Annotated in this window: 35 protein-coding genes; 13 read left to right on the top strand and 22 right to left on the bottom strand. The window is 68.7% G+C overall.

The genetic code is table 11. The annotated features are described in order from the left end of the window. Positions 1 to 165: 165 nt before the first annotated feature. From NQ204_RS14495 to NQ204_RS14480, 4 genes are all read right to left on the bottom strand, one after another. Positions 166 to 600, bottom strand: coding sequence for an NfeD family protein (locus NQ204_RS14495; protein WP_256644237.1), 435 nt, complete (start codon positions 598 to 600; stop codon positions 166 to 168). A 1-nt stretch (position 601) separates the two neighbouring features. After that, on the bottom strand, positions 602 to 1,561 hold the full coding sequence (locus NQ204_RS14490) for an SPFH domain-containing protein (protein WP_116863915.1): 960 nt from the start codon (positions 1,559 to 1,561) through the stop codon (positions 602 to 604). An 87-nt stretch (positions 1,562 to 1,648) separates the two neighbouring features. Further along, a complete protein-coding gene (locus NQ204_RS14485) occupies positions 1,649 to 2,392 on the bottom strand; it encodes a FadR/GntR family transcriptional regulator (protein WP_108769676.1) in 744 nt (247 codons plus the stop codon). 102 nt (positions 2,393 to 2,494) lie between these two features. Then, the gene (locus NQ204_RS14480; protein ID WP_256644236.1) at positions 2,495 to 5,386 is read right to left on the bottom strand and encodes a TonB-dependent receptor; all 2,892 of its coding nucleotides are present in this window, start codon (positions 5,384 to 5,386) and stop codon (positions 2,495 to 2,497) included. Between the two features lie 240 nt (positions 5,387 to 5,626). On the opposite strand from NQ204_RS14480, the gene NQ204_RS14475 reads away from it, so the two are divergent. The 5 genes from NQ204_RS14475 to NQ204_RS14455 are packed head-to-tail and all read left to right on the top strand — an operon-like array spanning position 5,627 to position 12,597. Beyond that, on the top strand, positions 5,627 to 7,066 hold the full coding sequence (locus NQ204_RS14475) for a polysaccharide lyase 6 family protein (RefSeq protein WP_256644235.1): 1,440 nt from the start codon (positions 5,627 to 5,629) through the stop codon (positions 7,064 to 7,066). Then, entirely contained in the window at positions 7,063 to 9,291 is a 2,229-nt protein-coding gene (locus tag NQ204_RS14470; protein ID WP_256644234.1) for an oligoalginate lyase, read from the top strand. The genes NQ204_RS14475 and NQ204_RS14470 overlap by 4 nt, the downstream gene beginning before the upstream one ends. Beyond that, positions 9,288 to 10,592, top strand: coding sequence for an MFS transporter (locus NQ204_RS14465; protein ID WP_200753364.1), 1,305 nt, complete (start codon positions 9,288 to 9,290; stop codon positions 10,590 to 10,592). Before NQ204_RS14470 ends, NQ204_RS14465 begins: the two co-directional genes overlap by 4 nt. Before the next feature lie 46 nt (positions 10,593 to 10,638). After that, a complete protein-coding gene (locus NQ204_RS14460; RefSeq protein ID WP_256644233.1) occupies positions 10,639 to 11,391 on the top strand; it encodes an SDR family NAD(P)-dependent oxidoreductase in 753 nt (250 codons plus the stop codon). A gap of 18 nt (positions 11,392 to 11,409) precedes the next feature. Then, complete coding sequence (locus NQ204_RS14455) at positions 11,410 to 12,597, top strand: GDSL-type esterase/lipase family protein (RefSeq protein ID WP_256644232.1); 1,188 nt, start codon at positions 11,410 to 11,412, stop codon at positions 12,595 to 12,597. Between the two features lie 131 nt (positions 12,598 to 12,728). On the opposite strand, the gene NQ204_RS14450 is transcribed toward NQ204_RS14455, so the two are convergent. From NQ204_RS14450 to nudE, 4 genes are read right to left on the bottom strand one after another with little or no spacing between them, the layout of a single operon-like run. Continuing rightward, a complete protein-coding gene (locus NQ204_RS14450) occupies positions 12,729 to 13,055 on the bottom strand; it encodes a YnfA family protein (RefSeq protein WP_079222853.1) in 327 nt (108 codons plus the stop codon). Further along, positions 13,052 to 13,885, bottom strand: coding sequence for a nucleoside triphosphate pyrophosphohydrolase (mazG, locus tag NQ204_RS14445; protein ID WP_256644231.1), 834 nt, complete (start codon positions 13,883 to 13,885; stop codon positions 13,052 to 13,054). Before mazG ends, NQ204_RS14450 begins: the two co-directional genes overlap by 4 nt. A gap of 14 nt (positions 13,886 to 13,899) precedes the next feature. Further along, positions 13,900 to 14,703 carry a 3'(2'),5'-bisphosphate nucleotidase CysQ gene (cysQ, locus tag NQ204_RS14440; protein WP_256644230.1) on the bottom strand — a complete coding sequence of 268 codons (804 nt, stop codon included), beginning with the start codon at positions 14,701 to 14,703 and terminating at the stop codon, positions 13,900 to 13,902. After that, positions 14,700 to 15,263: an ADP compounds hydrolase NudE gene (gene nudE, locus NQ204_RS14435; RefSeq protein ID WP_108769684.1), complete on the bottom strand. Its 564-nt coding sequence runs from the start codon at positions 15,261 to 15,263 to the stop codon at positions 14,700 to 14,702. Before nudE ends, cysQ begins: the two co-directional genes overlap by 4 nt. Before the next feature lie 77 nt (positions 15,264 to 15,340). On the opposite strand from nudE, the gene bioA reads away from it, so the two are divergent. Continuing rightward, entirely contained in the window at positions 15,341 to 16,732 is a 1,392-nt protein-coding gene (gene bioA, locus NQ204_RS14430) for an adenosylmethionine--8-amino-7-oxononanoate transaminase (RefSeq protein WP_256644229.1), read from the top strand. Then, positions 16,723 to 17,460, top strand: coding sequence for a 16S rRNA (uracil(1498)-N(3))-methyltransferase (locus NQ204_RS14425; RefSeq protein ID WP_256644228.1), 738 nt, complete (start codon positions 16,723 to 16,725; stop codon positions 17,458 to 17,460). The genes bioA and NQ204_RS14425 overlap by 10 nt, the downstream gene beginning before the upstream one ends. Positions 17,461 to 17,565: 105 nt before the next feature. On the opposite strand, the gene NQ204_RS14420 is transcribed toward NQ204_RS14425, so the two are convergent. The 7 genes from NQ204_RS14420 to pilG all read right to left on the bottom strand — a co-directional run bounded on the left by NQ204_RS14420 (position 17,566) and on the right by pilG (position 29,399). Further along, the gene (locus NQ204_RS14420) at positions 17,566 to 18,030 is read right to left on the bottom strand and encodes a chemotaxis protein CheW (protein ID WP_116863904.1); all 465 of its coding nucleotides are present in this window, start codon (positions 18,028 to 18,030) and stop codon (positions 17,566 to 17,568) included. After that, complete coding sequence (locus NQ204_RS14415) at positions 18,027 to 19,367, bottom strand: chemotaxis protein CheB (protein WP_256644227.1); 1,341 nt, start codon at positions 19,365 to 19,367, stop codon at positions 18,027 to 18,029. Before NQ204_RS14415 ends, NQ204_RS14420 begins: the two co-directional genes overlap by 4 nt. Beyond that, positions 19,354 to 25,908 (bottom strand): Hpt domain-containing protein, encoded by a 6,555-nt coding sequence (locus NQ204_RS14410; protein ID WP_256644226.1) that lies wholly within the window; start codon positions 25,906 to 25,908, stop codon positions 19,354 to 19,356. The genes NQ204_RS14415 and NQ204_RS14410 overlap by 14 nt, the downstream gene beginning before the upstream one ends. A gap of 100 nt (positions 25,909 to 26,008) precedes the next feature. Further along, positions 26,009 to 28,045: a methyl-accepting chemotaxis protein gene (locus tag NQ204_RS14405; RefSeq protein WP_256644225.1), complete on the bottom strand. Its 2,037-nt coding sequence runs from the start codon at positions 28,043 to 28,045 to the stop codon at positions 26,009 to 26,011. A gap of 41 nt (positions 28,046 to 28,086) precedes the next feature. Continuing rightward, complete coding sequence (locus tag NQ204_RS14400) at positions 28,087 to 28,617, bottom strand: chemotaxis protein CheW (RefSeq protein WP_116863901.1); 531 nt, start codon at positions 28,615 to 28,617, stop codon at positions 28,087 to 28,089. After that, positions 28,617 to 28,979 (bottom strand): response regulator, encoded by a 363-nt coding sequence (locus tag NQ204_RS14395; protein ID WP_108769692.1) that lies wholly within the window; start codon positions 28,977 to 28,979, stop codon positions 28,617 to 28,619. Before NQ204_RS14395 ends, NQ204_RS14400 begins: the two co-directional genes overlap by 1 nt. An 18-nt stretch (positions 28,980 to 28,997) precedes the next feature. Next, positions 28,998 to 29,399, bottom strand: coding sequence for a twitching motility response regulator PilG (gene pilG, locus NQ204_RS14390; protein WP_005418455.1), 402 nt, complete (start codon positions 29,397 to 29,399; stop codon positions 28,998 to 29,000). A 240-nt stretch (positions 29,400 to 29,639) separates the two neighbouring features. Here pilG and gshB point away from each other — a divergent pair, with 240 nt between their 5' ends. Further along, a complete protein-coding gene (gene gshB / locus NQ204_RS14385; RefSeq protein WP_256644224.1) occupies positions 29,640 to 30,587 on the top strand; it encodes a glutathione synthase in 948 nt (315 codons plus the stop codon). Then, entirely contained in the window at positions 30,587 to 31,471 is an 885-nt protein-coding gene (locus tag NQ204_RS14380) for an energy transducer TonB family protein (protein WP_108769694.1), read from the top strand. Before gshB ends, NQ204_RS14380 begins: the two co-directional genes overlap by 1 nt. A gap of 573 nt (positions 31,472 to 32,044) precedes the next feature. On the opposite strand, the gene tsaB is transcribed toward NQ204_RS14380, so the two are convergent. The 4 genes from tsaB to mrcB form a co-directional block, all read right to left on the bottom strand. After that, the gene (gene tsaB, locus NQ204_RS14375; RefSeq protein WP_256644223.1) at positions 32,045 to 32,758 is read right to left on the bottom strand and encodes a tRNA (adenosine(37)-N6)-threonylcarbamoyltransferase complex dimerization subunit type 1 TsaB; all 714 of its coding nucleotides are present in this window, start codon (positions 32,756 to 32,758) and stop codon (positions 32,045 to 32,047) included. Between the two features lie 9 nt (positions 32,759 to 32,767). Continuing rightward, positions 32,768 to 34,831: a DNA repair helicase YoaA gene (gene yoaA, locus NQ204_RS14370; RefSeq protein ID WP_116863897.1), complete on the bottom strand. Its 2,064-nt coding sequence runs from the start codon at positions 34,829 to 34,831 to the stop codon at positions 32,768 to 32,770. A gap of 538 nt (positions 34,832 to 35,369) precedes the next feature. Then, positions 35,370 to 35,903 carry a hypothetical protein gene (locus tag NQ204_RS14365; RefSeq protein WP_116865319.1) on the bottom strand — a complete coding sequence of 178 codons (534 nt, stop codon included), beginning with the start codon at positions 35,901 to 35,903 and terminating at the stop codon, positions 35,370 to 35,372. Next, positions 35,903 to 38,344 carry a penicillin-binding protein 1B gene (gene mrcB / locus NQ204_RS14360; protein WP_256644222.1) on the bottom strand — a complete coding sequence of 814 codons (2,442 nt, stop codon included), beginning with the start codon at positions 38,342 to 38,344 and terminating at the stop codon, positions 35,903 to 35,905. The genes NQ204_RS14365 and mrcB overlap by 1 nt, the downstream gene beginning before the upstream one ends. 96 nt (positions 38,345 to 38,440) lie before the next feature. On the opposite strand from mrcB, the gene NQ204_RS14355 reads away from it, so the two are divergent. Further along, the gene (locus tag NQ204_RS14355) at positions 38,441 to 40,540 is read left to right on the top strand and encodes a glycosyltransferase (RefSeq protein WP_256644221.1); all 2,100 of its coding nucleotides are present in this window, start codon (positions 38,441 to 38,443) and stop codon (positions 40,538 to 40,540) included. Here NQ204_RS14355 and NQ204_RS14350 read toward each other — a convergent pair. After that, a complete protein-coding gene (locus NQ204_RS14350) occupies positions 40,537 to 42,102 on the bottom strand; it encodes a tetratricopeptide repeat protein (RefSeq protein ID WP_256644220.1) in 1,566 nt (521 codons plus the stop codon). The genes NQ204_RS14355 and NQ204_RS14350 overlap by 4 nt on opposite strands. Before the next feature lie 30 nt (positions 42,103 to 42,132). After that, positions 42,133 to 44,292, bottom strand: a complete 2,160-nt coding sequence (locus tag NQ204_RS14345; RefSeq protein ID WP_256644219.1) for a RelA/SpoT family protein — start codon at positions 44,290 to 44,292, stop codon at positions 42,133 to 42,135. A gap of 416 nt (positions 44,293 to 44,708) precedes the next feature. On the opposite strand from NQ204_RS14345, the gene NQ204_RS19690 reads away from it, so the two are divergent. Further along, entirely contained in the window at positions 44,709 to 44,909 is a 201-nt protein-coding gene (locus tag NQ204_RS19690) for a glycosyltransferase (RefSeq protein WP_256644218.1), read from the top strand. Between the two features lie 104 nt (positions 44,910 to 45,013). Beyond that, entirely contained in the window at positions 45,014 to 45,538 is a 525-nt protein-coding gene (locus tag NQ204_RS14335; protein WP_116865228.1) for a hypothetical protein, read from the top strand. A gap of 47 nt (positions 45,539 to 45,585) precedes the next feature. Here the strand turns inward: NQ204_RS14335 and hrpA are convergent, their stop codons facing one another. Then, positions 45,586 to 49,668: an ATP-dependent RNA helicase HrpA gene (hrpA, locus tag NQ204_RS14330; protein WP_256644217.1), complete on the bottom strand. Its 4,083-nt coding sequence runs from the start codon at positions 49,666 to 49,668 to the stop codon at positions 45,586 to 45,588. Between the two features lie 86 nt (positions 49,669 to 49,754). Here hrpA and NQ204_RS14325 point away from each other — a divergent pair, with 86 nt between their 5' ends. After that, a complete protein-coding gene (locus tag NQ204_RS14325; protein WP_079222875.1) occupies positions 49,755 to 50,303 on the top strand; it encodes a Dps family protein in 549 nt (182 codons plus the stop codon). Positions 50,304 to 50,481 lie beyond the last annotated feature (178 nt).

Here is a 50,481-nt window from a genome sequence, read left to right as displayed (position 1 = left end):
GGGGGGGGGGGGGTGGGGGGGGGGGGGGGGGGGGGGGCGGGGGCGGGCGGCGCCGCCGCCGGTTTTTTTGTTTGGGGGCCCCCCCCCCCCCCCCCCCCCCCCCCGACCCAAACACATGAATCATCCGCGACAACCCACGAGGGGCTGCGCTGTTGGCTGGAAATCCTACGCCGCAGCCTCGACCAGCAGCACGCTGCCCTGCACCGCCACCACCCTCACCCGCGCACCCGCCGGCAGGTCGGGCCCGCTCACCTGCCACGACGCATCATCGATGCTGACCCTGCCCTGCCCGTCGATGATCGCCTGCGGCAACGCCACCACCCGGCCGACCAGCTGCTCGGCGCGGCGGTTCAGCAGCGGCTTGTCGCTTGCCCGCGCATGCGGCTTGCCCCAGCGCCGGTAGCACTGGATCGACAGCACGCTCAGCACCACGAACGCGACCACCTGCCACAGCAGCGGGATATCGGCGAACACCGCCACCAGCACGAACACCGCGGCGGCACCGATGCCGATCCACAGCATGAACGCGCCCGGTGCCAGCGCCTCGGCGGCGAACAGCAGCAACGCCAGCGCTCCCCACGCGACGACTTCCCAGCGCATGTCAGCCTCCGAACGGCGGCGGGCCCTTACGGGCCGGCTTGGATTCCTGGTTGGCCAGGGCCTGCTTGGCCAGTTCGGCGACACCGGCGATCGAGCCGATCACGCCACTGGCTTCCATCGGCATCAGCACCAGTTTCTGGTTCGGCGAGCTCGCCAGTTCCTTGAAGGCCTCGACGTACTTCTGCGCGACGAAATAGTTGATCGCCTGCACATCGCCTTCGGCGATCGCCGCAGAGACCACCTGGGTGGCCTTCGCTTCGGCCTCGGCCAGGCGTTCGCGGGCCTCGGCGTCGCGGAAGGCGGCTTCGCGGCGGCCTTCGGCTTCCAGCACGGTGGCCTGCTTCTCACCTTCGGCGCGCAGGATCTCCGACTGCCGCGAACCTTCCGCTTCCAGGATCTGCGCGCGCTTCTCGCGCTCGGCCTTCATCTGCCGCGCCATTGCATCGAGCAGGTCGCGCGGCGGCTGGATGTCGCGGATCTCGATGCGGTTGACCTTCACGCCCCACGGGTTGGTGGCATGGTCGACCACGCTCAGCAGCTTGGCGTTGATCACCTCGCGCTGGCTGAGCGATTCATCCAGGTCCATCGAGCCGATCACGGTACGGATGTTGGTCTGCACCAGGGCGATCATCGCCACTTCCAGCACCGCCACCTCGTAGGCGGCCTTGGCCGCGTCCAGCACCTGGAAGAACACCACGCCATCGACGCGCACCGCGGCGTTGTCCTTGGTGATCACTTCCTGGCCCGGCACGTCCAGCACCTGCTCCATCATGTTCACCTTGCGCCCCACCCCGTACACGATGGGGATGAGGAAATGCAGGCCGGGCGACATGGTGTGGGTGTAGCGGCCGAAGCGCTCCACGGTCCATTCGTAGCCCTGCGGCACCATGCGCACGGCCTTGAACAGGATGATGACGGCCACCACGGCCAGCACCAGGGTGAAAAACACGGTCGGGAACATCACGCTTTCCTTTCCTCAGACGTCCAGCGGCCAGCATAGCGCGCGCACGCTGCTGCAGTGCGGCAGCGCAGCCGGCAGTGGTACGGCTCAGATCCGGGTCGTGGCCAGGAAGCGCTCGCGGTCCTGCTGGGTGCGCCGGCGGATTTCTTCCAGCGCCTGGCTTTCGGTCGCTTCCAGCATCGCCTCGAACAGGCGCTGGAAGTGGTAGCGCATGGCATTGCGCGCGGCCACCGGGTCGCGGCTGCGCAGCGCCTCGAAGATCGCCATGTGCTCGTCGGCGCGGCTGGCACCGTCGTCGTGGCAGACCCGCGCGTAGACCTCGGCCACCCGCGGCAGGTCGCTGCGCATGCGCCAGATCTGCTGGATGAAGTACTCCACCACCGGATTGCCGGACAGGCGGGCGATGGTCAGGTGGAAGCGGCGGTCGAAGTCGCCGGCCTCCTCATCGGTCAGGTCGCGGCGGCACAGGGCCTGGGCCAGCACCTGCAGTTCGGCGATGCCGGCCTCGTCGATGTTGCTGGCGGCCAGCGCCGCGGCCTCGGCCTCGAACACCGCGCGGGCGGCGGTCAGGTCGAACGCGCTGACATCGGGCAGGCCACCGGAGGCCTGCGTCGGGCGTGGCTTGACATACACACCCGAGCCAATGCGGATGGCGATCCAGCCCTGGGCTTCCAGGGCGATCTCGGCTTCACGCACGGTCACCCGGCTGACGCCGAATCGTTCGGCCAGCTCACGCTCGCCCGGCAGGCGCGAGCCCGGCGGGAATTCGCCGTCCTCGATCAGCTTGCGGAGCTTGGCGGCGATGGTCTGGTAGAGGCGGTTGGCGGACATGCGGCTGACCCTTGGCGGTTCCCTCCGGGCCCGTCCCGGGCCACCGTGCGCGGTGCGGGTCCGGATGGAGCGACGGCGCGACCACTGGCCGCGCCGCCCTGTTCAGAACTTGTATCGTACACCGAAATACGCACGCCGCCCGTAGGTCACCACTTCACGGAAATTGCCGTAAAGCGGCTGGTACGCCACGCGCGGTTCGTTGGTCAGGTTCATCAGCTCCAGCGACAGCGACAACTGCTTGTTGACCTTGTAACGCATGCGCAGGTCGACGCTGGTGTTGTCGTCGTAGTAGCGGTTCTGCTGCGCGGTGTTGCCGGTGAAGTCCTGGTAGTAGTGCGAGCGGAACTTGCCGATGGCCTGGATGTTGAAGCGGCCCACGTCCCAGTAGATCGAACCGGACAGCACGTGCCGCGAGAAACCGCTGAGACCGGCCGGCGGCACGATGGCCGGGATGACGGTGCCATCGGCGGCAAGCTGCTCGCCCAGTCGCGAATCCTGGGTCTCGTAGTCGGCGTCGGCGTAGTTGTAGCTGAGCTTGAAGCCCAGCCCATCGAACGGCTTGGGCAGGTAGGACAGGCGATGGGTGACGCTCAGCTCCAGGCCGGTCAGGGTGCTGTCATCGTCGGTGGTCACCTGCTGGCGCACCGGCACGGTCACGGTCTGCCCGTTGATGGTGTAGGTCTCCGGCACCAGCGCGGTGGCGGTGCCGCCGTTGAACTGCTTCCAGTACACCGCACCAGCCAGCAGGGTGTCCGGGTTCGGGTACCACTCCAGCGACAGGTCGCCGTTCCAGGACATCAGCGGCTGCGCGGCCGGGTTGCCGCTGGCACTGATGTCGTCCAGCGCGTCAGCCAGGTTGCCGTAGGTGGCATCGCTGCTGACATTGATGGTGCGGCCGGCACCCAGCGCCGCGATGTCCGGGCGCGACATGGCGCGATAGGCACCGACGCGCAGCAGCGCGTCCGGACGCAGTTCGAAGGCCGCGTTCAGGCTGGGCAGCAGCTTGTCATTGCCGGCCTTGAACACCTGGGTGGTGTAGTTGCCGGTCGGCTGCAGGCGGATCGTGCCATCGCCGTTGTCCTCGATCCGCAGGTCGGTGCGCACGCCCTCCGAACGCACATCGGTCTTGACCCAGCGCAGGCCGACGTTGCCGGTCACCGGCAGCCCGAACAGGCTGCTGCTGAACTCGCCCAGCAGGTACAGCGCGCGCGTCGTCTCGGTGATGTCGACGTTGTTGGGATCCTGGAAATCCGGATCCAGGCCGCTGTCGAGGCTGCCACGGAAGGACTGGTACAGGCAGTTGGGATCGAAGTAGGCCCACGAAGAGATCGTGTTGCCGCTGGCGGCATCCATGAAATCGCTCTGCGGGAACGGCGCGCGGCAGGCCTGGTTGGCGGCGATGATCTTTGCCTTGTCGGCGGCGACGCGCTGGTCGTAGTCGGTCACCAGGGTGTTGTCGCGCAGGCGGTAGTCGGCCTGGCTGGCGCGCACGCCGCCCTTGATGCGCGTGAAGAAGCCCGACTCCGGCATGAAGCTGGCGTCGAAGCGGCCGGCCTTGATCCTGTGGTCGTTCTCGGTCGCGCTGGAGGTGACGCGGGCCGCCCCGGAGTACGCATCCCAGTTCTGCACGTCGAAGTTCGGCGCCAGGGCCACGCTCGGCACTTCGCCATGCCAGTCCCAGTCATAGTCGACATAACCGGTGGCGCCGCTGCTGATGCCCGGCACGACGGCATTGTTGATGTCGCGCTGGTTGGCCCGCAGGCGGGTCATTCGCTCGCTGTCCAGGCGGTTGGTATGCGAGTAGGACAGATCGGTGGACAGTTCCCAGGCCGGGCTCGGCCGCACGATCAGGTTCAGGCCGCCACCGGTGTACTCCTCGCCGCGCCAGTAGCGGTTGGAGGTGGAGTCGATCGAGGTGCTGCCATGCAGGTGGCGGACGATGCCATTCTCGTCCACCTCGCGCTGGGTGATGCCGCGACGCGCGTTGGACAGGCTCAGGTCGCTGCGGTTTTCATACCAGTTGCGCTGGGTATGCTCGAAGTCGACGTTCACTTCGACCACATCGTTGGGCCGCCACTGCACCGCGGCGAACTCGCTCTGGCGGTCGTTGCGTTCCTGCTTCAGGCGGTAGATGCGGCTGCTCGGCACCAGGTAGTACGGCGCACCGTTGGCGATGGCCTGCGCGCCGACTTCGGAACAGTTGGCATTGGCCGCGTTCTGGTTGCCATCGCAGGCGTACCAGGTGGAACCGCTGGTGATGCTCTCTTCCGGGTCAGTGCCGTCCAAGCGCTGGAAGCCCAGCGAGATACCCAGCTTCTGGCCGTCGCCGAACTCGAACTGGTCGATGTAGCTGGCGGTGCCGCGGTAGCCGATGCCATCGTCATCGCGGTACTTCTTGTCATACTCGGCCCAGCTGCCGCGCAGGTCGAACTGCACCGAGCGCTTGCCGTATTCCAGCGGTTTCACCGTCTCCAGGCCGATGGTGCCGGCCACGCCGCCTTCGATGATGTCGGCGCGCTGGGTCTTGTAGATGGCCACCGTATTGATCAGCTCGGCCGGGAACATGTTGAAGTTCACCGAGCGGTCGCCGCTGCCGTTGGTGATCTCGCGGCCATTGAAATTGGTGCTGCTGAGGAAGGCGCCGAGGCCGCGGATGGAAATCTCCGAGGCACCGGTCTTGTCGCGGGTCGAGGCGGCGCCGGTCAGCGTTTCGATCGCATCGGCCAGCGACGGTGCCGGCAGGTCGCCGATGTCGTCGGCCGAGAGCACGTCGGCGATGACCGTATCGTCGCGCTTCTTGTTGATCGAACTCTGCATCGATTCGCGGATGCCGGTGACCTGCACCTGGTCCAGCGTGGTGGCGTCCTGCCCGGCACTGCCGGTGGTGGACTGCGCCTGCGCCAGCGGAGCGGCGGCAAGCGCGGCAAGCAAGGCCACGACGAGGGGCGTGGGTGACAGCGTGATGGTGCGTACAGCTCCGGCAGATTGCCGCATGGTTTCCTCCTCCCAAAGGATCGCCTGGTTGGCAGGCGTGGACGCAGCTTCGACATGCGGACCTACAAATGTCAACCAACTGGACTGGATTTTTCTTAATACCTTTGTTTCATACCACTTGGCCGTCATTAAATGTGCTGATGCAGCATGACTTTGCGCGAAAGCTGGCTTACAACAGGCCCCGCAAGTGGTATGCACACCCACCCGAAACGACGGCCCGGCCGTCCCTGGAAGGACTTCATGCGCACCGAATCGACTTCGTACCGCCCTTCCAACAGGCTTCCCGGATCATTCCTTGCAACTGGTCTGGCAATCTGCCTGACCACTTCACCGGCACAGGCCGCCAGCTGGCTGGTGCACGATGCCGCCGAGTTCACCACCGCCGCGGCCGCCCTGCAGCCAGGCGACGAAATCGTGCTGGCCGACGGCACCTGGGCCGACACCCGCCTGCTGCTGAAGGGTCAGGGCACCGAGGCCGCGCCGATCACCCTGCGCGCGCAGACCCCGGGCAAGGTGATCCTCAGCGGGCGCTCGGACCTGCGCCTGGCCGGCAGCTACCTGCAGGTCTCCAACCTGGTGTTCCGCAACGGCTATGCGCCGGGCGACGCGGTGGTGGCCTTCCGCGAATCGAGCAAGGCGGTGGCCAGCCACAGCCGGGTGACCGGCCTGGTCATCGACGACTACACCAACCCCGATGCCAGCGACCAGGACTATTGGGTGTCGCTGTACGGCAGCCACAACCGCCTCGACCACAGCCAGCTGCGCGGCAAGACCAATGCCGGGCCGACCGTGGTGGTGGTGCGCGATGCCACCCAGGGCCTGGACAACCAGCACCGCATCGACCACAACTGGTTCGGGCCGCGCCCGCTGCTCGGCGTCAACGGCGGCGAAACGATCCGCGTCGGCACCAGCGATACCTCGCTGAGCGATTCCAACAGCACCGTGGAAAACAACTGGTTCGAAGGCTGCGACGGCGAGACCGAGATCGTCTCCAACAAGTCCGGTGGCAACACCTACCGCGGCAACGTCTTCTATCGCTCGGCCGGCGCGCTGACCCTGCGCCACGGCAACGGCAACCGGGTGCTCGACAACGTCTTCCTCGGCGACGACAAGGCCGGCACCGGCGGCGTGCGCATCATCAACACCGACCAGACCGTCAGCAACAACTACTTCGAGCGCCTGGCCGGTTCCAGCAACCGCTCGGCGCTGGCGATCATGGACGCGCAGGCCGATCCGCCGCTGTCCGGCTATGCGCCGGTGGTCAACGCCACCATCAGCCGCAACACGTTCGTGGATGTGGCGAAGATCAGCTTCGGCGTGGGCCACGACGCTGCCAAGGGCATCGACGTGGCCGCCAGCAACAGCCGCTTCAGCGCCAACCTGATCGTCAACCGCACCAGCAAGAACCCGCCCACCGCCGCCAGTTCGCTGGCCGGCATCGCCTTCAGCGGCAACGTGCAGTCGCCGCAGGCAAGCACCGTGTTCCCCAGCGGCGTCGAAAGCCGCAGCGTGACCCTGCAGCAGGCCGCCAGCGGCCTGTGGACGCCCACCCCTGCCCTGCCCGCCACCGGTGCCGATCCGGCGCTGGCGATGACCGCGCGCGAGGCCACGGGGGTGGACTGGTATCCCAAGGTGGGCGAGGTTGCCCTGTCCCGCACCAGCACCGGAGTTGATCGATGAGGTTGCAGCCGCTATTCGTTTCCTTGGCCCTGGCCGTCCCCTTTGCCCTGCTGCCGGCCGCGCCGCTGCTGGCGGCCCCGGCCGCCACCGCGCGCCAGGCCGACACCGCACCCGTGCTGGTGACCGCCGCACAGTGGCAGCGGATGGCCAGCGAAGGCAGCCGCTACCCGTGGTTCGCCAAGGAGCAGGCGCGCACCGAGGCGTCGCTGAAGAAGATGATGAAGGCCGGCATCGACGTGCCGGTACCCAAGGACAAGGGCGGCGGTCGCACCCATGAACAGCACAAGCGCAACTACCAGGCGCTGCTGGCGGCCGGCACGCTGTACCGGCTGACCGGCGACAAGGCCTATGTTGATTACTCGCGCGACATGCTGCTGCAGTACGCCAAGCTCTACCCGACGCTGGGCCCGCACCCGGAAGGCCGCGGACAGATTCCCGGCCGCGTGTTCTGGCAGGTGCTGAACGATTCGGTGTGGCTGGTCAACGCCATCCAGGGCTACGACGCGATCCGCGACGCGTTGTCCGCGCAGGACCGGCAGATCATCGATTCGAAGCTGTTCCGGCCGATGGCCGAATTCCTGATCAGCGAGCCGAAGAACTACGACCAGATCCACAACCATGCGACCTGGGCGGTGGCCGCGACCGGCATGACCGGCTACGTGCTGCGTGACCAGGAGCTGGTGGAGAAATCCCTGCGCGGCAGCCAGAACGACGACAAATTCGGCTTCCTGCGGCAGATCGACCTGCTGTTCTCCCCCGATGGATATTACGAGGAAGGGCCGTATTACCAGCGCTATGCGCTGGCGCCGTTCCTGCTGTTCGCCAACGCCATCGAACGCAACGAGCCGCAGCGGAAGATCTTCGCGCGCCGCGACGGCGTGCTGCTGAAGGCCGTGGATGTGCTGGTGCAGACCAGCTACGACGGCCTGTTCTTCCCGATCAACGATGCGATCCTCGACAAGGGCATCGACACCGAGGAGCTGGTGGCCGGCATCGGCATCGCCTATGCACGCACCGGTGATGACCACCTGCTGTCGGTCGCCCAGCAGCAGAAACGCCTGCTGCTCTCGCCCGAAGGCCTGCAGGTGGCGCAGGCGCTGGCGGCCAACAAGGCCAAACCCTTCGATTACAAGCCCATGCTGCTGCGCGACGGCCCCGACGGCGACCGCGGCGGCCTGGCGATCCTGCGCATGAACGGCGAGGACGGCCAGGCGCTGGTGCAGAAAGACACCATGCAGGGCATGGGCCACGGCCACTTCGACAAGCTCAACTGGCTGTTCTACGACAACGGCAAGGCCGTGGTGACCGACTACGGCGCGGCGCGCTTCCTCAACGTGGAAGCCAAGCGCGGCGGCATCTACCTCGCCGAGAACCGCAGCTGGGCCAAGCAGACCGTGGCCCACAACACCCTGGTAGTGGACGAGCAGAGCCACTTCAAGGGCGACTGGAAGCGCGGCGAGGAGCATGCGCCGCAGGTGCGTTTCTTCCAGGCCGACACCGATACCCAGATCGCCTCGGCGACCATGCGCGACGCCTACCCCGGCGTGGTGTTCACCCGCACCCAGGCGCTGCTGCGCCACCCCGAACTGGGCCTGCCGGTGGTGCTGGACCTGCTGCAGGTGCACGGTGACAACGCCGCGCGCTACGACCTGCCGCTGCATTTCAACGGCCACATCGTCACCACCGGTTTCGAGGCCGAGCACTTCACCAGCCAGCGCCCGGTGCTGGGCAAGGACAACGGCTACCAGCACCTGTGGCTGGACGCGCGCAGCAAGCCCGGCAGCGAGCCGCGCACGCTGGCCTGGCTGCTGGATGGCCGCTTCTACACCTATCGCTTCGGCAGCAGCGCACCTGCGCAGGCAATGCTGGTGGAAAGCGGTGCCAACGATCCCGAATTCAACCTGCGCCGCGAGCCGGCCCTGCTGCAGCGCGTGGAAGGCCAGAAGGACGTGACCTTCTTCAGCGTGCTGGAGCCGCATGGCGAGTACAACGGCACCGCCGAGTACGTGCACGGCGCCGACAGCCGCATCAAGAACATCGTGCGCACCCGCGGCAACGATGCCGAGGTGATCGAGCTGCGCCTGGCCAGCGGTGCACGCATCGCCCTGGGTGTGGCCGATGACAGCGCCGCCAAGGGCGAGCACAGCGTGACCGTCGATGGCTACGCCTACCGCTGGAGCGGCAGCCACGCGCGCATGGACCGCAGCAAGGGTGACGCGAAGTGAACGGCCCTGCAGTGGTGAGCCAACTGCGCAAGGTACCGGTGCGCTCGGCCGTGCGCTGGCTGATCGTCGGCCTGATCGCCGTGGCCACGGTCATCAACTACATCGACCGCAATGCACTGGCGGTGATGTGGCCGGAAATCGCCAAGGAAGTGGGCGCGACCAAGGATGACTACGCGCTGCTGGTGACCGTGTTCATGCTGTTCTACGCCGCCGGGCAGTTCCTGTTCGGCCGCCTGTTCGACATGATCGGCACGCGCTTGGGCTTTGCCCTGTCGATCAGCGTGTGGTCGATCTCCATCGCCCTGCATTCGGTCACCCATTCGATGCTGTCCTTCAGCCTGGTGCGGGCGATGCTCGGCATCAGTGAGGCCGGTGCCTGGCCGGGCGCGGTGAAGGCCAATGCCGAGTGGTTCCCGGCGCGCGAACGCGCACTCGCGCAGGGCGTGTTCAACGCCGGCGCGTCGATCGGCGCAATCGTGTCCGCACCGGCCATCGCCGGCCTGTACCTGTGGCTGGGCTGGCGCGGCACCTTCGTGCTGGTCGGTGCCATCGGCTTCCTGTGGCTGCTGCCGTGGTTGTTCGTCTACCGCGCCGGCCCGGACAAGCACCCGTGGGTGAGCGACGCCGAACGCCGCCTGATCATGGAAGACCAGGCCGGGCAGCAGGATGCCGCCGCGCCGAAGGTGAGCGTGCGCTCGCTGCTGGCCCACCGGCAGAGCTGGGGCATGCTCGCCTGCCGCTTCCTGCTGGACCCGATCTGGTGGCTTTTCGTGTCCTGGCTGCCGATCTACCTGGCCGAGACCTTCGGCTTCGACATCAAGCAGATCGGCCTGTTCGCCTGGGTGCCGTTCGTGGGCGCGATGCTCGGCAGCCTCAGCGGCGGCTGGCTGTCCGGACGCCTGATCCGTGCCGGGCAGAGCGTTGACCGCGCACGCAAGCTGTCCATCACCCTGGGCTGCGTGATCATGGCCCCTGCCCTGCTGGGCGCGGTGCTGGCCAATCAGCCGTTGTTCGCAGTGCTGGCGATTGCCGCGGTGCTGTTCGGTTTCCAGGTCGCCATCGGCAACATCCAGACCCTTCCGGGTGATCTGTTCGATGGCCGCTCGGTCGGCACCCTCGCCGGCCTCGGTGGCCTGGCTGCGGTGGCCGGCACGCTGATCACCACCTGGCTGGTGCCGGTGCTGACCCGCCATTCCTACGCTCCGATTTTCATCCTCGTCGCCGCGCTGGTGCCGCTGTCGCTGGCCGCGCTGTGGTGGTGGACCGGACCGATCCACAAGCTTGACCGCCGTGGCGGCTGAGCACGCATTTCCCTTTCATTCCCCCGCAAACCAAGGAGTTTCCCGCATGTCGTTCCAGGACAAGGTGGCCATCGTCACCGGTGGTGGCCGTGATATCGGCCGAGCCGTCTCGATCAAGCTGGCCGCTGCCGGCGCACGCGTCTGCATCAACTACGCCAACGATGAGGCCAGCGCCAACGAAACGCTGGCGCAGATCCAGGCCGCCGGTGGCCAGGCCATCGTGCACCGCGCCGACGTCACCGATGCCGCGGCCGTGGCCGGCCTCGTTGCCGCGACCCAGGCAGCGTTCGGTGATCGCATCGATCTGCTGGTGAACGTGGCCGGCGGCATGGTGCAGCGTCGCCCGCTGGCCGAGATCGACCCGGCGTTCTTCCACACGGTGATGGACCTCAACCTGACCTCGACCTACCTGACCACCCACGCGGTGGTGCCGCACATGGGCGAAGGCGCGGCCATCGTCAATTTCGCTTCGCAGGCCGGCCGCGATGGTGGTGGCCCGGGCGCGTCGATCTACGCCACCGCCAAGGCCGCAGTGATGACCTTCACCCGCGCCATGGCCAAGGAACTGGGTCCGAAGGGCATCCGCGTGAACGCGCTGTGCTGCGGCATGATCGCCACCCGCTTCCATGACGAATTCACCAAGCCGGAAGTGCGCGCCGCCGTTGCCGGCAACACCCCGCTGCGCCGGCAGGGCAAGCCGGACGAAGCCGCCGATGCGGCGGTGTTCCTGGCCTCCGATGCAGCGGCGTTCATCACCGGTGCGAACCTGGACGTCAACGGCGGCACCTACTTCTCCTGACCTGAGCGGACACCTGCCATGCAGCGCTGGATCACCCTGCTTTCGCTGGCCATCGGCGCTGCCGTGGCCGCCCCCGTCGCCCAGGCCGCTCCGGTCTGGGTGACCGCCTGGACCGCTTCACCGGCACCGGACCGCAAGGACGGGAAGCCGGAGGCACCGGTACAGTTCGCCGCGCAGACCGTGCGCCAGGACATCCGGGTCGGCAGCCGTGGCGAGGCGTTGCGCCTGCGCATCAGCAACGAGCTGGGCGATGCACCGCTGCATGTGGAAGACATCCGCGTGCGCCTGAAGGATGGCAGGGCTGCGGCGCTGCCGGTCACCGTCGATGGCCGCCGTGCCATCGACGTACCGGTGGGTGCCGCGCTGCTGAGTGATCCGGTGGTACTGCCGGTGGCGGCATTGCAGGAGATCAGCGTGACCGCGTACTTCCCGCAGCCGACCCGGCCGGCGGTGCGGCGTACCGTGGTGCGCGTGGTCGATGGCAGGCAGGAGGCGGTAGCCGACACGGTGCGCGTCAGCTACCAGCAGAATGTGTTTTCGGCGCTGATGGTGCAGCGTGAGCAGCGGCCGTCGGTCATTGTTGCGTTGGGTGATTCGATCACCGAAGGCGCGACCGCCACGCGCGGTTCGTTCAACCAGTGGCCGGAGCGGCTGGCGCAGCGCCTGCAGCAGGCCTGCCCGGACCGCTTCGTGGTGCTCAACCAGGGCATCAGCGGCAACAAGGTGCTGGACCATGGCCGCAGCCACAGTGCGCTGTCACGCCTGGACCGCGACGCGATCGCGGTGGCCGACGCCGACCAGGTGATCCTGTTCGAAGGCATCAATGACATCCGCCACGGCGGCGGTGCGCAGCCGCTGCCCGGGCGCAACGCACCGGACATGCTGCTGGGTTACCAGCAGGTGGCCGCGCGCCTGCACGCGCATGGCATCCGCGCCTACCTCGGCACGCTGACGCCGTTCGGCGGCTCCGAGCGCTACGAGCCGGTCTCGGCCACCACCCGCGCCTCGATCAACCAGTGGGCGCGCGGCAAGGACAGCGGCTTCGATGGCGTGGTCGATTTCGATGCGGCGCTGCGCGACCCGAAGCAGCCGGAATCGCTGCCGGCCAACATCACCCGCGATCACCTGCATCCGAACGACGAAGGCTACCGGCGCATGGCCGAAGCCATCGACCTGAAGATGCTGGGGTGCGAGGCCCCGCGGTAGAACGCTTCCTGTAGAGCCGAGCCGTGCTCGGCTGCCTCTGCCAAAAACAGTCGAGCATGGCTCGACTCTACAGAAGATCAAAAACAGTCGAGCATGGCTCGGCTCTACAGAAGATCAACAGCCGCCGGGCATCATACCGGCTGGCGCGGCCCGAACATGATCACGGCCATGCCGGCCAGGCACAGGGCGGCGCCCAGCAGATCCCAGCGGCTGGGACGGATGCCATCGACCAGCCACAGCCAGAACAACGCAGTGCCGATGTAGACGCCACCGTAGGCGGCATACACGCGGCCGCTGGCGGTGGGGTGCAGGGTCAGCAGCCAGGCGAACAGGGCCAAGCTTGCCGCGGCCGGCAGCAGCAGCCAGACGCTGCCGCCCTTGCGCAGCCACAGCCACGGCAGGTAGCAGCCCACGATCTCGGCCAGCGCAGTCAGCAGGAACAGGGCAAGGGTCTTCACGCCTTCTCCGCAGCCTTGGCGTGCTGCCACAGTGCTTCCTGTGCATCCAGGTCCAGCGCGGCCAGGCGTTCGCCCTGCGCGTCCGCCTGCGCTTCCATGGCGCGGAAGCGGCGTTCGAACTTGTGGTTGGCACCACGCAGCGCCGCGCCCAGGTCGATATCGGCATGACGGGCCAGGTTGGCACAGACGAACAGCAGGTCACCCAGTTCTTCCTGAAGCCGCGCCTTGTTGCCGGCGATGTCGCCACGCTCGAATTCCTCGCGCAGCTCCTGCAGTTCTTCGGCCGCCTTGTCCAGCACCGGCAGTGGGCCGGGCCAGTCGAAGCCGACCTTGGCCGCGCGCGACTGCAGCTTCACCGCACGCTGCCATTCGGGCAGCCCGCGGGAGATGCCCGCCAGCGCCGACGTGTCCGGGTCGCCCTTGGCGGCGCGCTCGGCGCGCTTGATCGCATCCCAGTTGCGCATCACGCCATCGGCGTCGTCCACGCTGACATCGGCGAACACATGCGGATGCCGGCGCTGCATCTTGTCACTGATCGCACGGGCCACATCGGCGAAGGCGAATGACCCCTGCTCTTCCGCCATGCGCGCATGGAACACGACCTGCAGCAGCAGGTCGCCGAGTTCGTCGCACAGGTCATCCAGGTCGCCGCGGTCGATCGCATCGGCGACCTCGTAGGCCTCTTCGATGGTGTACGGGGCGATGGTGGCGAAGGTCTGCTCAAGATCCCAGGGGCAGCCCCCCTGCGGATCGCGCAGGCGCGCCATGATCGCCAGCAGGCGCTCCAGTTCGGTGCTGGCGGCACTGCCGGCGGTGGGGGTATCGCTCATGCGGGCTCCAAGGGTCAGTCGGACAGCCAATCACGCCACGGCAGGCGGGTATCGCCAAGGGCGATGAAATCACCGTTCAGCAGCGTGGTACGGCGGTTGTAGCGGAACGGCTTGCCGGTGCTGGCCGACAGCACCGCGCCACCTGCGGCGTGCAGTATGCACTGACCCGCTGCGGTGTCCCATTCGGAGGTCGGGCCTAGCCGCGGGTACACATCCAGCCCGCCTTCGGCAATGCGGCAGAATTTCAGCGAAGAGCCCTGCGCCACCGTTTCGATGTCGCCCATGCGTTCGAGCAGGGCAATGGTTTCCGGCGAGCGGTGCGAGCGGCTGGCCGCCACCCGCAGCGGTGCGGTGGCAGGCGTGCGGGTACGCAGCACGCTGTCGTGCAGGCCCTGGCGGCGGTAGGCCAGCTCGCCACGCATGGCGTGCCAGACGATGCCGGTCACCGGTGCCTGGACCACGCCGAAGGCCGGCGCGCCCTGGTAGATCAGCGCGATGTTGACGCTGAACTCACCGTTACGCTTGACGAATTCGCGGGTGCCATCCAGCGGGTCGACCAGCCAGTAGGCGCCCCAGTGCTGGCGCTGTTCCCACGGCACCAGCGCCGATTCCTCGGAGAGGATCGGCAGGTCGGGGGTCAGCTGGCGCAGGCCCTGCTGAATGACCCGGTCGGCGGCGAGATCGGCGGCGGTCACCGGGCTGTCGTCGGCTTTCAGGGTGACGTCGAAACCATCGCTGTAGACCTGCATGATCGCCTGCCCCGCTTGCTGGGCGATCGCGATCGTGGTCTCGCGCAGCTCGGTGGTCAGCTTGATCATCGGCGCCCCTGCAGCCACTGACGCGCGATGAACAACGCGGCCAGCGAGCGCCCTTCCGAGAAGTCCTCGCGCAGCATCAGCTGGTCCAGCTCGGCCAGCTTCCACGGCACCACTTCCAGCTCTTCCGGCTCGTCGCCGGCCAGCTTTTCCGGGTACAGGTCGCGCGCCACAACCAGCCACGACTGGTGGCTCATGTAGGTCGGCGCCAGGGTCATCGCGCGCAGCACGTCGACCTGGCGCGCGCCGTAGCCGGCCTCTTCCTTCAGTTCGCGGTCGGCAGCCTGTTCAGGCGTTTCACCGGCATCGATGCGGCCCTTGACCAGGCCCAGCTCGTAGCGGTGCACGCCGGCGGCGTATTCACGCACCAGCAGCACGGTCTCCTCGTCCAGCATCGGCACCACCACCACGGCACCATGGCCACGGCTGACCAGGCGCTCGAAACGCCGGTGTTCCCCGTTGGAGAACTCCAGGTCCAGGTGCTGGCGCTGGAAAGGGCCGTTCTCCTCGTCGGTGATCCGGTGGATGATCGGCAGGCGACGGCCGCTGCGGTCGTCGTTCATGCGGAATCTCCGCGGCGGCCGGCGCGTGCGCCGGGGCCGATAGAATGTGCAGGCAGCAACATGTTCATGAGCCCGAAATGCTAGCAGACCCAACCCCCTCCCCGCTGGCCCGGCAGTGGCAGCAACGCGATCTGCAGGTGCTGTGGCACCCGTGCACGCAGATGCGCGAGCATCCGGACACCCTGCCGCTGGTGCCGATCGCGCGTGGCCAGGGCGCCTGGCTGATCGACCACGACGGCAACCGCTATCTGGACGCGGTCAGCAGCTGGTGGACGAATCTGTTCGGTCATGCCGAGCCGCGCATCGGCGCGGCCATCGCCGCCCAGGCCGGGCAGCTGGAACAGGTGATGCTGGCCGGATTCAGCCATGAGCCGGCAATCACCCTGGCCGAACGCCTGCTGACGCTGGCACCGCGCCAGCCCGGTCGCGCGCCGCTGGCCAAGGTGTTCTACGCCGACAATGGCTCGGCCGGGGTGGAAGTGGCGCTGAAGATGGCCTTCCAGTACTTCCAGAACCGCGGCGAGACCCGGCGCACGCGCTTCATCGCGCTGGAGAACGGCTACCACGGCGAGACCCTGGGCGCGCTGGCGCTGGGCGACATCCCGCTGTACCGCCGCGTGTACGCGCCGCTGCTGGCCGAGGGCCTGTTCGCGCCCTCCCCCGATGCCTACCTGGCCGAACCGGGGCAAAGCGCGGCCGACCGTGCGCGACAGGCCGCCGATGGGCTGGCGACCCTGTTCGACCAGCACCCCGGCGAAATCTGCGCGGTGATCCTGGAACCGCGCCTGCAGTGCGCAGGCGGCATGCGCATGCATGACCCGGTGTACCTGCAGCGCGTGCGCGAGCTGTGCGATGCGCACGGCGCGTTCATGATCGCCGACGAGATCGCCACCGGCTTCGGCCGCACCGGCACGATGTTCGCCTGCGAACAGGCCGGGGTGATGCCCGACCTGATGTGCCTGTCCAAGGGCCTGACCGGCGGCTTCCTGCCGCTGGCCGCGGTGCTGGCTACGCAGGCGCTGTACGACGCCTTCCTCGACGATTCGCGCGAGCGCGCGTTCCTGCATTCGCACAGCTACACCGGCAACCCGCTGGCGTGTGCGGCGGCCCTGGCCACGCTGGACATCTTCCGCGACGAGGACGTGATCGCGCGCAACCGTGGCACCGCCGCGGTGATGGGCACGCTGGCCGCACCCTTCGCCGACCATGCGCACGTGGCCGACGTGCGCCAGGCCGGCATGGTGGTGGCCTTCGAGCTGTCGCGCGACGGCAACCGGCGCACCCCGTTCAACCCGGCGCTGCGGCTTGGCCTGCACGCCTACAAGGCCGCGCTGAAGCGCGGCGTGGTACTGCGCCCGCTGGGCGACGTGCTGTACTGGATGCCACCTTACAGCGTGGATGACGAACAACTGGAGCTGCTGGCACATACCACGCTGGCAGCCATCGACGAGGCGATTGCATGCGCGTGACCCGCTGCCCCATCGACCTGGCGCTGCACAGCGGCCAGACCGTGACCCTGCCGGAAGAGACGGCCAACCACCTGGTGCGGGTGATGCGCCTGCGCGAAGGCGATACCTGCGTGCTGTTCAACGGCGATGGCCACGACTACAGCGCGACGCTGACCGTTGCCGGCAAGCGCGAAGTGCAGGTACGCATCGACGCGGTGCAGGCGGTGGACAACGAATCGCCGCTGGCCATCACCCTGCTGCAGGGCATTGCGCGTGGCGAGAAGATGGACCTGATCCTGCAGAAAGCCACCGAACTGGGCGTGAGCGCCATCGTGCCGGTCAACGCCGAGCGCACCGAGGTGAAGCTGGACGCGGCGCGTGCCGAGAAGCGCGTGGCGCACTGGAACAACGTGGTGACGTCGGCCTGCGGGCAGTCCGGGCGCGCGCGCATTCCACAGGTGGGTCCGCCGCTGTCGCTGGTGCAGGCATCAGCCGCGCTGCCGGCCGATACGCTGCGGCTGACCCTGGACCCGCTGGGCGCACACCGGCTGTCGACGCTGGAAGCTGCGCCGGCGGGTGGCATCGTGATTGCGATCGGTCCGGAAGGTGGCTGGTCGCCGCGTGACCGTGACCAGCTCGCCACCGCAGGCTTCCAGGGCCTGCAGCTGGGGCCGCGCATCCTGCGCACGGAAACCGCCGGTCTGGCCGCGATCGCGGCGCTGCAGGCGCGGTTGGGGGATCTGGGGTAAGGCGAAGGATCACCGTGACCGCTGCGCTCGCCGTGCATGGCCCGGCGCTACCGTCCGCAATCACCCGGCGCAGCCTGGTAGCGCCGGGCCATGCCCGGCGGATGATCAGGCGGCCAGCGAATCCAGCGCCGATTCCAGTGCGTCCAGGTTCGGCAGCAGCGCGCTCTTTTCACCCAGCAGCACGCGCATGTGCACGATCTCCGGCAGGGTTTCTTCCGAAGCGTCGGCCAGCAGGCCGTCGCGCGGCACCGAGATCAGCTGCGGGAAGTTCTGCGTCAGCAGCGCGTAGTACGGGCGCTGTGCATTGCCGCTGAGAGCCTTCAGCACCACCACCTTGTTGTGCCCGCCCACCACTTCATCGCCCAGCCCGGACAGGCGGGCGAAGGACAGCAGCGGCACCTGCCAGCCGTGCCAGGCGATCTGCCCGACCAGCCAGCGCGGCGCATCGGCCACCGGTTCCACCGCCACGCGCGACATCATTTCGGCCACCGTTGCATTGGGCAGCAGCACGCGCTCGCCACCGGACTGGATCAGGACGCCACGGATCTCATCGTTGTTCGCGTAGCTCATGGCGTCTCTCCGTTGTCCTCGTCCAAGGCCCAGCGCGCGGCGATGGCCTGTGCCAGTTCCTGCGGTTCACCGGCCACCATGCCGGCAGCGACCACGGCGGTTGCCGCGGCGGGGTCATAGCAGCCCTCACCCACCTGCCCTGCCACCCAGGCACCGGCCTCGGCCAGGTCCAGGGCCGGGCCAACATGGGCCAGGTCGGCGCCACTGAGCAGGACGAGGGCGCTGTGTTCGGCCGGCAGCGTGGCAATCGAGATACCCAGCGGGTCGGTCTGGAAATGCAGGCCATCGGCCGCGGCACGCACGCCGATGTCGTCGGACAGGATGTGGACCTCGCCCGGCGTCGCGCGGCGGCCGGCCTCGGCCAACTGCACCGGCAGCGGCGATACCCGTGCCATCTGCTTGACCAGGTTGCCGTAGCGGCCCCCGTCCAGGCGCATGTGCACCAGCACCGGCACGGCCAGCCCGGTCGGCAGCGCGCCCAGCAGGCGGCGCAGCGCATCGGGTCCACCGATGCCGGCCAGCACCAGCAGTGCCCCGGCGCGTGCACCGGCAGGGAGGCCGGCATCCAGGTCGACCAGACTCAGGCGGCCGGTGTCGAAGGACGGTGCGGCTACCGGCTCGTCGCGCGTGGGCGGGGCGGCGGCCGGTGTGTCGGCGGCCTCGTCGACCAGCGACCAGGCAGTGTGATCGAAGGACACCGGCGGCGGCACGAGCGCATCGTCCGCCGGCGCCTCCACTGCATCGGCAGCGGGCTCCGGCGTCTGCGCCTGCAACGCGGCCAGGTGCTGTTCCAGCGACATCGGTTCAGCGAACGTCAGCGGCGATGCAGGTGTGGTGTACAGGCTGTCGGCCGGCACGTCGCCGGCCCAGTCCTGGGCCTGCTCCATGTGCGCGTACAGGACTTCATCCTTCGGCGGTACCGGCGGCGGCGAAGGCCGGCCCGGTTCCAGCTGCAGGCTGGGTTCGTCTTCGGCGCCCGGCGGCAGCACCTGCTGGTGGCCGTGCAGCTTGGCCGACAGATGGCGGCCCCAGCGCTGCGCTTCCCAACCGTCGCGGCGCGCGGCCAGTTCGGCTTCGTCGAACACCAGGGTCAGGCTCGGTGCCGACAGTGCCGGCTCCAGCCGCTCCAGCGCGTCCTCGATGGCCGCTTCCAGGGCGATCACCACGAACTGCGGATGCGCATCGGCCAGCGCCTGCGGCTCCAGCGTGGTCGGGTCATCTTCCAGCACGATCTGCACATCGGCATGCGCCAGCGCCTCGCGCAGGCGCTCCCGAGCAGCGCCCGGACGGGCCAGCAGGGCAACGGCCGGAACCGGATTGACGTCACTCACGGACACGGGCGATCCCCAGCAGGTCGTACACGTTACGCATCAGGTCCAGCTCCTGGTACGGCTTGCCCAGGTAGCGCTGCACGCCGATCTCGAAGGCGCGCTGGCGATGCTTGTCACCGCTGCGCGAGGTGATCATCACGATCGGCACATCCTTGTAGCGCGGGTCGGCACGCATCGCGGTGGCCAGCTCGTAACCGTCCATGCGCGGCATTTCGATGTCCAGCAGCATCAGGTCGGGCACGCGCTCTTCCAGCTGCTCCAGGGCCTCGACGCCGTCGCGGGCGACGCTGACCTCGAAGTTGTGGCGTTCCAGGATGCGGCCGGTCACCTTGCGCATGGTCAGCGAATCGTCGACCACCATCACCAGCGGAACCTGGCGCTCCAGGCGCGGCGCGTTGTCCTGCACCGGCGCGATCGGGTTGGCCAGGTAACGGCGCACCAGCGGGGCCACGTCGAGGATGACCACCACGCGGCCATCGCCGGTGATGGTGGCACCGTAGATGCCAGGCACCGAGGCGATCTGCAGGCCGACCGGCTTCACCACGATTTCGCGGTTGCCCAGCACCTGGTCGATCGCCACGGCGGCACGCAGGTCGCCGGCGCGGACCAGCAGCAGCGGCACCTGGTCCTGGCCGTCGGCACGCGCCGGGGCCTGGCCGACCAGGCTGCCCAGGTCGTACAGCGGATAGTCTTCGCCGCTGTAGCGGTAACTGCTGTCGGCGGCTTCGAAACGCTCGCGCGACAGGCGGCCGATACCACTGACCGACGCCACCGGCACGGCAAACGTGGTTTCGCCGATCTGCACGAACACGGCCTGGGTGACGGCCAGGGTCTGCGGCAGGCGCAGGGTGAAGCGCACGCCCTGGCCACGCACCGACTGGATGTCGACCGAGCCACCGAGCTGGCGCACTTCGTTGCGCACCACGTCCATGCCCACGCCGCGGCCGGCCAGCTGGCTGACCTGGTCGGCGGTGGAGAAGCCGGCGGCGAAGATCAGGCTGTCCAGTTCCTGTTCGTTCGGCGACGCATCGGCGGCCAGCAGGCCACGGTCGATGGCGCGGCGACGGATCGCCTCGCGGTCCAGGCCGGCACCGTCATCGGCCACCTCCAGCACGATTTCCGAGCCTTCGCGGTGCAGGCGGATGGCGATCTCGCCTTCTTCCGGCTTGCCGGCGGCGCGACGCTGTTCCGGTGCTTCCAGGCCGTGGGCCACGGAGTTGCGCAGCATGTGTTCCAGCGGCGCGACCATGCGGTCCAGGACGTTGCGGTCCAGTTCGCCGTGGGTACCTTCCAGGGTCAGATGCACCTGCTTGCTGGTGTCCATACCGGCCTGGCGGACGACACGGCGCAGGCGCGGCACCAGGCCATCGAACGGCACCATGCGCGCACGCATCAGGCCGTCCTGTAGCTCCGAGCTGACGCGCGACTGCTGCTGCAGCAGCGAGTCGTACTGGCGCGACAGATCGTCCAGCACGCCCTGCAGGCCGCCAAGGTCGGCTGCCGATTCGTTCAGCGCACGGCTGAGCTGCTGCAGGGTGGAGAAACGGTCCAGTTCCAGCGGATCGAACTTCTGGTCGGCCTGGTCCTGCTCGCGCTGGTAGCGGGCGACGATCTGCGCCTCGGTTTCCAGGTCGAGTCGACGCAGCTGGTCGCGCAGTCGCGCATTGGTGCGCTCCAGTTCGCCCATGGCGCCACGGAAGGCACCCAGCTGCTGCTCCAGGCGCGAGCGGTAGATCGCCACTTCACCGGCGTGGTTGACCAGGCGGTCGAGCAGGTCGGCGCGCACGCGCACCTGTTCCTGCTGCGGACGCGCCAGCGGATCTTCCTCAGGCGCGCCTTCCACCGGCAGCGGTGCCGACAGCGGCGCATCAGCCAGGGCCAGCGGCACGGTCGCCACCGGTGCCTCGTCAGCCGGGTCGGTGCTGGCTGCAGCAGCCTTGGCAGCAGCGGCAGCCTCGCTGCGGGTGCGCGCTTCAAACGCCTCCACCAGATCCTGCGGCGGCTCGACCACGCGGTGGTCGCCGGTACGGGTCAGCAGCTGGTGCAGGCGGTCGAAACCACGCTCCAGCAGCTGCACGTCAGGACGCTCGATTTCGGTGCGGCCAGCGGCCACGGCTTCCAGCAGCGATTCGATGCTGTGGCCGAGGTCGCCGATGGCGTTGATGCCGGCCATGCGTGCACCGCCCTTGAGCGTGTGCAGGTCGCGCTGCAGGCCGGCCACCACTTCGCGGTCCTGCGGTGCATCGCGCAGTTCGCTGATCAGGCCATCGCAATGGTCGAGCAGGTCCTTGCCTTCCTCGACGAAGATGTCGACCAGCTCGCGATCGTAGACAGTGAAGTCGAGCTGATCGGCTTCGGCTTCGACGGATTCGGCTTCGATGGCTTCCGGTTCAACGGCTTCGACTGCGACGACCGCGACTTCGGCGGCGTCCTGGCTGTGGCCCGGCGCCTCTTCCATCTCGAACAGACGCACCGGTGCGGCCACCTCATCGGTCGCGTCGTCAACCAACACGTCGTCATTCACCGTCGCCGGGGACGGCAGGTCGGCGCTCTCTCCTTCACCGACCGCCGCCTCCCCGCCGACGTCCGCATCCTCGGCAAAGGCTTCCGCCTCGCCCGGCGCGAGTTCGCTGGCCTGCAGGCCGAGCACCGGCCACTGGCCGTCCTCGTCCTGCGCCTGTTCGTCCTCGATCACGTGCAGGCCGGCTTCGAGCGCGGCCTCCAGCGTGACCGGTTCTGCGAAGCCCGGCACAGCCATTTCATCCTGAAGGCTGGTTGCGTCGCTGTCGAGCGCCAATGGCTCGATGTCTTCGTCAACCGCCTCGACGGCCGGCGACTGCGGCAGCGAGCTTAGGGCAATTGCGTCATCTTCCGCCGCAACCACGGCGTCTTCCAGATCACGGTCATCCACCGGCAGCGCGCTGGCGTCCAGGTACGGCGACAGATCGTCGACGGCGGTCAGGCCGGCGGCGTCCACATCGATCGCAACTGGCGCGACTTCAGCAGTGTCCCGGGCGGTTTCAGCGGTTTCAGCAACGCCATCGGCTTCGATGGCTTCAACGGCAGCGTCCGCTTCGATCACCGTCGGCAGCGAGGCAGCGGCCTCCGGCATCGACGGCCAGCCGGCGTCGAAGTAGCGCGACAGGTCTTCGCCACCAGTCAGTTCGGCAGCCTCCAGACCGGCTTCGGCTTCGGCTTCGGCTTCGTCGAAATCTTCGTCGCCCATTTCCAGACCGACCATCGGCCAGCGCGCTTCCGGCAGTTCACCGGCCAGCGCCTGCAGGCGCTGTACCAGCTCGGCCTGCGGCGCGATGCGCGGTTGTTCGGCCTGCAGCGCGTCCATGGTGGAACTGATCGCCTGCGCGGTGGCCTCCAGCGCACCCAGCGCCTCGGCACCCGGCACCACTTCGGCGGCCAGCGCACGCTTGATGTAGGACTCGGCGGCACCGGTAACGGCGGTGATCTCCGGCACTTCGGTCATCGCGAAGGCGCCGTTCATGGTGTGCACCGCGCGCAGCAGCGCATCGTTCACCGGCTGCTCGGCCTGCTGCGCCGACTGCAGCCACTGCTGCAGGGTCGCCAAGTGGACTTCCACCTCGGCTTCCAGGATCTCGCGCAGCACGCTGTCGATGTTGGCTGGCGTACCGACCAGCTCGGCCACGGTGTCGGCGGCAAGCGCCTCTTCCACGGCAGCGGCGTCGTCCAGCACCGGCACGTCGGCCACAACTTCGGCCTGCGCCACCGGCTGCGGTGCGGCGGCCACCGGCAGCGGCACGTAGAAGGTTTCCTCACCGGCGGCCACGCGGTCGGCGATGGCCTGCATCGCCTGCAGGTCCACGGTCACGCGCTGGCCATCGCGCAGCGCGGCATTCAGCTGCGGCAGCGCGGTGTTGGCATGGTCGACCATCGCCAGCACGGCCGGGGTGGCCGCACGGCTGCCATCGAGCACGCGGTTGAGCATGCCCTCGATCTTCCAGGCGAACTCGCCGAGGGTGCGGGCGCCGACCAGGCGGCCACTGCCCTTGAGGGTGTGGAAGATGCGGCGGATCGGACGCAGCCGGTCCATGTTGTCCGGTTGCATGCGCCAGGCCGGCAGCAGCGTGCCGAGATTGCCCAGCTCGTCATCGAACTCTTCCAGGAACACCTCACGGATGTCCTGGTCGATGTTCTCGGCATCGTCGTCGAAGCCCGCTTCGAAGCCGGCGGCTTCGGCAGCCACGGCAGTGGCTTCCGGTGCCGGAGTGGCCGGCGTGGCCTGCGGATTGAACTCGGCGGCAGCCGCGCTCAGTTCGGCGAAGAACTGCGCATCGGCCTCGCTGAAATCGATCGGCGCGATGGTGTCGACGTCGACCAGGGACACGGTCGCGGCAGGGACGGCGGCAGTGGCCAGGACCTCGTCGGCGCCGGTCTCGGCGGCGGCCAGGGCCTCGATCATTTCAACCGGCGCCGCTTCGGCAACCACATCGGCCATGTCGATCTGCTCGACGGGCTCGATCGTCGTGGTGGACTCCAGCTCCAGCACCTCGACCGGCGCGGCTTCAACCGCGTCGACGATCTCCAGCACCGGCTGCAGCGCGTCGTCTTCCTCGTCCAGCGACAGCGTTTCCATCGCCTGCAGCGACAGCACGTCGTCGGCGTTGTCCAGTGCGCTATTGTCGAAGTGGAACACCACCTCGTCGGCCAGCACGGCCGGGCCATCATGCTCGGCAGCCACCGGGTCGAACACGGGCACGGCCGCCAGCTCCAGCGAAGCGCCTGCGGCGTCGTCCAGCGCGGCAACGCCGAAGTCCTCGACGCTGTCTTCCAGCACCAGCGCGTCGCCATCATCGGCCTGCGATGCTGCGACGTCGGACAACGACCACTGCGGGGCGACGTTCTGGGCCGTAGCGTCGTGCTCGAAGCTGACCGGATCGAAACTGTTGAAGGTCGGTGCGCGCTCATCGGCGACAGGCGCGGCGTCATGGCCACCCAGCTCCCACTGTGGCACGCTCGGCACCGGTGCGGTGGAGGCGGCGAACAACAACGGTGCCGGTTCGGCCTGCTCCGGCGTGGATGCGGCGATGCCCTGCCCGCCCAGCGCGCCGAACATCAGGCTGTTGTCGGCCACCGGCGCAGCCGGCAGCGGATCGAAGGTGAAGTCCGGCAGCGGCGGCGGTATCTCCCCCGGCGCCGGTGCGGCCGGCTGCACGGCGATCTCCACCGGCTCCAGCTGCAGCGCTGCGGCGGCCAGCGGCACGATCTCGCGCTCGATCGGCTGCAGCGGATCCGCGTCGGCCTCGGTCTCGGCCACCGTGCTGCTGCGCTCGGGCAGCGGCCAGTAGCGCAGGGTTTCCAGGCTGCTGCGGGTAATGTCGAGGATGTCCTCGCGACCCGGGCGGCGGTCACGCAGCGCTTCCAGGTAGTACTCCAGGCTGGCCATGGCATCGGCCAGCGTGTCCAGCTGGCGGCCACTGGGCACGCGCTGGCGGCCGATCAGTTCGGCCTCGATGTACTGCTGCACGCCGCGCAGGTAATCGGCGGCGGTGCCCAGGTCGAGCATGCGCAGCGCACCGGACACGTCGCCCAGCAGGCGCGGCACGTCCTGCAGTTCGGCGTGGTTCCAGCTGGTTTCGATGAAGGCGACGAAGTGCTCGCGGGCGGCGGCGAAATTGGCGATCGCCTCGTGTGCCAGCACTTCCACCGTGCGCCGGTTCTCCACCGCGCTCGGGTCATCCTCGCCACTGCCGCCGGCGCCCAGGTGGGCGACCTGGTCGTCCAGCGAAGCATCGACATAGAGCAGCGCACCGGCAATATCCAGCAGCATGTCTTCATCGATCTGCTGGCGGCCTTCGACCACGGCCAGCAGCGCATCGCGCTGCTGCGCGACCACGCCGCGGGCCGCGCCCAGGCCCATCATGCCCAGCGTGTCGCCGACCGCGCCCAGCTTGGTCACCTGTTCCTGCAGCTGCTGCGGCGCACCGCCGGTACGCAGGTGCAGGTCCAGGGCATCCTTGACCTGCAGCAGTTCTTCCTTGACCGCGCTGCCGACGGTGTCGAGCAGCTCGCGGTTGCGGCCGCTCAGGCTGCCACGGGCGTGGTCCAGCTCGGCCTCGGTGGCGCTGACGCTGTCCGGCGCGAAAGCGAACAGCACGCTGTCATTGACGCCTTCTTCGCCACGCGCGGCACGGATATCGTTCAGCAGCGGCATCAGCACGATGGGAATATCGCGGTGGCCGTTCTGCAGGCGTTCCAGGTAATCGGGCAGCAGTACGCTGCCACGCATCAGCGTGGCGCAGGCTTCATCGCGGTCGGCCACGCGGCCTTCGCCGACGGCCACGGCCAGCTGTTCCAGTTCCTCGGCCACCATCGCCGGGGCATACAGCTCGACCATGCGCAGGGTGCCCTGCACCTGGTGCAGGTAGCCGGCGCAGATGCGCATGCGGCCACCGTCGGCCGGGTCCTCGACGAAGTACTCGACCTCGTGCCGCACCTGGCGCAGGGTCTCGTCCAGCTCCGGCTTGACCCAGCCCAGCGCTGCATGGCTCATCGCATCGCGCAGGCTGCTCATGGACGCGCTCCGGTCGCCGCCGCGCGGAGGCCGCGCGTGTTCTGGCGTGGGAAATGGAAATGCTTCATCGAATGATTCCTTGCTCGCCGCCCTGCCCGCGTCACGCCGGCAGCTTGAAGTCGGCGACCGAACGACGCAGGTCGGCCGCCAACTGCGCCAGGTGGCCGATCGACTCGGCGGTCTGTCCGGCACCCTGCGAGGTCTGGCCGGTGATCTGGCGGATCACGCCCATCGTGCGGGTGATGTCCGAGGCCGCAGCGGACTGCTGCTGGGCGGCGATGGAGATGTTCTTGATGAGGGTGTTCAGGGCGTTGGACACGCGCTCGATCTCGGTCAGCGCGGTACCGGCGTCCTCGGCCAGGCGCGCACCGGAGACCACTTCGGCGGTGGTCTGCTCCATCGAGGTCACCGCTTCGTTGGTATCGGCCTGAATGGCCTGAACCAGGTTTTCGATGCGTCGGGTCGCACCCGAGGTACGTTCTGCCAGGCGCTGCACTTCGTCGGCCACGACCGCGAAACCGCGGCCGGCTTCACCGGCCGACGCGGCCTGCACAGCCGCGTTCAACGCCAGGATGTTGGTCTGCTCGGAAATGTCGTTGATCAGTTCCACGATCGAGCCGATTTCCTGCGAGGACTCACCCAGGCGCTTGATGCGCTTGGAGGTTTCCTGGATCTGGTCGCGGATCTGGTCCATGCCCTGGATGGTCTCGCGGACCACGCCGGCACCCTCGGCGGCGATGACCACCGAGCGCTGCGCCACGTCGGCCGACTCGGCCGAGTTGCGCGACACCTGTTCGATGCTCGCTGCGATTTCGCCGATGCGGTCCGAGGCCGAGGTGATCTGGTTGGCCTGGTGGCCCGCCGCCTCTGCCAGCTGCATGGCGGTGGCCTGGGTTTCCTGGGTGGACACCGCGACCTTGGCCGAGGTGTCGTTGATGGTGGTCACCAGGTGGCGCAGTTCGTCCACGGCGTAGTTGATGGCGTCTGCGATGGCGCCGGTCATGTCCTCGGTCACCGAGGCCTTGACGGTCAGGTCACCCTCACCGAGCGAGGAGATTTCGTCCAGCAGCCGCATGATCGCCTGCTGGTTGCGGCTGTTGAACTCCACCTGGGTCTGGTAGCGCAGTTCCTGTTCACGCGAACGGCTGCGCACGCTGGTGGAAACGAAGCCGATGATCGCGATCAGCGACAGCGCACCGGAGATGACGCCGATCCAGAAGTTCGGGAACAGGCGGGTATCGGACACCGAGCCGAACGAGGAGAACGCCTCGAACAGCTTGCGGCTGTCATCCAGCATGCGCGAGGAGCCCTGGCCCAGCGCGTTGGCGGCGGACTGCGCGGCGAACAGCTGGCGCGAGCTGGCGAGGATCGCGTCGGCGTCCTGCTTCATCGCTTCCCACTTCTGCTGCGACTGTTCCAGCGCAGCGACCGCACCGGCACCGCGCACGGCGGTGATGCCGAGGTCTTCGTTGCCGTTGCGCAGGCCATCGAGCACCTGCGAGAACACGGTGATGTCGCGGGCCAGCGCGTCGCCCGAGGCGGCCGCGGCGGCGCCACCGGCGCGCATTTCGGTCACGCGGCGAGCCATCGAACCGGCCACCACGACCTGCTGCAGGGCGCTGTACACCTGCGATGCGGGTGCACCGGAAGCGGACATCGCGCGCACCAGCTCGTTCAGCTGGGCCTGCAGGCCCGGCACCGCGCCGGTGAAGTTGTTGGCGTTGCCGGCCAGCGCCAGCACCGCCGGCTCGCTGGCGACCAGCTGGCCGGCCTGCTTGCCCAGCGGGGACCAGGTGTCGGACAGCGTGGTGATCGCCTTGGACACGCCCGGCTCGTTGCCGTAGCGGCCCTGCAGCGTGGACACGTTCTGCTCGATGGCGTTGCGGGTGGCCTTGAAGGCAGTGAACGCCTGCGCGTTGCCACCCACCGCATCACGGCCCTGGTTGGCCAGCTGCTGCGAGAGCACCTGCAGGTCGGCGGCCTTGGAACCGGCATCGGCCAGGCGGCTGCCCTGCCAGGTGGAGACGCCGGTGTTCACACCGAACAGGATCATCGACAGGGCCAGCAGGGCCAGCCAGAGGTTGCTGCCGCCCAGCCGCAGCTTGCCGGTCTTGGGGGCGTCCGAAGCAGTACTCATCGTTCAACCTCGATCTTCAATGCAGGGGGCGTTGCCCGGCCTCAGGCCGCGGCTTGCCGGAATTCAGGGGTGCGCGACAGCAACGAGAGCGAGAACACGCCCCAGTCATGGCCATCGGCATGGAAGGCGCGATCGACGAAATGACCGTAGCGGCCTTCGGCCAGGGTGCCGGCCTGGACCTGCTGGCCCAGTTCGAAACTGCGCTGGCCGAACAGCTCGTCGATGGTCAGGGCGACGTCGCCGCCGGCCTGGCGCATGATCAGCACGCGGTGGCCTTCCTGCTGCACGGTGCGCGCGCCTTCCAGGAAGTACTTCAGGTCGACCACCGGGAACAGGTTGCCGCGCAGGTTGCCCACGCCCAGCAGCCAGGGCTGCGCGCAGGGCACCGGGGTCACCGGCGGCATCGGCACGATTTCCACCACTTCGCGGAAATCGGACACCAGCCGGCGCTGGCCCACGCGGAAGCCGACGCCACGCCACAGGTCCTCGGCGAACTGCCGCCCGGGCAGCTGCACCGCATGGGACAGGCTGCGCCGTTCGTAGGCCTCAAGAATGTCGAAGGGCGAACGCATCAGGCCACCAGTTCGTTGATCCGCGCGATCAGGTCTTCTTCGCGCGGCGGCTTGACGATGTAATCGGCTGCGCCCTGGCGCAGGCCCCATGCCTTGTCGGTTTCCATCGCCTTGGTGCTGACGATGATCACCGGGATGTGCTTGATCGCCGCATCGCGCGACATCGCGCGGGTGGCCTGGAAACCGCTCATGCCGGGCAGGACCACGTCCATCAGCACCAGCTGCGGAACCTGGTCACGCACCAGCTGCAGGCCATCCTCGGCGTTGTCCGCTTCCAGCACCTCGTGGCCGGCACGGCGCAGCCACTGGGTGAACACCGCGCGGTCGGTCGGTGAATCCTCGATCAGGACGATACGAGCCATTGTGCCTTTCCCCCCTGGTCAGGCGTTGACGTATGTGCGGATGGCACCCAGCAGTTCTTCCCGCGTGAAAGGCTTGGTCAGGTACTGTTCCGAGCCGACGATGCGTCCGCGGGCCTTGTCGAACAGGCCGTCCTTGGAGGACAGCATGATGACCGGCGTTGCCTTGAACAGCTGGTTGCCCTTGATCAGCGCGCAGGTCTGATACCCGTCGAGACGGGGCATCATGATGTCCACGAAGATGATCTGTGGCTGCTGGTCGGCGATCTTGGCCAAGGCCTCGAAGCCATCGGTCGCGGTCACCACTTCGCAGCCTTCCCGCTTCAACAGGGTTTCCGCAGTCCGGCGGATGGTCTTCGAGTCATCGATGACCATCACCCGGAGTCCTGCGAGCTCCCCGCCCGCAGTCGTGTTTTCAGTCATTGCCTTTCCCCAAGCGCGCGACCCTTCTGTGCTGGGGGCCGCTACGAAGGCGTATCTATATCGCACTTTCCGCGCCCGCTTCAAGCGCCGCCCACGGCGCTTGGGATGCCGGCTTGCTGAACGTGACAGGTTTGGCAATGACTGCGCAGACGGCTGGACGGACGCAGCGTTGCAGCACCCCGGGCAGGCACGCGGGGGGCGTTGCCGCTACCATCAACGCCTTGCCTGACAGGTGCACCCATGCCGTTGAACGTCATCGTGGTGATGGACCCCATCGCCCACATCAAGATCGCCAAGGACACCACCTTCGCCATGCTGCTGGAAGCCCAGCGCCGCGGCCACGCCCTGCACTATGTGCGGCCGGGCGGCCTGGCCCTGGATGGCGGCGTGGCGGTGGCCCAGACCGCCCCGCTGCAGGTCCGCGACGACCCCTCCGACTGGTACGAACTTGGCGCATTCAGCCGCACCGCGTTCGGCCCGGGCCAGATCGTACTGATGCGCAAGGACCCGCCGGTCGATGCCGAATACGTCTATGACACCCAGGTGCTGGACGTGGCCGCCGCCGCCGGTGCCTGCGTGATCAACAACCCGCAGGGCCTGCGCGACTACAACGAGAAGCTGGCCGCCCTGCTGTTCCCGCAGTGCTGCCCGCCGACCCTGGTCAGCCGCGACGCCAAGGCACTGAAGGCCTTCGCCCTGGAACACGGCCAGGCCGTGCTGAAGCCGCTGGACGGCATGGGTGGTCGCTCGATCTTCCGCAGCGGTCAAGGCGATCCGAACCTGAACGTGATCCTGGAAACCCTGACCGACGGCGGCCGCAAGCTGGCGCTGGCCCAGAAGTTCATTCCCGACATCACCGCCGGCGACAAGCGCATCCTGCTGGTCGACGGCGAACCGGTGGACTACTGCCTGGCGCGCATCCCGCAGGGTGACGAGTTCCGCGGCAATCTGGCCGCCGGTGGCCGCGGCGAAGGCCGCCCGCTGAGCGAGCGTGACCGCTGGATCGCCGGCCAGGTCGGGCCGGAGATGAAGCGCCGCGGCATGCGCTTCGTCGGCCTGGACGTGATCGGTGATTACCTGACCGAAGTGAACGTGACCAGCCCGACCTGCGTACGCGAGCTGGACGCGCAGTACGGGCTGAACATCGCCGGCACCCTGTTCGACGCAATCGAGGCCGGCCTGCGCTGATGGACGCCGCGTCCGCCGTGCTCGCCCCGCCGCCGCGCGAAGCGCAGCGGCTGGGGGCCACCCTTGCCCTGTCGGTCATCGTCCACGCCCTGCTGATCCTGGGCGTGGGCTTTGCCGTGAAGGGCGAGGCACCACTGGTGCCGACGCTGGAAGTGATCTTCAGCCAGACCCGCACGGCGCTGACGCCGAAGCAGGCCGATTTCCTGGCCGCGGCCAGCCAGGAAGGCGGCGGCGAGCATGACCGCGCGCAACGGCCGCGCGACAACCAGACCGGCATCGTGCCGCAGGCACAGAGTGGGCTGAGCCCGGTGCCGCAGCAACAGCAGTCGGCCGCGCCGGTGCCGCCGCCGCAGGCGCGGGTTGTCAGCAGCCGCAATGGCGAGGACACCGTGGCGCAGGCGCAGGCCCGCCCCACCCCGCTGGAACCGACCCCGGACGCGGCGCAGACCGCGCGCGAGCAGCGCGACGCGGAAATGGCTCGCCTGGCTGCCGAGGTGCACCTGCGCTCGGCGCAGTACGCCAAGCGTCCAAACCGCAAGTTCGTTTCGGCCAGCACGCGCGAATATGCCTACGCCAACTACCTGCGTGCGTGGGTCGACCGCGCCGAGCAGGTGGGCAACCTGAACTACCCGGACGAAGCGCGTCAGCGCCGGCTGGCTGGCCAGGTGGTGATCAGCGTGGGGGTGCGCCGCGATGGCAGCGTGGAAAGCAGCCGTATCCTGAAAACCAGCGGCACGCCATTGCTCGATGAGGCGGCACTGCGGGTGATCCAGCTGGCGCAGCCGTTCCCGGCGTTGCCGAAGACGGATGATGGCGTGGATATCCTGCAGGTGACCCGCACCTGGGTGTTCCTGCCGGGTGGCGAACTGCGCGACGACCGGTAGGAGTTTTGTTGCCCGGGCCTGCGGCCCGGGACCCACTGAGGCAACGGCCGAAGCAACTGCAGGAGCGAGAGCGGCGGTTGGGCTGTGGGTCTGGCGGGGCGGTATGGCTGGTCAGGACACGCCGTAAACCCGTCCATGGGGGCTCGATGGCGGCATCCATGCCGCCAACGGTCCTGCCCAGCCACACCGCCCCACCTCTGACAGATCGCGGCGCATCTTCGCTCTTGGTAGGTGTCGACCTTGGTCGACACTCATCCACGCAACGCGTGGATGCGAGCGAAGCCATCGGCTTCTGACTTTGATTCTTCTTTTTTGATTTTCCGTGGCGGACGCGCACGGAAACTGTCCGTGGCCGGCGGGTGGGCTGCGCAGGGGCGTGAGCCGCATGGATGCGGCGACCGAGCTTACATGGGTGAGGGCGCCTTGCTTGCGAAGCACTGCTTCGCGAGCGACCGAACGCCCAGCCGCCAGCGGCTGGGCCGGGCCCCGGAGAGGGACTTGCAGCGCCCCCTGCGCAGCCCATCCGCCCGGCCAACCCCACGAATCCGCGATCAGCGAGCCGCCACGAGGGGCTCAGCCGTTGGCTTTCGCCTTCGCCTCGCGGGCGGCCTGCTGCTCGACCAGGGTCAATGCCACGTTGTCCCGCAGGTATGCCGGTTCGACTTTCTCCGCCGCCACGCCTTCGCCACGCGCGAACGCCGGCACCGCCAGCGCCAGCACGTCCGACGCGCGCGGCAATGCCGCTGCATCGAAACCACGCAGGCCCGCCCCCAGCTGCGCCACCAGCGCGCCGTCGGCCGCGGCGAAACCGGTGCCGATGCCGTAGGCCTGCAGCCCGTCCGGCAACGCCACCGCCGCCGGTGCGCACACACGCTCGGCATCGAGGGCCACCGGCAGGCCATCCACGCGCTCGAAGCGCGCCACGTACAACTCGCCCATCCGCGCATCGATCGCCGACAGGATCTGGGTTTCCTCGGCCGGCGCGCGCAGCGCCAGTACCTGCAGCGTCGACACCGGCAGCAGCGGCCGGTCCAGCGCCAGGGCGATGCCCTGCGCGATCGCGATCGCCAGGCGCACCCCCGTGAACGCTCCCGGCCCGCGGCTGAGGGCAATGCCATCGAGCTGGCGGCGGCTGATGCCGGCCTCGGCCAGCAGCGCCTCGGCCCACGGCAGGCTCAGCTCGGCATGGCGACGCGGGGCGATCTCGAAGCGCTCCAGCACCTGCCCATCGACATGCAGGGCAACGGAACAGGCTTCGGTGGCGGTTTCAAAGGCGAGCAGTTTCATCGGACGGAATCAGAACAGGGGGAACGTGGCGCCGGGGGCCGGCTGGGGACCCGGCGCGGGGGCCGGGACGGTCAGGGCGGCAGCGTCGTCGGCCACGGGGGTCCATTGTGGCGCAAAGAAGGCCTGCACATCGGCCAGCGCGCGGGTGCGGCGGAACGGCGGCAGCGAATCGAGGAATACCCGGCCATAGCCGCGGTTGAGCAGGCGCGGGTCGCACAGCACCAGAACGCCGCGGTCGGTCTCGCTGCGGATCAGCCGGCCCACGCCCTGCTTGAGGGCAATCACCGCCTGCGGCAGCTGTTCGTCGCGGAACGGATTGCCGCCCTGGCTGCGGATCGCCTCCAGCCGCGCCTCGTAGACCGGGTCGTCCGGCGCGGCGAACGGCAGCTTGTCGATGACCACCACGCTCAGCGCCTCGCCCACCACGTCCACGCCCTCGCGGAAACTGGCCGAGCCAAGCAGCACGCCATTGCCGGAATCGCGGAAACGCTGCAGCAACGTGGCGCGCGGCGCCTCGCCCTGCACGAACAGGGGCCATGGCCCGTCGCGCAGGGCCTCGGCGGCCTCGCGCAGCGCACGGTGCGAGGCGAACAGCAGGAACGCCCTGCCCTGCGAGGCCTGCAGCACCGGCCGCAGGGCCTGGATGAGCGCGGTGCCGAAGCCGCGCGCAGCGGGATCGGGCAGGCCTTCAGGCAGGTAGCACAGCGCCTGCTCGGGCCAGTTGAACGGGCTGGGCTGGACCAGCGTGTGCGGATCGTCCAGGCCAAGCCGGGTGGCGATGTGGTCGAAGCCACCGCCCACGGTCAGCGTGGCCGAGGTGAAGATCCACGCCGCACGGCTGCGCTCGCGGTGCTCACGCAGCGGCCCGGACACATCCATCGGCGTGCGCTGGCAGCGGAACCCGCGCGGGGTGAGTTCGTACCAGAGCACATCTGCGGCACTGGCCGCACTGGCCGCATCGGCCGGATCGGCATCGAAATCCAGGGTCGGCTCGTCGTCGCCCAGCCAGCGCGACAACCGCGACACCGCTTCGCGCGCACGGGCATGGCAGGCATCGAGGCCGGCGGCGGCTTCGCGAAGCGGCTGCAGCGCCTGTTCAAGCGCCACCAGGCAGGTCATCGCCGTATCGAATCCCTCGCGCACCTGCGGCATCGCCAACGCGCGCCACTGGGTACCGCGTGAAGGCAGCCCTTCCATCGCCAGGCGCAGCGCCAGCAGCGCCTGCTGCAGCTGGTCGACCGGCTCCTGCAGCGCCGACTGCGCACCGCCGACGCCACGCGCCTCGGCCAGGCAGTCGCGGGCCAGCTCCTGCCAAGGGCGCATGCCGAAGCCCTCGCCGAAGAACTGCGCGGCGAGTTCGGGCAGCTGGTGCGCCTCGTCGATGACGAAGGCCTGTGCACCGGGTAGCAGCTCGCCGAAGCCATCCTGCTTGAGCGCCAGATCGGCCAGCAGCAGGTGGTGGTTGACCACCACCACGTCGGCCGCCTGCGCGCGTTGCCGCGCGTGCACGACGAAACAGTCGTCCCAGAACGGGCAGTCGGTGCCCAGGCAGTTGTCGACGGTGGAAGTCACCATCGGCAGCAGCGGCGAATCGTCGGCCAGGCCGTCCAGCTCGGCGATGTCGCCGAACTGCGAGCGGCCGGACCAGGCGAGGATGCGCTGGAACTGCGCGGCCTGTTCGGGGGTGGAAAAACGCGGCTCGCCCCGCGCCTGCTGCAGGCGGTAGCGGCACAGGTAATTGGCCCGGCCCTTCAGCAGCGCACTGCGCAGGCCCACGCCCAGCGCCTGCCGCACGCGCGGCAGATCGCGGTGGTAGAGCTGGTCCTGCAGCGCGCGGGTGCCGGTGGAGATGATGGTGCGCAGGCCGGACAGCAGGACCGGCACCAGGTAGGCGAACGTCTTGCCGGTGCCCGTTCCGGCCTCGGCCAGCAGCAGGTCGCGCTGCTGCAGCGCGTCGGCGATGGCCTCGGTCAGGCGCAGCTGTGCGGGACGCGGGTTGAAGGCATCCAGGTGCGAGGCGAGCGCGCCGCCTTCGCTGAGGGCTTCGCGGCTGGCATGAACGAGGTCGGACATCAGACAGGAAGGATACCCGGCCGGGCGCTGCCCGGCACCCGTTTCAAGCCAGGGCAACAGCAACGGCGGTGTTCATGGCTCTGGGTTGTACTGGGGGCTGGCGGGGGGCTGTGGGTTTGCGGGGACGCCGTAAACCCATCCATGGGGGCTTGGTCGCCGCATCCATGCGGCTCACACCCCGCAAACCCACAGCCCCCCGCCTTCGACAGTTTCTTGGTGACGGATGGACATGCTCCGTAGCGTCGAGCTTGCTCGACTGGCATCTAGAAGCGGTGATGGAACGGGAAGAAGAGAATGAGTGCGCGCAGCGCGCGACCCGCTTTTGACTTGAATTTGTTCTTGCCTGCGGCCCGCGCGGTGTGTGGCGGGCCGGGTGGGTGGGGCGTGCAGGACCGTTGGCGCCATGGATGGCGCCATCGAGCCCCCATGGACGGGTTTACGGCGTGTCCTGCACGCCCCACCCACCCGGCCCATCACGACCATCCGTCAGTTCGAGCGCGTGCCGCAGAGGGGGCTGCGCCCGATGGAGGGGAACACCTCAGTACCGCTTGATCCCCGGCACCGTGCACCCTTCAATCTGCGCATGCGCCGATACCGCATTCTCCTTCTCGCCCCGCGCCAGGCGCGACTGCTCGATGGTCGCCCAGTGCCGGCGGCACAGTGGCCCCGTCTTCGAACCCAGGTCCACCGCCTTGCGCGCGAACGTCTCCGCCTCGGCCCACTGGCCCTGCAGCAGCGCGATCTCCGCGCGTTCCTGCAGCACCGCCGGGTCGCCCGCCACGATCTGCAGTGCCTGGTCCAGGCTGCCGGCGGCGGCGGCCAAGTCGTTGCCCTGGCGCTGGGCCAGTGCGGTCTGGCGCAGGTCTTCCACCTGCGAATCACGCAGCGGCTGCACCGACAGTTCCTTGTCGTCCGGGCCAGCGGCGGCTTCCACGTTGGCCAGGCGCTGGGCCGGCGTGGTGGTGTCCACCGGCTTGGCTGCCGGCGGCGGGCTGCTCACGCAGGCGGCCAAGGCCAGGCTCAGGCCGGTCACGGCCAGCAGCGGATACAGGGATCGAAAGGTCATCGGCATCACCGGCTGGGAGGAGGAGTGGCGGCAGCGGGCGCTGCGGCAGGTTCGGCGGCAGGCGGTTCCTGCTTGCGGTCCAGGCCGAACCAGCTGCGCCAGCCACCGCTTTCGCTTTCACCGCCCTGCTCGTCCGGCAACGCGGCCGGCGCGCAGGGGGCGTAGGCCGGCGCGTAGCCAACCACGAACGGGAAGCGACGGGCGTCCGGACAGCCTTCATCGGTGCTGTTGGTACCGGTGGCGGCCACCGACTGCCAGTCCAGGCCCTTGTTGCTGACCTTCAGCGGCGCACTCGGCAGGCGCTGGAAGATGCCCGACCACACCCGCATCGCACCGGTGGCGCCGTACAGGCCAGCCTGTTCGTTCTGGTCGTTGCCCATCCAGATCACCGCCAGGTGGTCGCCGGTGTAACCGGCATACCAGCTGTCGCGGCCATCGTTGGTGGTGCCGGTCTTGCCGGCCGGCTGCAGGCGGCCCAGGCCATCGGCGTTCAGGCGCTGCGCGGTGCCGCTGGCGACGACCTGCTGCAGGCCGATGCTGATCAGGTTGGCGGCAATCGAATCGCCTTCCTGGGCCGGGGCCGGGGTCTTGTCGTAGCGCTTGAGCAGCTTGCCCTGCGGATCGAGCACGCCACGCACCGCATGCAGCGGCTGGATCTCGCCACCGGAGGCCAGGAACTGGTACAGCTGGGCCATCGCATACGGGCTCTGGTCGGTCGAGCCGAGGATCACCGCCGGATTGGGATCCGCCTTGATGCCGGCCAGCACGTGGATCAGCTGGGTCACCCGTTCCGGGCCGACCTGCATGCCCACGCGCACGGTCGCTTGGTTGTAGGAATGGGCCAGCGCGTCGATCAGCCGCACCGTGCCGTGGCTGCGGTTGTCCGCGTTGCCCGGGCTCCAGTTGCGGCCACGGCCGAGCTGCACCGTCACAGGTGAATCATCCACCCAGCTGGCCAGCGAATAACGGTCCGGCTGGGCCAGGGCGAGCAGGTACACGAACGGCTTCAGCAGCGAACCGACCGGGCGCTGTGCCTCGATGGCGCGGTTGAAGCCGACCTCGGACACTTCGCGGCTGCCGATCACCGCCACCACGTCGCCGTTGTGCACGTCGGTCATCACCATGCCCGCCTGCAGCTCGGGACGACGCTTGCTCTCCAGCGACTTGATGGTGCGGGTGACCGCGCCTTCGGCGTAGGCCTGCGCGGAGGGCGACATGCCGCTCATGACGCTCAGGCCGGCGCCCTGCAGGGCCGATTCAGGGTAGTCATGACCGAGCTGGCGACGTACCAGGTCGACATAGGCGGGGAAGCGGTTGGCCGCCACCAGGCCCGGGCTCTTGGGCACGCCCAGCGGCGCCTTCAGCGCCCGCTGGTACTCGGCGTCGTCGATCAGGGTTGCTTCGTGCAGCTTGCCCAGCACGAAGTTGCGGCGGTCGGTCGCGCGCTCCGGGTTGCGACGCGGGTCGTAGTAAGACGGCCCCTTGACCAGGCCGATCAGCAGCGCGATGTGCTCGGTATCCAGCGAGGACAGGTCGCGACCGAACCAGAACTCGGCGCCGGAGGACATGCCGTGGATCGCCTGGCTGCCGCGCTGGCCCAGGTACACCTGGTTGAGGTAGGCCTCGAAAATGGTGCGCTTGTCGTAGCGCGCTTCCATGATCAGCGCGTACAGCACTTCATTGAACTTGCGGGTGAGTGTCTGTTCCTTGCCGATGCCGAGCAGGCCGCTGCGGGCCAGCTGCTGGGTCAGCGTGGACGCGCCCTGGCGGCTCTGGCCACCGGAACGGATGGTTACCCACACCGCGCGCGCGATGCCGGACAGGTCGATGCCGTGGTGGCGGTTGAAGTCCTTGTCCTCCACCGCCTGCAGGCCGGTCACCAGCAGGTCCGGCGCTTCGTTCATGCGGATCAGGCGGCGCTCTTCCTGCTTCTGCCCGTACAGCGTGGCGATGCGCGCCGGATCCAGGCGGGCGGCCTTCAGTGCCTTGCGCGAATCGGGGTCACGCAGCGACGCGATGCTGCCGCCGGACAGCGACAGTTCCACGCGCTTGGCAGCGACGTGGCCATCGACATCGTTGTAGCCGCGGCTGGAAATGGTGAAGCGCCCGCCCTGCACCGCATAGGTCGCCGGGTCCTTGCCCAGGCCATCATCGCGGTAGGCCGACGCCGCCAGTTCGGTCTTCAGCGTGGCGGCGTCCATGGCCTTGCCGGGCACCAGCACCAGCGGGCGCGCGTAGACACGTGTCGGAATCTGCCAGCGCAGTTCGCCAAAACGCTGGGTGACCTGTTGGTTCAGGTAAAGCGTATAGGGAATGAGGAACCCCAGTCCCAACGCGACTGCCGCCATGGTCCAGGTGATCAACCGGCGGCGCCACAGGGGACTGGAGTCCTGCTGGTCGTCGTCGTCGAAATCGTCGATGTCGTCGGAATCGTAGCGTCGGGGCACGGGAATGCGAGAATGTAGGGTCAGGCGAGTCTACCCCAGCCACCGTGGCTGGCGGATTCCCCCGTGTTCCCCCGCTTAAGCTGGAGTTGCAACCGGATGGCGATGTCTTTGGCCGAAATCCGCTACCTGATCAATCGCCTGACGGGCCTGGCCCGGCGCAGCTTGGCCAGCCTGCGGACCCGCGGCTGGCGGGCCACCTGGCAGCGCATCCGGGTGCACAGCCAGCGTGCCGTGCCGGCCCCGCGTGCCCCGCTGTACCTGCCGGCCACACAGGCGTTCGCGCCGTTCAGCGTGCCTTTCAGCGAATCGCCGGTGGTGAGCATCATCATCCCGGTCTACAACCACGCCGATCACACCCTGGCCTGCCTGCGGGCACTGGCCTCGCATCCGCCGGCGGCCGCCTGCGAGATCCTGGTGGTCGACGACGGCAGCAGCGATGCCACCGTGCAATGGATGCCGCAGATTGCCGGCCTGCGTTACGAGGTGCGTGAGCGCAACGGCGGCTTCATCGACGCCTGCAATGACGGCGTGCAGCGCGCGCGCGGCCAGTATGTGGTGCTGCTGAACAACGATACGGTGCCGCAGCCGGGCTGGCTGGACGCCCTGCTGGATACCTTCACTGCGGTGCCGGAGGCCGGCCTGGTCGGCAGCCAGCTGCTCTACCCCGATGGCCGCCTGCAGGAATCGGGCGGGGTGATCTTCGCCGACGGCAGCGGCTGGAGCTATGGCCGCTTCGAGGCCGCCGACGACCCGCGCTATGCCAGCCTGCGCGACGTGGACTACTGCTCCGGCGCGGCGCTGATGCTGCCGCGCGCCCTGTGGCAGCAGCTTGGTGGCTTCGATACCCGCTACCGGCCGGCCTACTACGAAGACACCGATCTGGCCTTCAGCGTGCGGGCGCTGGGCCGCCGCGTGCTGGTGCAGCCGGCGAGCCGGGTCATCCACGATGAAGGCACCAGCAACGGCACTGATACCGGCAGCGGGGTGAAGGCCTACCAGGTGCGCAACCAAGGCATCTTCGCCGCCAGATGGGCCACCGAACTGGCGCGCCACCCGGCCGTGGGCGAAGTGCCCTCGCCCGCCCTGCTGCACCGCGGCCGCCGCCAGGTGCTGATTCTGGACGAAGAAGTCCCGCGCCCCGAGCGCGATTCGGCCTCGCTGCGCCAGGTCAACCTGATCCGCCTGCTGCTGCAGGCCGGGGCCCATGTGGTATTCGTGCCGACCCGGCGCGAGCACGGCGGCGTGGCCACCGACGCCCTGCAACGGATGGGCGTGGAAGTCTGGTACGCACCGTTCATCGAGGGCGTGGCCGGCTGGCTGCGCAGCCACGCTGCGCGCTTCGACGTGGCCCTGCTGGTACGCCACCACGTGGCCAACGAATGCCTGCCCCTGCTCAAACGCTACGCGCCGCAGGCACGCACCGTGTTCGACACGGTGGACCTGCACTACCTGCGCGAGCGCCGCGGCGCCGAAGTGGCCGGCGATGCCAGCCTGCTGCGTGCGGCCGAACGCACCCGCAGCAGCGAACTGGCGGTGATGGAGCAGTGCGACGTCACCGTGCTGGTCAGTGCCGCCGAGCGCGAACAGCTGCAGGCCGATGCACCGCGCGTACGGGTGGAGCTGATCTCCAACCTGCATGAAGTGGCCGGCGCAGGTGCGCCGTATGCACAGCGCCACGACCTGGTATTCGTCGGCGGCTTCCGCCACCCGCCGAACCTGGATGCGATGGAATGGTTCATCGGCGAGGTCTTCGCCGGCATCCGCGCGCAGCTGCCGCAGGTGCGCCTGCACTGCATCGGCGCGGCCGCGCCGGAAAGCCTGCTGGCGCTGGCCGCCGGCCAGCCCGGGGTGGAGATGCACGGCTTCGTCGAGGACATCGTGCCGTACATGGACGGTGCCCGCATCGCCATTGCCCCGCTGCGCTTCGGCGCCGGGGTGAAGGGCAAGATCAACCTGAGCATGGCCCATGGCCAGCCGGTGGTCGGCACCACGTGCGCGGTGGAAGGCATGCACCTGCAGCCGGGCCAGGACGTGCTGGTGGCAGATGACGCCGTCACGTTCGCGGCCGAGGTCGTGCGCCTCTACCAGGACCCGCAGCTGTGGCAGCAGCTGTCCGATGCGGGCCTGGCCAACGTTGCCCAGCACTTCTCGCTGGATGCGGCGCGGGCCACCGTGCAGCGGGTGTTTTTCGACTAATCCAGCCGCCCGCCGGCCTGCCGCAGGCGCTGCTCGAACGTAGCCAGCTCCGGCAGGTCCGGCTGCAGCTGGCGCACCTGGTCGACCGCGGCCGCGGCGAAGGCCACGTCGCCGCGGCCCAGCCGCTCACTGCCGATGGCCAGCCAGCGCTGTGCCAACCGCACCCGTGCCGACGGCAGGCCCGTCGCGGTCGGCGCCAGGGTCTGCCAGGCCTGCAGGCAGGCGCCCGCCGCCCGCACCCGGTTCTGCCGCAGGTTGTCATCGAAACACTGCCGGCTGGCCGGCAGCAGGCGCGCGGCAGCCGCCCTCACCCGCGCATCGCGCGGAGCCAGCGCCTGTGCCTCACGCAGCGCGTCGAACGCGCTATGCCCGGGCGGGCTGATCCAGCGTCCTTCACGCTCGGCGCGATCGATCTGGCGCAGGTGGTCGCGCAGTTTCCGCTCGCGCTGGGCCGTGCTCAATACCGGCTGCTGCTGTCCCTGCCGCGCCTGCTGGGCGCGCTGGATGCGCTGTGCGGCCTGCTGCAGCGCCGCCTGCGATGCGCCGAGTGCAGCGGCACGCGCACGGTCGGTCTCGGCCGCCTCGAACTGGAAATCGGCGGCCTGGCGCTGGCTGCGTGCCAGCAGCGCCTGCGCCGTCTGTTCGCGGCCGCGCAATGCATTGGGGTCATCAGGCGCCACTGCCAGCACGGCGTCGAAGGCGTTGGCCGCGGCGTCCAGCGTCTGCTGCTTCAGTGCACGCTGGCCCTGCCGCAGGCGCTGGTCGACCGCGCGCGCCAGCGCTTCCTGGCTGGCCGGCAGATCGCTGTGACCGGCATCGAACTGGCGCGCACGCTGCAGCAGGGCCGCGGTCTGCGCCAGCTCGCCGCGTGCAGCCAGCGCGCGGGCGCGCTGCAGCAGATCGCTCAGGGCATCTTCGCGTCCTTCCAGCGCCGGCAGGTTGTCCGGCTGCAGGGCCAGGATGCGCTGGAACAGCGGCAGCGCACTACTGTCGCCCTCATCCAGGCGGCCGGCCGCCAACGCATTGCGCGCCTGTGCCAGCAAGGGACCGATCCCCGCGCCCGCACTGCGCCGCGCCTGCAGCTGCCGCGCCACGGCATCGGCCTGGCCCTGCGGCACCTGCAGTTCGCGGGCCAGCGCGAGCGCCTGCGCGCTGCCGTCGAGATCATCGGCCTGCAGCCGCTCATGCGCCTGCCGCAACGCCGCCACGCCGGTGCTTGCCAGCCCCTGTCGCGCCTGCAGGCGATCGTTGTCGAGGGCCAGCGCGGCCTGGTAGCGTTCACGCGCGCCGCTGCCATCGGATGCGGTCAGCCGCCCCGCGGCCAGCGCGCGATCGCCCTCGGCCAGCAGCTGTTCAATCTGCGGTTCGTCCCAGAACCAGTCGGCCAGCGGCTTGCGCAGCAGCACCAGCGCCACGAACACCACCACCGCCGCCAGCAGTGCCCAGCGCCAGACCCGGCGCGCGTGGCGTGCCTGCAGCCACCACCAGCGGCCCTCGCGGCGAACGCGGTCCAGCGCGGGGTGGTCGGCGCCGTGGCGGCGATGCGGGGGCTCGCGTTCCATGCGTGCAGGGTAGCCGGGGCAACGTGAAGCTCAGCCCAGACGACGCGCCTCGCTCACGCCTGGCAGGGCATCCAGTTTGCCCAGCAGGTTCGACAGCTGGCCGTAGTCGCTCACCTTCAGGCGCAGCCGCAGGTGCGCGCGGCCACTGTTGCGCACGTTGTCACTGTGGATGTCGAGCACGTACGCGTCTTCCTGTGCGATCAGGTTGGTGATGTCCTTCAGCAGCCAGCGGCGGTCGACCGCGTCGACCACCACGTCCACTTCGTAACCGTTGCCGGCCTGGCCCCATTCCACCGGCAGGATGCGCTGCGGGCTGGCGGCGGACAGGCGCGCCAGCGATGCGCAGTCTGCACGATGCACGGTGACACCGCGGCTACGGGTCAGGTAACCGACGATGGGCTCGCCGGCCACCGGCTGGCAGCAGCGCGCCAGCTGCACAAGCAGATTGCCCACGCCCTGCACGGTGAACTTGGATTTGCCCAGGTTCTCGCGGCGCGCGGTCGGCCGCGGCAGGGTCGGCGCGGGTGCCGGCTGGCTGGCCGCACGCTCGGCTTCCAGCAGCGCACGGCTGACCTGGTTGGGGCCGGTATCGCCCAGCGCCACCTGGATGTACAGGTCGTCGACGCTGTCGGCGTGGAATTTCTTCGCGGCCGCGGCCAGGTCCGAATGCTGCAGGCCCAGCCGCTTCAGTTCGCGCTCCAGCAGCTCGCGGCCGGCCTGCACGTTGCGCGCACGGTCCAGCTTGTGGAACCAGCTGCGCACCTTTTCGCGCGAACGGTTGCTGGCCAGGAAGCCCAGTGCCGGCATCAGCCAGTCTCGGCGCGGGTCGGCCTCCTTGCCGGTCAGGATCTCCACCCGGTCGCCGCTGCGCAGCCGGTAGGTGAGCGGCACGATGCGGCCGTTGACCTTGGCGCCACGGCAGCGGTGGCCGACCATGGTGTGTACCTGGTAGGCGAAATCGAGCGGGGTGGCTCCCTGCGGCAGGTCCAGCACCTCGTCCTTCGGGCTCAGCGCGTAGACGCGGTCTTCGGTCAGCTCGGCATCGAGCGCGCCGGCCAGTTCGTTGCCCTGCCCTTCCTGCGCCTGTTCCAGCAGCTGGCGCATCCAGGTGATCTTGCGATCGAAGGCCTTCTCGGCGCCCTTGCTGCCTTCCTTGTACTTCCAGTGCGCGGCCACGCCCAGCTCGGCCTGCGCATGCATGTCGTGGGTGCGGATCTGCACTTCGATGGTGCGCCCTTCCGGGCCGACCACGGCGGTATGCAGCGACCGGTAGTCGTTGGCCTTGGGGCGGGCGATGTAATCATCGAACTCGCTGGGCACCGGCGCCCACAGCGCATGCACCACGCCCAGCGCGGCGTAGCAGGCGGCCACGTCGTCGACCATCACCCGCACCGCGCGGATGTCATACAGCTGGTCGAAGGCCAGCCGCTTCTTCTGCATCTTCCGCCAGATGCTGTAGATGTGCTTCGGCCGCCCGCTCACTTCGGCATGGATGCCCTGTGCGGCCAGTTCGCGCGACAGCGTCTTCTTGACGTGCTCGACGTAGCGCTCGCGGGCGATGCGCGTCTCGTCCACCTCGCGTGCGATGCGGCGGTAGGTGTCCGGTTCCAGGTGGCGGAACGCCAGGTCTTCCAGCTCCCACTTCAACTGCCAGATACCCAGGCGGTTGGCCAGCGGGGCATGGATGTCACGGGTCAGCTGGGCCAGTGCGCGGCGCTGCTCTTCGTCCAGCTTGTCGGCTGCACGCATGCGCGCCAGCTGCCGCGCCAGCAGGATCGGCACCACCCGCAGGTCGTGGATGATGGCCAGCAGCAGGCGGCGCAGGCCTTCGCTGTTGCGTCCGGCGTCGCGGCCGGCATGCAGCGCCCAGACCGGGTCGGCGGCGTCCTGGCCGTCGAGCAGGCCGATCACCGCCGTCTTGTGGCCGCCCAGCGGCAGCGTGTCCAGATGGGCGCGAAGGCCCGGCAGGTCGAACAGCAGCGCCGCGAGCACCGCGCCTTCGTCGGCCGACAGCAGGGCCAGCGCGTCCAGCGTATCGGCCAGCACCGACCAGCTGCTGCCGCGCATTTCGTGCGAGGTATCGGCAGCTTCCCACAGCTGCAGCAGGGCTTCGCGCAGCGGCGCGGGCAGCACCGCCGCCGCAGGGCGGTTCAACAAGGCTTCCAGGCCGGGGACAGACGCGCGGTTCACAGCAGTCGGACATCAAAGACAGAGGTCTCTACGGTAACGCTCCGCCCGTTCAGGAACAATCGCCAAGGCCACCATCGGCGCTCATGTGTTCATGCCGGCATCTGACTGTGGCGGTGGCTGCCGCACGTTGCGTCCTGACTGGATGGTTCAGAAAACCACACCGGGTTTACAAAAGCCGGGGCATGGTCGAGGCCGCTGCGGTGGTGTTCCGCAGCATGCCTGCGGGGAGTGCCGATATCGTGGATGGAAAACGTTTCACCCGTCACGCTGCTGTTCAATTTCGCCTTCTTCTATCCGATGGTGATGGCCTTCTTCTGGATGGTCGGCGGCATCTACTACTACCTGCGCCGCGCCCTGACGCGCCCTGACGCGCCGCCACGACTGCGCAGCCGGCCGCCGGTCAGCGTCCTGGTTCCGTGTTTCACAAAGCCCCCCACATCGCCGACACGATCCATGCGATCGCCGCCCAGGTGTACCCGCGCCTGGAAATCATCGCGATCAACGATGGCAGCCGCGACGCCAGTGGCGGATGCCGCGGAGCAGGCCCGGCTGCAGGCACCGCCACAGGTGATGCACACCCTGCGCCGTCACCGGGTGGTGGCCGTGCGCATGGATGAGCAGGCCCGGCCGGTCAGCGCCTGGCGGTCGCATCGCACGCCCCAGGACAGGTGCCGGGTCGCCTGCGCTGCTCTACACTCGGGCCACATCCAGGAGAAACGCCATGTCCCTGCGCCTGCTGCGCCCGCTGTGTGTCGCCCTTGTTCTGTGCACCGTCGCATTGCCGGCCCTGGCCCAACGCGTTGTCGATGGCGATCTGCAGCAGCAGATGAGCCCGCAGGAGTTCAAGGCCGCCGGCCTGGACAAGCTCAGTGCCGCCGAACTGGCCACGCTCAACCGCTGGCTGCAGGGCAAGGTCGAAGCAGCCACAACCCAGGCCGTGGCCGCCGTGCGCGAAGAAGCGCGTGAGGAAGGCCGCCAGGAAGTGATCGTGAAGAACCGCGGGTTCTTCGACTTCGGCAGCAGCGAACCGGTCACCGGCATCTTGCAGGGCGAGTTCCGCGGCTTCGGCAAGGGCCGCACCTACACCTTGGACAACGGCCAGGTCTGGGAACAGGTCGACGCCACCAGCGTGTCCGGCGTGCGCAAGCCATCGCCGAAGGTCAGCATCAAGCCCGGCCTGCTGGGCGTGTGGTACATGAAGGTGGACGGCGTGAACATCCAGGCCAAGGTCCGCCGCACCAAGTAACGTTTCGACCCATGCGATGACGCCGGGCATCACCCGGCGCCATCTGGTCATAGCTGGCGCAGCGCGGTCACCCGCTGTGCCAGTTTCTTCGCAGAGATGCCAGTGCGCGCGCCCAGCTCCTGCGCGAACAGCGAGACCCGCAGTTCCTCCAGGTCCCAGCGCAGCGCCTGCCACTGCGGACGCTCGCGCAGGCCCTGTGCATCCCCTTCGCGCAGCGCATCCAGGAACGGCGTCAGTTCGAGCATGCGCGCCTGGTCGCGCGGCGGATCACGCTTGGCGCGTTCGGTACGCAAGATCATCGCCTTCAGGTAGCGCGGATACTGCGCCAGCGCATCGGCCGGCGTATCTCGCAGGAACCCCGGGTGGATCAGGCCGACCAGCTGCGCTTCCATGTCGTCCAGGTTGCCGCGCGCCCAGCCCATCAGCGGCGCTTCCAGCAGCGGCTTCAGTTCGGCCACCAGCGCCAGGATGGTCTCGGCCAGCTTGAGCCGCGACATCGCCTCGCCGAACAGCGCCTTGGCCGCATGGTCGCGACGCTGCTCGAAGGCCGCCGCATCGCGGATGTCTTCCAGGCCCTCGGCCAGCACCGCGTTCATCGCCGCATCGACCAGATCGCCACGCAGGCGCTCCTGCGATTCGATGGCCGCGTACAGCAGGCCGGTCTTGGGTGCGACCGGCAGCTGCTTGCGTGCCTGCTTCACCTTCTCCGCAAGGGCGATTTCCAGCAGGCGGCGCACGCCCAGCGGATGGGCCTCCTGCGCCTGCTGGCGGTCGGCGAAGATGCGCAGCGCCACGCTGTCACCCTCGTCCAGCAGCGCCGGGTACGCGGGCACGCCGGCTTCGCCGGGTACCTGCAGCGGAATCGGCGTGCCCGGGAACGTGCGCAGCCCGTCGGCCGCCATTTCGCGGCCGGCACGCGCGGCGAAGGCATCACCGGCACGGCCACCGAACTTCGCACGCAGCGCATCGAGGTCACGCGAGGTCGCAAGCACCTTGCCGTGCTCGTCGCGCAGGCGCAGGTTCATGTGCAGGTGCGGCTCGATCGAACCCGGCTCGAAATCGAGCGCGCTCACCGTTGCACCAGTCGCGCGTGACAGGAAGCGAGCCAGTTCACCGGTGATGGCATCGGCGCTGGGCTGCGGGAACGCCTCGAAGAAGGCGCGGCCGAAGTCCGGTGCCGGCACGTAGTTGCGGCGTATCGCCTTGGGCAGGCTGCGGATCAGCGCCGAAGCCTTGTCGGCCACGAAGCCCGGCGCCAGCCATCCCAGCTGCACCGGATCCAATGCGTTCAGCAGGTGCAGCGGCACGTCCAGGGTCACGCCGTCATCGTCGGAACCCGGCTCGAAGCGGTAGTGCAGCGGCAACCGCGCCTGGCCCAGCGGCAGGTACTTGGGGTAACGCTCCTGCTCGCTGCCCTCACCCGGCAGCAGGTCGACCAGCGACCAGTGCAGGGTCCTGCGCTGTTCCGGCGGCAGCGCCTTCCACCAAGTGTCCAGGCCGGCCGCCGAATGGATCTGCGGCGGCACGCGGTCCAGGTACCAGCGCGCCTGCCAGTCCTCGTCGGCGACGATGCCGGCACGGCGCAGCTTGGCCTCTTCCTCGCGGGCCAGTTCCAGCACCTTCTGGTTGTCGGCGACGAAGCTGGCGCGGGTGTTGATCTCGCCGGTCACCAGGGCCTGACGCACGAAGATGTCATGCGCTTCGCCCGGCTCGATGCGGCCGTAGTGCACCGGCTTCTTCGGCGCCAGCACCAGGCCGAACAGGCTGATCTGCTCGGAGGCCAGCACCTGGCCCTGCGCGCGCGACCAGTGCGGGTCGAAGTGCTTGCGCAGCAGCAGGTGGGGCAGCTCGGCAATCACCCAGTCCGGTTCGATCGCGGCCAGGGTCATGCCCCAGACCTTCTGCGTATCCAGCAGGTTGGCCACCAGCAGCCACGGCGGCGGACGCTTGGACAGCGCCGAGCCCGGGAACGGCAGGAAACGGCGCTGGCGCGGCGCCTGGAAATCGCCCTTCTCGGTGCGGTGGCCGATCTGCGTCGGCAGGCCCGCCACCAGTGCGCGGTGCAGGGTCTGGTAGGCGGCCGCGCGCACGCGCTCGCTGAAGCCACCGCCGGCCGGCGCCTGTTCCTTCTGCGCGCGCGCGGCCACCGGTGCCGGAGCGGCTTCGGTCTTGCCTTCGCGGGCCAGGCGCGCGGCGCGGTGCAGCTGGCCACGGGTGGCCTTCACCGCCGTCGCATCATCACGCGCCGGGGCAGGCGCACTGCTGCCAGCCAACAGCGGTGCCATCGAGGCATCGGTGGTTTCTTCCTTCCAGCCCAGTTCTTCGCACAGCAGGCGCAGCTGGCGGTGCAGCTCGCGCCACTCGCGCATGCGCAGGAAGCCGAGGAAGTGGCGGCCGCACCAGTCGCGCAGCTTGGATTGGGTCAGGTCTTCGTGGGCCTGCCGGTAGCCATCCCACAGGCGCAGCACGCCGACGAACTCCGAGCGCCCGTCAGCAAACTGCGCATGCGCGCTGTCGGCCGCGGCGCGCGCTTCGGGCGGGCGTTCGCGCGGGTCCTGGATGCCCAGGAACGAAGCGATCACCAGCATCGGCCGCAGGCAGCCAGCGGCCTGCGCGGCCACCAGCATGCGCGCCAGCTTCACGTCCACCGGCAGGCGGGCCATCTGTTTGCCGATGGTGGTCATGCGCCGCTCGGCATCGATCGCGCCCAGCTCGGTCAGCTGCTGCCAGCCATCGGCCACGGCGCGCTCATCCGGCGCTTCCAGGAACGGGAACTCCTCGATGCGGCCCAGGCCCAGCTGCAGCATGCGCAGGATCACCCCGGCAAGGCTGGAGCGGCGGATTTCCGGATCGGTAAACTCCGGCCGCGCCTGGAAATCAGCCTCGGCGTACAGTCGGTAGCAGATGCCCTCGGCGATGCGGCCGCAGCGGCCCTTGCGCTGGTTGGCGCTGGCCTGCGAGATCGGCTCGATGTGCAGGCGGTCCAGCTTGTTGCGCGGGCTGTAGCGCTTGACGCGGGCGAAACCCGGATCGACCACGTAACGGATGCGCGGCACCGTCAGCGAGGTTTCCGCCACATTGGTGGCCAGCACGATGCGCCGGTTCGGGCCCGGGTTGAACACCCGGTCCTGGTCCTGGTTGGACAGCCGTGCGTACAGCGGCAGCACCTCGGTATTGCGGTATTTGCGGCGCTCCAGCGACTGGTGCGCATCGCGGATCTCACGCTCACCGGGCAGGAAGATCAGCACATCGCCGCGCGAATCCAGGCGGGTGATCTCGTCGATGGCCGACACGATGGCGTCGTTGACGGTGCGCTCGCCCTGCGCTTCGCCCTCGCCTTCCAGCGCGCGGTAACGCACTTCCACCGGGTAGGTGCGGCCTTCCACGCTGATCACCGGCGCATTGTCGAAATGCTGGGCGAAGCGTTCGGTGTCGATGGTGGCCGAGGTCACGATCAGCTTCAGGTCCGGGCGCTTGCGCAGCAGCTGCTTCAGGTAGCCCAGCAGGAAGTCGATGTTGAGGCTGCGTTCGTGCGCCTCGTCGACGATGATCGTGTCGTAGTTCGACAGCCAGCGGTCACTGGCGATCTCCGCCAGCAGGATGCCGTCGGTCATGAACTTGATTCGGCTGTCTTCGCTGACCTTGTCGTTGAAGCGCACCTGGTAGCCGACCAGCTGGCCCAGCTCGCTCTGCAGTTCCTGCGCTACGCGGCTGGCCACCGCACGTGCGGCAATCCGTCGCGGCTGTGTACAGCCGATCATGCCGGCCTGGCCACGGCCGGCGGCCAGGCACAGTTTCGGCAGCTGGGTGGTCTTGCCCGAGCCGGTTTCGCCGGCGATCACCACCACCTGGTGGTCGCGGATCAGCCCGATGATCGCCTCGGCTTCACGCGCAATCGGCAGCTGCGGGTCCAGAGTAATGACCGGCTGCTGTTGCGCCCGCACCTGCCGGCGCTGCACCGACGCCTGCAAGGCCTGCTCGAAGGTAGCGGCCAGCGCCACATCCTGCGGCTTGGCCTGGCAACGCGAGAGCATTCCCAGCAAACGGCCCCGGTCGCGGCTCATGGCGCCGTCGATGGCGGCACGCTGTTGGCGCAGGCGGGGTGACGGATTTTTATCGATAGCGTTCATCAATCGGTTCGTTCAAAACTTTGAAAGCGACCAGTCATCGAGACTGATTTACTGTGAAGGCCAACGATTCCACAAGGAGGAACCCCATGGCGAAGACCAAGAGCACGACCAAGCCCAAGACCGGCAAGCAGAAGCTTGCAGCGGCGGCACCGTCGGCACCCAACATCGATATCGGGATCACCCAGGGCGACCGCAAGAAGATCGCCGACGGTCTGTCGCGGTTCCAGGCGGACGCGTTCACGCTCTACCTGAAGACCCACAACTTCCACTGGAACGTGACCGGGTCGATGTTCAACTCGCTGCACACCATGTTCGAGACGCAGTACACCGAGCAGTGGGCGGCGCTGGACGATGTGGCCGAACGTATCCGTGCGCTGGGTTTCAATGCCCCGGGCTCCTACCGGGAATTTGCTGCGCTGACCTCGATCGCCGAGGAGCCGGGCCTGACCGACAGTGCGGACTGGCGGGAAATGGTACGCCAGTTGGTGGTCGCCAACGAAGCGGTCTGCCGTACGGCACGTGAAGTGCTGGATGTGGCGGACGATGCCGACGACGCCCCGACCGAGGATCTGATGACCCAGCGCCTGCAGACCCACGAAAAGTACGCCTGGATGCTGCGCTCCCTGCTGCAGTAAGGGTTGAGGGGGTTTCGGCAGGGCTTGCAGCCCTGCACCTGCCGAATCAATGTCAAGGTCAACGTCAAGGTCAACGTCAAAGGCGGGGTTCCTGAGGGTTGGCGGGGTGGGTCCGGTTGCGGGGGGGGGGGGGGGGGGGGGGGGGGGGGGGGGGGGGGGGGGGGGGGGGGGGGGGGGG

The organism is Stenotrophomonas testudinis (assembly GCF_024499815.1).
Lineage (GTDB): Bacteria > Pseudomonadota > Gammaproteobacteria > Xanthomonadales > Xanthomonadaceae > Stenotrophomonas.
This window is presented reverse-complemented; position numbering and strand designations above follow the sequence as displayed.

Bases quoted from the DNA above. Each gene is read 5' to 3' on its own strand.
- NQ204_RS14350 (WP_256644220.1), bottom strand. From the start codon at position 42,102: ATGGAACGCGAGCCCCCGCATCGCCGCCACGGCGCCGACCACCCCGCG.
- NQ204_RS14475 (WP_256644235.1), top strand. From the start codon at position 5,627: ATGCGCACCGAATCGACTTCGTACCGCCCTTCCAACAGGCTTCCCGGA.
- NQ204_RS14470 (WP_256644234.1), top strand. From the start codon at position 7,063: ATGAGGTTGCAGCCGCTATTCGTTTCCTTGGCCCTGGCCGTCCCCTTT.
- NQ204_RS14355 (WP_256644221.1), top strand. From the start codon at position 38,441: ATGGCGATGTCTTTGGCCGAAATCCGCTACCTGATCAATCGCCTGACG.
- NQ204_RS14490 (WP_116863915.1), bottom strand. From the start codon at position 1,561: ATGTTCCCGACCGTGTTTTTCACCCTGGTGCTGGCCGTGGTGGCCGTC.
- NQ204_RS14395 (WP_108769692.1), bottom strand. From the start codon at position 28,979: ATGGCTCGTATCGTCCTGATCGAGGATTCACCGACCGACCGCGCGGTG.
- NQ204_RS14405 (WP_256644225.1), bottom strand. From the start codon at position 28,045: ATGAGTACTGCTTCGGACGCCCCCAAGACCGGCAAGCTGCGGCTGGGC.
- pilG (WP_005418455.1), bottom strand. From the start codon at position 29,399: ATGACTGAAAACACGACTGCGGGCGGGGAGCTCGCAGGACTCCGGGTG.
- cysQ (WP_256644230.1), bottom strand. From the start codon at position 14,703: ATGATCAAGCTGACCACCGAGCTGCGCGAGACCACGATCGCGATCGCC.
- mazG (WP_256644231.1), bottom strand. From the start codon at position 13,885: ATGAGCGATACCCCCACCGCCGGCAGTGCCGCCAGCACCGAACTGGAG.
- tsaB (WP_256644223.1), bottom strand. From the start codon at position 32,758: ATGAAACTGCTCGCCTTTGAAACCGCCACCGAAGCCTGTTCCGTTGCC.
- NQ204_RS14425 (WP_256644228.1), top strand. From the start codon at position 16,723: ATGCGCGTGACCCGCTGCCCCATCGACCTGGCGCTGCACAGCGGCCAG.
- NQ204_RS14365 (WP_116865319.1), bottom strand. From the start codon at position 35,903: ATGCCGATGACCTTTCGATCCCTGTATCCGCTGCTGGCCGTGACCGGC.
- NQ204_RS14485 (WP_108769676.1), bottom strand. From the start codon at position 2,392: ATGTCCGCCAACCGCCTCTACCAGACCATCGCCGCCAAGCTCCGCAAG.
- NQ204_RS14410 (WP_256644226.1), bottom strand. From the start codon at position 25,908: ATGAGCAGCCTGCGCGATGCGATGAGCCATGCAGCGCTGGGCTGGGTC.
- NQ204_RS14480 (WP_256644236.1), bottom strand. From the start codon at position 5,386: ATGCGGCAATCTGCCGGAGCTGTACGCACCATCACGCTGTCACCCACG.
- NQ204_RS14420 (WP_116863904.1), bottom strand. From the start codon at position 18,030: ATGAGCTACGCGAACAACGATGAGATCCGTGGCGTCCTGATCCAGTCC.
- NQ204_RS14325 (WP_079222875.1), top strand. From the start codon at position 49,755: ATGGCGAAGACCAAGAGCACGACCAAGCCCAAGACCGGCAAGCAGAAG.
- gshB (WP_256644224.1), top strand. From the start codon at position 29,640: ATGCCGTTGAACGTCATCGTGGTGATGGACCCCATCGCCCACATCAAG.
- nudE (WP_108769684.1), bottom strand. From the start codon at position 15,263: ATGAACGACGACCGCAGCGGCCGTCGCCTGCCGATCATCCACCGGATC.
- bioA (WP_256644229.1), top strand. From the start codon at position 15,341: ATGCTAGCAGACCCAACCCCCTCCCCGCTGGCCCGGCAGTGGCAGCAA.
- NQ204_RS14455 (WP_256644232.1), top strand. From the start codon at position 11,410: ATGCAGCGCTGGATCACCCTGCTTTCGCTGGCCATCGGCGCTGCCGTG.
- NQ204_RS14495 (WP_256644237.1), bottom strand. From the start codon at position 600: ATGCGCTGGGAAGTCGTCGCGTGGGGAGCGCTGGCGTTGCTGCTGTTC.
- NQ204_RS14400 (WP_116863901.1), bottom strand. From the start codon at position 28,617: ATGCGTTCGCCCTTCGACATTCTTGAGGCCTACGAACGGCGCAGCCTG.
- hrpA (WP_256644217.1), bottom strand. From the start codon at position 49,668: ATGAACGCTATCGATAAAAATCCGTCACCCCGCCTGCGCCAACAGCGT.
- NQ204_RS14460 (WP_256644233.1), top strand. From the start codon at position 10,639: ATGTCGTTCCAGGACAAGGTGGCCATCGTCACCGGTGGTGGCCGTGAT.
- NQ204_RS14335 (WP_116865228.1), top strand. From the start codon at position 45,014: ATGTCCCTGCGCCTGCTGCGCCCGCTGTGTGTCGCCCTTGTTCTGTGC.
- yoaA (WP_116863897.1), bottom strand. From the start codon at position 34,831: ATGTCCGACCTCGTTCATGCCAGCCGCGAAGCCCTCAGCGAAGGCGGC.
- NQ204_RS14380 (WP_108769694.1), top strand. From the start codon at position 30,587: ATGGACGCCGCGTCCGCCGTGCTCGCCCCGCCGCCGCGCGAAGCGCAG.